The organism is Litorimonas sp., assembly GCA_029936425.1.
Lineage (GTDB): Bacteria > Pseudomonadota > Alphaproteobacteria > Caulobacterales > Maricaulaceae > Litorimonas.
On the sequence record JAPYSU010000018.1, the window covers coordinates 1 to 56168 of the forward strand.

Annotated in this window: 54 protein-coding genes (1 of these 54 running past the window's edge); 28 read left to right on the forward strand and 26 right to left on the reverse strand. The window is 52.3% G+C overall.

Annotated features, from left to right (window positions below; translation table 11 throughout):
• Positions 1–166: 166 nt before the first annotated feature.
• Positions 167–685: a CBS domain-containing protein gene (locus ACN0IC_RS12500; protein WP_416879118.1), complete on the reverse strand. Its 519-nt coding sequence runs from the start codon at positions 683–685 to the stop codon at positions 167–169.
• 115 nt (positions 686–800) lie between these two features.
• Between ACN0IC_RS12500 and ACN0IC_RS12505 the strand changes: the two genes are divergently transcribed.
• The 6 genes from ACN0IC_RS12505 (at position 801) to purH (ending at position 9410) form a co-directional block, all read left to right on the forward strand.
• The gene (locus ACN0IC_RS12505) at positions 801–2303 is read left to right on the forward strand and encodes an RsmB/NOP family class I SAM-dependent RNA methyltransferase (protein ID WP_416879119.1); all 1503 of its coding nucleotides are present in this window, start codon (positions 801–803) and stop codon (positions 2301–2303) included.
• Positions 2304–2403: 100 nt separating this feature from the next.
• Entirely contained in the window at positions 2404–3027 is a 624-nt protein-coding gene (locus tag ACN0IC_RS12510; RefSeq protein WP_416879120.1) for a hypothetical protein, read from the forward strand.
• A gap of 186 nt (positions 3028–3213) precedes the next feature.
• Positions 3214–3888 carry a ribulose-phosphate 3-epimerase gene (gene rpe, locus ACN0IC_RS12515; RefSeq protein ID WP_416879121.1) on the forward strand — a complete coding sequence of 225 codons (675 nt, stop codon included), beginning with the start codon at positions 3214–3216 and terminating at the stop codon, positions 3886–3888.
• Between the two features lie 23 nt (positions 3889–3911).
• Positions 3912–5681 carry a heparinase II/III family protein gene (locus ACN0IC_RS12520; protein WP_416879122.1) on the forward strand — a complete coding sequence of 590 codons (1770 nt, stop codon included), beginning with the start codon at positions 3912–3914 and terminating at the stop codon, positions 5679–5681.
• Positions 5674–7689, forward strand: a complete 2016-nt coding sequence (locus ACN0IC_RS12525) for a polysaccharide biosynthesis protein (protein ID WP_416879123.1) — start codon at positions 5674–5676, stop codon at positions 7687–7689. Before ACN0IC_RS12520 ends, ACN0IC_RS12525 begins: the two co-directional genes overlap by 8 nt.
• Before the next feature lie 89 nt (positions 7690–7778).
• Positions 7779–9410: a bifunctional phosphoribosylaminoimidazolecarboxamide formyltransferase/IMP cyclohydrolase gene (purH, locus tag ACN0IC_RS12530; protein ID WP_416879124.1), complete on the forward strand. Its 1632-nt coding sequence runs from the start codon at positions 7779–7781 to the stop codon at positions 9408–9410.
• A 712-nt stretch (positions 9411–10122) separates the two neighbouring features.
• On the opposite strand, the gene ACN0IC_RS12535 is transcribed toward purH, so the two are convergent.
• From ACN0IC_RS12535 to ACN0IC_RS12545, 3 genes are read right to left on the reverse strand one after another with little or no spacing between them, the layout of a single operon-like run.
• A complete protein-coding gene (locus ACN0IC_RS12535) occupies positions 10123–10431 on the reverse strand; it encodes an addiction module antidote protein (protein ID WP_416879125.1) in 309 nt (102 codons plus the stop codon).
• Between the two features lie 8 nt (positions 10432–10439).
• Positions 10440–10727: a type II toxin-antitoxin system RelE/ParE family toxin gene (locus ACN0IC_RS12540; protein ID WP_416879126.1), complete on the reverse strand. Its 288-nt coding sequence runs from the start codon at positions 10725–10727 to the stop codon at positions 10440–10442.
• Positions 10728–10757: 30 nt separating this feature from the next.
• Entirely contained in the window at positions 10758–11204 is a 447-nt protein-coding gene (locus ACN0IC_RS12545) for an ABA4-like family protein (protein WP_416879127.1), read from the reverse strand.
• 145 nt (positions 11205–11349) lie between these two features.
• Between ACN0IC_RS12545 and ACN0IC_RS12550 the strand changes: the two genes are divergently transcribed.
• The 4 genes from ACN0IC_RS12550 to mtgA all read left to right on the forward strand — a co-directional run bounded on the left by ACN0IC_RS12550 (position 11350) and on the right by mtgA (position 13586).
• Complete coding sequence (locus ACN0IC_RS12550; RefSeq protein WP_416879128.1) at positions 11350–11739, forward strand: hypothetical protein; 390 nt, start codon at positions 11350–11352, stop codon at positions 11737–11739.
• 187 nt (positions 11740–11926) lie between these two features.
• Positions 11927–12277 (forward strand): YMGG-like glycine zipper-containing protein, encoded by a 351-nt coding sequence (locus tag ACN0IC_RS12555; RefSeq protein ID WP_416879173.1) that lies wholly within the window; start codon positions 11927–11929, stop codon positions 12275–12277.
• 77 nt (positions 12278–12354) lie between these two features.
• Positions 12355–12729, forward strand: coding sequence for a lecithin retinol acyltransferase family protein (locus ACN0IC_RS12560; protein ID WP_416879129.1), 375 nt, complete (start codon positions 12355–12357; stop codon positions 12727–12729).
• A 77-nt stretch (positions 12730–12806) separates the two neighbouring features.
• Positions 12807–13586 (forward strand): monofunctional biosynthetic peptidoglycan transglycosylase, encoded by a 780-nt coding sequence (gene mtgA / locus ACN0IC_RS12565; RefSeq protein ID WP_416879130.1) that lies wholly within the window; start codon positions 12807–12809, stop codon positions 13584–13586.
• Positions 13587–13665: 79 nt separating this feature from the next.
• Here mtgA and ACN0IC_RS12570 read toward each other — a convergent pair whose 3' ends face one another.
• From ACN0IC_RS12570 to ACN0IC_RS12580, 3 genes are all read right to left on the reverse strand, one after another.
• A complete protein-coding gene (locus ACN0IC_RS12570; RefSeq protein WP_416879131.1) occupies positions 13666–13998 on the reverse strand; it encodes a hypothetical protein in 333 nt (110 codons plus the stop codon).
• A gap of 150 nt (positions 13999–14148) precedes the next feature.
• Positions 14149–15204, reverse strand: a complete 1056-nt coding sequence (locus ACN0IC_RS12575; protein ID WP_416879132.1) for a helix-turn-helix domain-containing protein — start codon at positions 15202–15204, stop codon at positions 14149–14151.
• Between the two features lie 99 nt (positions 15205–15303).
• A complete protein-coding gene (locus ACN0IC_RS12580) occupies positions 15304–16602 on the reverse strand; it encodes a mechanosensitive ion channel family protein (protein ID WP_416879133.1) in 1299 nt (432 codons plus the stop codon).
• Between the two features lie 96 nt (positions 16603–16698).
• Between ACN0IC_RS12580 and ACN0IC_RS12585 the strand changes: the two genes are divergently transcribed.
• From ACN0IC_RS12585 to ACN0IC_RS12595, 3 genes are all read left to right on the forward strand, one after another.
• On the forward strand, positions 16699–17922 hold the full coding sequence (locus ACN0IC_RS12585) for an argininosuccinate synthase (RefSeq protein WP_416879134.1): 1224 nt from the start codon (positions 16699–16701) through the stop codon (positions 17920–17922).
• Positions 17923–18088: 166 nt separating this feature from the next.
• Entirely contained in the window at positions 18089–19507 is a 1419-nt protein-coding gene (locus ACN0IC_RS12590; protein WP_416879135.1) for a Glu/Leu/Phe/Val family dehydrogenase, read from the forward strand.
• A gap of 89 nt (positions 19508–19596) precedes the next feature.
• Complete coding sequence (locus ACN0IC_RS12595) at positions 19597–19998, forward strand: DUF2177 family protein (protein ID WP_416879136.1); 402 nt, start codon at positions 19597–19599, stop codon at positions 19996–19998.
• A gap of 60 nt (positions 19999–20058) precedes the next feature.
• On the opposite strand, the gene ACN0IC_RS12600 is transcribed toward ACN0IC_RS12595, so the two are convergent.
• A complete protein-coding gene (locus tag ACN0IC_RS12600) occupies positions 20059–20553 on the reverse strand; it encodes a pyridoxamine 5'-phosphate oxidase family protein (protein WP_416879137.1) in 495 nt (164 codons plus the stop codon).
• Positions 20554–20621: 68 nt separating this feature from the next.
• The gene (locus ACN0IC_RS12605) at positions 20622–21893 is read right to left on the reverse strand and encodes an NADH:flavin oxidoreductase/NADH oxidase family protein (RefSeq protein ID WP_416879138.1); all 1272 of its coding nucleotides are present in this window, start codon (positions 21891–21893) and stop codon (positions 20622–20624) included.
• Between the two features lie 146 nt (positions 21894–22039).
• Between ACN0IC_RS12605 and ACN0IC_RS12610 the strand changes: the two genes are divergently transcribed.
• Complete coding sequence (locus tag ACN0IC_RS12610; RefSeq protein ID WP_416879139.1) at positions 22040–22786, forward strand: SDR family oxidoreductase; 747 nt, start codon at positions 22040–22042, stop codon at positions 22784–22786.
• Between the two features lie 18 nt (positions 22787–22804).
• Here the strand turns inward: ACN0IC_RS12610 and ACN0IC_RS12615 are convergent, their stop codons facing one another.
• On the reverse strand, positions 22805–23059 hold the full coding sequence (locus ACN0IC_RS12615) for a CBU_0592 family membrane protein (RefSeq protein WP_416879140.1): 255 nt from the start codon (positions 23057–23059) through the stop codon (positions 22805–22807).
• A gap of 182 nt (positions 23060–23241) precedes the next feature.
• On the opposite strand from ACN0IC_RS12615, the gene ACN0IC_RS12620 reads away from it, so the two are divergent.
• Complete coding sequence (locus ACN0IC_RS12620) at positions 23242–23916, forward strand: hypothetical protein (RefSeq protein WP_416879141.1); 675 nt, start codon at positions 23242–23244, stop codon at positions 23914–23916.
• On the opposite strand, the gene ACN0IC_RS12625 is transcribed toward ACN0IC_RS12620, so the two are convergent.
• On the reverse strand, positions 23899–24537 hold the full coding sequence (locus tag ACN0IC_RS12625; protein ID WP_416879142.1) for an alpha-ketoglutarate-dependent dioxygenase AlkB family protein: 639 nt from the start codon (positions 24535–24537) through the stop codon (positions 23899–23901). The two genes, ACN0IC_RS12620 and ACN0IC_RS12625, sit on opposite strands and share 18 nt — an antisense overlap.
• A 231-nt stretch (positions 24538–24768) precedes the next feature.
• Between ACN0IC_RS12625 and dnaK the strand changes: the two genes are divergently transcribed.
• The 4 genes from dnaK to ACN0IC_RS12645 all read left to right on the forward strand — a co-directional run bounded on the left by dnaK (position 24769) and on the right by ACN0IC_RS12645 (position 29887).
• Complete coding sequence (gene dnaK, locus ACN0IC_RS12630) at positions 24769–26682, forward strand: molecular chaperone DnaK (RefSeq protein WP_416879143.1); 1914 nt, start codon at positions 24769–24771, stop codon at positions 26680–26682.
• Positions 26683–26756: 74 nt separating this feature from the next.
• On the forward strand, positions 26757–27857 hold the full coding sequence (locus ACN0IC_RS12635; protein WP_416879144.1) for a glycosyltransferase family 4 protein: 1101 nt from the start codon (positions 26757–26759) through the stop codon (positions 27855–27857).
• A gap of 49 nt (positions 27858–27906) precedes the next feature.
• Complete coding sequence (dnaJ, locus tag ACN0IC_RS12640) at positions 27907–29061, forward strand: molecular chaperone DnaJ (protein WP_416879145.1); 1155 nt, start codon at positions 27907–27909, stop codon at positions 29059–29061.
• Between the two features lie 85 nt (positions 29062–29146).
• Positions 29147–29887 (forward strand): tetratricopeptide repeat protein, encoded by a 741-nt coding sequence (locus tag ACN0IC_RS12645; protein WP_416879146.1) that lies wholly within the window; start codon positions 29147–29149, stop codon positions 29885–29887.
• Here ACN0IC_RS12645 and ACN0IC_RS12650 read toward each other — a convergent pair.
• Genes ACN0IC_RS12650 through ACN0IC_RS12660 form a run of 3 tightly spaced genes read right to left on the reverse strand, consistent with a single transcriptional unit; the run spans position 29884 to position 33690 of the window.
• Entirely contained in the window at positions 29884–31359 is a 1476-nt protein-coding gene (locus tag ACN0IC_RS12650; RefSeq protein WP_416879147.1) for a Na+/H+ antiporter NhaC family protein, read from the reverse strand. The two genes, ACN0IC_RS12645 and ACN0IC_RS12650, sit on opposite strands and share 4 nt — an antisense overlap.
• Before the next feature lie 55 nt (positions 31360–31414).
• Positions 31415–32587, reverse strand: a complete 1173-nt coding sequence (locus ACN0IC_RS12655) for a saccharopine dehydrogenase family protein (protein ID WP_416879148.1) — start codon at positions 32585–32587, stop codon at positions 31415–31417.
• A 35-nt stretch (positions 32588–32622) separates the two neighbouring features.
• Positions 32623–33690, reverse strand: a complete 1068-nt coding sequence (locus ACN0IC_RS12660) for an SMP-30/gluconolactonase/LRE family protein (protein ID WP_416879149.1) — start codon at positions 33688–33690, stop codon at positions 32623–32625.
• A 160-nt stretch (positions 33691–33850) separates the two neighbouring features.
• On the opposite strand from ACN0IC_RS12660, the gene ACN0IC_RS12665 reads away from it, so the two are divergent.
• The 6 genes from ACN0IC_RS12665 to ACN0IC_RS12690 all read left to right on the forward strand — a co-directional run bounded on the left by ACN0IC_RS12665 (position 33851) and on the right by ACN0IC_RS12690 (position 40693).
• Positions 33851–34876, forward strand: coding sequence for an arginine N-succinyltransferase (locus ACN0IC_RS12665; RefSeq protein ID WP_416879150.1), 1026 nt, complete (start codon positions 33851–33853; stop codon positions 34874–34876).
• Positions 34873–36204, forward strand: coding sequence for an N-succinylarginine dihydrolase (gene astB, locus ACN0IC_RS12670; RefSeq protein WP_416879151.1), 1332 nt, complete (start codon positions 34873–34875; stop codon positions 36202–36204). The genes ACN0IC_RS12665 and astB overlap by 4 nt, the downstream gene beginning before the upstream one ends.
• Positions 36201–37481 (forward strand): hydrolase, encoded by a 1281-nt coding sequence (locus ACN0IC_RS12675; RefSeq protein ID WP_416879152.1) that lies wholly within the window; start codon positions 36201–36203, stop codon positions 37479–37481. The genes astB and ACN0IC_RS12675 overlap by 4 nt, the downstream gene beginning before the upstream one ends.
• Positions 37478–38908, forward strand: coding sequence for a succinylglutamate-semialdehyde dehydrogenase (gene astD / locus ACN0IC_RS12680; RefSeq protein ID WP_416879153.1), 1431 nt, complete (start codon positions 37478–37480; stop codon positions 38906–38908). The genes ACN0IC_RS12675 and astD overlap by 4 nt, the downstream gene beginning before the upstream one ends.
• A 15-nt stretch (positions 38909–38923) precedes the next feature.
• The gene (gene gloA / locus ACN0IC_RS12685; RefSeq protein WP_416879154.1) at positions 38924–39379 is read left to right on the forward strand and encodes a lactoylglutathione lyase; all 456 of its coding nucleotides are present in this window, start codon (positions 38924–38926) and stop codon (positions 39377–39379) included.
• A gap of 105 nt (positions 39380–39484) precedes the next feature.
• Positions 39485–40693: an endo-1,4-beta-xylanase gene (locus ACN0IC_RS12690; protein WP_416879155.1), complete on the forward strand. Its 1209-nt coding sequence runs from the start codon at positions 39485–39487 to the stop codon at positions 40691–40693.
• 25 nt (positions 40694–40718) lie between these two features.
• On the opposite strand, the gene ACN0IC_RS12695 is transcribed toward ACN0IC_RS12690, so the two are convergent.
• From ACN0IC_RS12695 to ACN0IC_RS12710, 4 genes are all read right to left on the reverse strand, one after another.
• Positions 40719–42038, reverse strand: coding sequence for an amidohydrolase family protein (locus ACN0IC_RS12695; RefSeq protein ID WP_416879156.1), 1320 nt, complete (start codon positions 42036–42038; stop codon positions 40719–40721).
• Positions 42039–42189: 151 nt separating this feature from the next.
• Positions 42190–43506, reverse strand: coding sequence for a xylose isomerase (gene xylA, locus ACN0IC_RS12700; RefSeq protein ID WP_416879157.1), 1317 nt, complete (start codon positions 43504–43506; stop codon positions 42190–42192).
• Between the two features lie 11 nt (positions 43507–43517).
• Complete coding sequence (xylB, locus tag ACN0IC_RS12705) at positions 43518–44963, reverse strand: xylulokinase (protein WP_416879158.1); 1446 nt, start codon at positions 44961–44963, stop codon at positions 43518–43520.
• Positions 44964–47387, reverse strand: a complete 2424-nt coding sequence (locus tag ACN0IC_RS12710; protein ID WP_416879159.1) for a glycoside hydrolase family 3 N-terminal domain-containing protein — start codon at positions 47385–47387, stop codon at positions 44964–44966.
• 321 nt (positions 47388–47708) lie between these two features.
• Between ACN0IC_RS12710 and ACN0IC_RS12715 the strand changes: the two genes are divergently transcribed.
• Complete coding sequence (locus ACN0IC_RS12715; protein WP_416879160.1) at positions 47709–49121, forward strand: sugar porter family MFS transporter; 1413 nt, start codon at positions 47709–47711, stop codon at positions 49119–49121.
• Positions 49122–49203: 82 nt separating this feature from the next.
• Here ACN0IC_RS12715 and ACN0IC_RS12720 read toward each other — a convergent pair whose 3' ends face one another.
• A complete protein-coding gene (locus ACN0IC_RS12720; protein ID WP_416879161.1) occupies positions 49204–50220 on the reverse strand; it encodes an adenosine deaminase in 1017 nt (338 codons plus the stop codon).
• 156 nt (positions 50221–50376) lie between these two features.
• Between ACN0IC_RS12720 and ACN0IC_RS12725 the strand changes: the two genes are divergently transcribed.
• On the forward strand, positions 50377–50742 hold the full coding sequence (locus ACN0IC_RS12725; protein WP_416879162.1) for a PRC-barrel domain-containing protein: 366 nt from the start codon (positions 50377–50379) through the stop codon (positions 50740–50742).
• A 48-nt stretch (positions 50743–50790) separates the two neighbouring features.
• Here the strand turns inward: ACN0IC_RS12725 and ACN0IC_RS12730 are convergent, their stop codons facing one another.
• The 4 genes from ACN0IC_RS12730 to ACN0IC_RS12745 form a co-directional block, all read right to left on the reverse strand.
• Positions 50791–51477, reverse strand: a complete 687-nt coding sequence (locus ACN0IC_RS12730; protein ID WP_416879163.1) for a sensor histidine kinase — start codon at positions 51475–51477, stop codon at positions 50791–50793.
• Between the two features lie 20 nt (positions 51478–51497).
• Entirely contained in the window at positions 51498–51887 is a 390-nt protein-coding gene (locus ACN0IC_RS12735) for a response regulator (RefSeq protein ID WP_416879164.1), read from the reverse strand.
• Positions 51888–51911: 24 nt separating this feature from the next.
• Positions 51912–52328, reverse strand: coding sequence for a hypothetical protein (locus tag ACN0IC_RS12740; protein WP_416879165.1), 417 nt, complete (start codon positions 52326–52328; stop codon positions 51912–51914).
• Positions 52329–52483: 155 nt separating this feature from the next.
• Positions 52484–52846 carry a hypothetical protein gene (locus ACN0IC_RS12745; RefSeq protein ID WP_416879166.1) on the reverse strand — a complete coding sequence of 121 codons (363 nt, stop codon included), beginning with the start codon at positions 52844–52846 and terminating at the stop codon, positions 52484–52486.
• A 484-nt stretch (positions 52847–53330) separates the two neighbouring features.
• Here ACN0IC_RS12745 and ACN0IC_RS12750 point away from each other — a divergent pair, with 484 nt between their 5' ends.
• Positions 53331–54035 (forward strand): ParB/RepB/Spo0J family partition protein, encoded by a 705-nt coding sequence (locus ACN0IC_RS12750; RefSeq protein ID WP_416879167.1) that lies wholly within the window; start codon positions 53331–53333, stop codon positions 54033–54035.
• A 31-nt stretch (positions 54036–54066) separates the two neighbouring features.
• Here the strand turns inward: ACN0IC_RS12750 and ACN0IC_RS12755 are convergent, their stop codons facing one another.
• The 3 genes from ACN0IC_RS12755 to ACN0IC_RS12765 all read right to left on the reverse strand — a co-directional run.
• Positions 54067–54429 carry a response regulator gene (locus ACN0IC_RS12755; protein WP_416879168.1) on the reverse strand — a complete coding sequence of 121 codons (363 nt, stop codon included), beginning with the start codon at positions 54427–54429 and terminating at the stop codon, positions 54067–54069.
• A 75-nt stretch (positions 54430–54504) separates the two neighbouring features.
• Positions 54505–54888 carry a response regulator gene (locus tag ACN0IC_RS12760; RefSeq protein WP_416879169.1) on the reverse strand — a complete coding sequence of 128 codons (384 nt, stop codon included), beginning with the start codon at positions 54886–54888 and terminating at the stop codon, positions 54505–54507.
• 8 nt (positions 54889–54896) lie between these two features.
• Positions 54897–56168 carry the 3' portion of an ATP-binding protein gene (locus tag ACN0IC_RS12765; RefSeq protein WP_416879170.1) on the reverse strand. 201 nt of this gene lie beyond the right edge of the window, so 1272 of the gene's 1473 nt are visible here — the last part of the coding sequence; its start codon lies beyond the right edge, outside the window — the gene reads right to left on this strand; its stop codon occupies positions 54897–54899.

A 56168-nucleotide genomic window follows, 5' to 3' on the forward strand; every position in this document is an offset into this window, starting at 1 on the left:
ACGGGGGAAGTCCCTCGCGAATGCGAGGGGATGGGGGGAGCGTAATACGCTGCCCTTTGTGATGTTTGGCTCCCCCTCCGAGCCGCAGTCGCGGCCCACCTCCCCCGTAAACGGAGGAGGGTAAATTCCGAGAAGGGAGGAAAACATAAAGAAATATCGTAGCCCGTCAGCTAACCGCCGTCACAACAAAAAACAGGCTTATCAGAGCATAGGCAATAATCCCAAAAATTATCCAGGATTGCTGGGAGTTTTTGGATAGGGTCGATTTCGTCAATGTCGAGGCCTGATTAACGAGCTGTGGCCAGGTATAAGAGACGAAGTCCCCCTGGCTCATAATCGAGACAAGGCGGCCTTCGGAATCGACAATAGGCAGGCGGCGAAAACGTTCATTCGACATGATGCGAAGCCAGTCCGTCAGTTCGTCATCCTCCCGGGCCTGTCTCAACTCGCTCGACATCACGTCACTGACTTTTGTTTTCGCCGGATTAAGCTCTTTCGCGACAACTCGGCGGAAAATATCGCGCTCTGTCATGAGCCCCATAACTTTATTATTTTTATCAACGATAACGATAGACCCGTAATTCTTATCTGTCATAAGCTTGGTGGCGTCCAGAACCGTCATGTCCGGCGCGCAGCTTAGAGGCTTGGGTTTATTCTTGAATTCAGGCCGGTCTTTGATCAGCATGGAGGGCTCCCCTTTAAGGTTGTATATTTTAATTACGCATGAAAACTGGGTTCAGATTTGCTATGCCGCAATTTCACATTCCCCTTTGGCCTCCCCTCTGCTAGGCGCTGTCGGGATGAGCGAGCGTGATAAAAACTCCCGGCCTTCCGGCGACAGAAAGCCTTTCAACAAAGATCGGGGCAAAGGCGGAAAGCCGCCTTTCAAAAAGGGAGGCAAGCCCCCTTTCAACAGAGATAAGCGCTCTGACGATAGAGGTTCTAACAGTAGAGGCTCTGGCGACAGACGTCCTTCGCGTCCAGAAAAGGATATCCCGCTGACATCTGCTCAGCTGACCCGGCAACTGGCCGCGACGGCGGTGCGAAATGTGCGCACAGAGGGTTTGCCACTGGAAACGGTTCTCTCCGCCCTGCCCGGCTATAATGAGCTGGATCCCAGAGACCGCGCATTTGTGCGTCTCATCGCGGCCACGACCTTTCGGCGGGACGGACAGTTAAAAGCCGTTTTCAAACCGCTTATCCGAAAAGACCCGCCCCTGTTTATTCGCGCAGCGCTGGAAACCGCCGCCGCGCAAATTCTGTTTTTGGGAACGCCGCCCCATGCCGCCGTTGGCGAGACCGTTGGCATGTTGAAATCTGCTAAAGCCACGCGCGGTTTTGCCAATCTGGCGAATGCGGTCCTACGCAAAGTCGTCGAGGAAGGACCAAAGCTTGCCGGCATGGAAGCGCCGCGCGCCAATATTCCGGGCTGGATTCGCGGCGCGTGGGAACGGGGATATGGACGAGCTGCGGTGCGCAAATCCTCGCTTCAACTGATAAAAGACCCGCCTCTGGACCTGACGCTCAAAGACACCTCGGACGCCAATACACAAAAATGGGCGGACGCCCTGGAAGGTGAAATTATTATGCCGGGGACGGTCCGGCTCTCTTCCATCGGCAATGTGGCGGAACTGGAAGGCTATGAGGACGGCGCCTGGTGGGCGCAGGATGTGGCGGCAACCCTGCCTGTGCGGCTATTGGCAAATGCGTTAGGGGATTTATCAGGCAAAACAGCGCTGGATCTTTGCGCGGCGCCCGGTGGGAAAACGATGCAGCTGGCCGCCTTGGGGGCAAATGTTACGGCAGTTGATAAATCGGACACGCGCCTTCCTCGCATTCATCAAAACCTGACGCGGACCAAATTAGAGGCAGAGATTATCTGCGCTGACGCGCTTGAATGGGAAACAGATAAAAAATTCGATATTGTCCTCTTGGACGCCCCGTGCACGGCGACCGGCACATTTCGGCGTCATCCCGATGTGCTTCACAACCGGACGCCCAAAACGCTGTCCCAGCTTGTGAAATTGCAGGACAAGCTTCTGCCCAGAGCGGCCGAACATGTCGCGCCGGGCGGCTGGCTGGTTTTTGCGACCTGCTCGTTGCAGCCCGAAGAGGGCACCCCAAGAGTTGAGAAGTTTTTGGAAAGCGCGCCTGAATTCCGCCCTATTTCACTCCTACCTGTTTCCGGTCTTGATATGCCGGAAGAGGCTGTAAAGAACGGGACATTACGGACGTTGCCGCATTATTTGGAAAGCAAAGGCGGAATGGACGGGTTTTTCATTGCTGTGATGCAAAAATCCTAGGAGAAATTCCGGCTTTTTAGCCCTGTTTATGGCCCGTTAATACAAAACTGGTCTAATCTTTGCAGGAAACGCCTGGACTGTTTCAATTTGGGAGGCTCAGATGAGCACGCATTTTTATTTACGCGCCATAAACTTTCGCGCCGGGGTCATTGCCGCTATTTCAACGCTGGCATTTGCCGCCACGGCCGCGTCCGCCAATCCACAGGATAGCCGTTACGGCGATATTTATGATTATGAAAGTGGTCAAAACTGCGGTCAGGCCTGCGTCGCGCCGCCTGCTACGCAGCCCGTTCGCGCGCCGGCCTATGTGCCGCCGCAAGCCGTCACAGGGCCGCCCATCTATGTTGACTGCTCCGTTATGGGCAGTTGCGCCCCTCAGGCTTCCACAGTTTATACCCAGCCGCAGACAAGCTATTCACAACACACAACCTATAGCTCGGCTCCGCTAAACTGCCCGGCCGGCACAACGCCGCAAGCCGACGGCACCTGCCTGCAAGGGTCTTCTCACAGCAGCTCCTATAGCTCTTCCACAAACTCCACCTATTCCGGGACAATGTCCTATAGCGCCGATATGCACTGCCCCGCCGGAACGGTGAAACAGGCCGATGGCACCTGTCTGCAAAGCTCTGACTATGATATAGAAATTTATCAGGGCGACGCGCAGCCAAGCTATGGCTATCAGTCCAGCGGCGCCTCAACGGATTACCGTCCCATCCGGAAATAAGACCGGAAATTAAATCCAGTTATACTGGGTCTGATTAAAAATTATTATACTCGTTTTAACCTGCCCAATGGCGGGTTTTTTCTTGCTGAATTGCGGCTTTCGTGCACTGTGCTGACAGGCTCTGTGCCTTGCGCGGTTTTCGTGTGAATGATAGAAGACCGTCTAATTAGAAAAAGAGCCGTGCCCATGTCTGCTTTAATCTCGCCGTCCATTCTGTCTGCTGATTTTGCCGCTCTGGGCGAAGCTGTGCGCGACATTGACGCGGCGGGCGCGGATATGATCCATATTGATGTTATGGACGGACATTATGTTCCGAACCTTACCATCGGGCCCATGGTGGTCAAAGCTCTACGGCCGCACAGCGAGAAGCCCTTTGATGTGCATTTGATGATTTCTCCGGCGGATCCGTTTATTCCCGCCTTTATTGACGCCGGCGCCGATATCATTTCCATTCACCCGGATGCGGGGCCACATCTTCACCGCTCGCTCCAGTCTATCAAGGACGCCGGGATCAAGGCCGGACTTGTTCTCAATCCGGGAACGCCCGCCGATGTCGTCGATCCGGTTCTGGATCTACTCGACATGATTTTGGTCATGAGCGTTAATCCCGGCTATGGCGGGCAAAGTTTCATTCCGTCCCAGCTTGAAAAGATTAAAATCTTGCGGGAGAAAATAGATGCAACAGGCCGCGATATCCTTTTGGAAGTCGATGGCGGCGTAAATCCCGAAACCGCCAAAGAGTGTCTCGCGGCCGGAGCCAATGCGCTCGTTGCCGGCAGCGCCGTCTTTAAAGGCAAAGGCAGTTACGCCGAGAACATCACGGCCCTCAGAGGCGGCGCGCCTCTGACCAAGGTCGCTTAGGACCATCGGTCCGCACTGAGCATATGACTTCGGCCCGTCTTTCCACCTCTTCTCTTTTGCTGGCTGCCCTTTCGGCCCGAACCCGGTCTTTGACGGACAGCCTGGGAGAGCCTTTTCGTATGGTGCGGATGCGGGCGGGGCGGCCTGGGCCCTTTCATTCGGCAAAGCCTTCCTTTCATTACGGGGATAAGGCCGAAGGCCAGGAGCTGCTCGCGGGCAAATTTAACTATGGCGGCCAGTCTGTGGATGTCGGGCTTCAGGGCGATCCGTGGACGATTACCGTACCCTCGACCCGCTACGCCGCCTGGCTTCACAGTTTTGACTGGATGAACGATTTGCTCGCCGTCGGACCCAAAGCCAAAGGCAAGGTCGAGGAAAAAGCCGCCGCGCTTCGGGCCCGGTCTCTGGTGGATAACTGGATTACCCATTACGGCGTCTGGAACCATTTCAATTGGGACCCCGCCATTCTGACGCCGCGCCTTTGGACCTGGCTGGTACACTGGACGCCGGTTCTGTCTTCTGACGCGGCCGGACCAAAAGCCGCGCAGCGCCGCGCCTCCGTCATGCGGCAGATGAAATATTTGCGCGGCCAGTACAAATCTCTCCCGCCTTCCGTGCTTCGCCTTCAGGCGGCGGCGGCCCTGGCCTTGGGGGGCGCGAGATTGACTGAAAAGTCCGAAGGCTATTTCGCCCGGGGCCTGGACTGGCTTGATGATGAAATCGACGCGCAGATTTTACCCGATGGCGGGCATATATCGCGCAGCCCCGAAGCCACGCTGGACTGCCTCGACATACTTCTGACTCTGGATACCTGTTTGGCAGATCGGGGGGTCGAAGGATCGCGCACGATCAGCCGGGCCATTGACCGCCTGGTGCCGATGATTGCCTTTTTTCTTCACAGTGATGGGCGTCTGGGAAGCTTTCAGGGCGGCGCGCCGGGGAAAGCCTCAAAAATCAAAGCCCTTCTCGAGGCCGCTCCAGGAGAAGCGCGGGCCTTTGCCTATAGCCCCCATACCCATTATCAGCGCCTCGCCGCCGGGGAGTCGGTCCTGCTTATCGACACAGGCGACAGCCCGCCGCGACCCTATGATTTGGAAGCCCATCTGGCGCCGCTTGCGTTCGAGCTGTCAACAGAGCTGGGCCGTCTGGTGGTCAATTGCGGCTGGAACGATGAGCAGCCGCCCGGATGGCGGCGGCCCATGCGGTCCTCGGCGGCGCATTCCACTCTAAGCCTAGACACGCAATCTCCGGGACAGCTCTTACCTGATGGCTGGAAGACCCGTCATGTGGGGGAAGCCGTTCTGGAAAATGCAGGCCCGACCAAGGGCGCGCGAAAAGAACAAGAAGGCGGCATCTGGCTTGAATCCAGCCACCAAGGCTATCTTGCGCGGACAGGTCTTGGCCATCGGCGGCGACTGTTCATGTCGACAGACGGCGTGGATATTCGCGGCGAAGACAGTCTCTATGTGCCTCTGGGCCATTCTCCGCAATCGCGGGAAGAGCGCCCGTTTGAAATCCGGTTCCATTTCCATCCCGATGTGCGGGTAAGTCTGTCGCAAGACCAAGCCAGCGCACTTTTGGTTCAACGCGGGCAAGCCGGGTGGCGGTTCCGCACAGATGGCGGCCCGCTACGCCTCGAAGATTCCGTCTATTTGGCAGACGGCGCAAAACCTGTGCGAAGCCAGCAACTTGTCATTCCGGGGCGGGCGCTGTCTGATAATGACGGCGAAGGCCGAACGAACCGCGTGCGCTGGTCCTTCCGCAAACTCGAAAGCCGCCGCAGAGATGGCTGACCGCGAACCAGATATGGGTAGCGAGGCGGAAGTCGGATCTGATATGGATTCTGATCCCGCCGTAAAATCCGAACGAAAATCACATCGCAAGGGTCATCCTCTAAGCTATCTTGTGCGCCTCTCAATGATTGCCTTTGACGCGTTTCTCGGCGGCGTTGCCATGCTCTACGTCATTCGCTGGCGATATGATTTCCTGAACAAACCCATTCCGACAGAAATCGATTGGCAGGCTTCTATTGTCATGATGGCCAGCGTTGTTCTGATCTGGATCGCCATGCGTCAGGACAGAGCCATTTGGCGGTTTACCTCGCTCAAGGATTTCCGTCAGCTCTTGATCGGCGTCGTTCTGGCCTGCGCGGTTGTTCCGCTTGTGCTGTTCTTCTTTTTTGACCGCGGCGAACACTTCCCGCGCTCTGCGCCATTTGCCGGGGGCTTGTTTTTCTTCGGAATGTTGATGATGAGCCGCCTCATCGCCATGGTTATACAAAACGGCGATATCCGCGCGCTGTTTCGAGGGCAGTCACAATTTGCCAATGACGCCATTCTGATCGGACCGAGTTCCAAGCTTTATAATTATCTCAGGGATATGTCCCGCCGCGACTATGTCGGCGCGGTTAATCCTGTCGGCCTTATTGAAACCTCGGGCGTCAATGTCGGGCGGTCTATTCGCAGCATTCCGGTTCTGGGCAGCGTCGCGGACCTACCTCAAATTTATGAACGGCTGGCCAGCCGGAGAGATAAACCCCTACAGTTGATTTCAATAGATCCACACCTGTCCCGCCCGGATACGGAAATACTCGTTAAGACGGCTGCGGAACTCGGCGCGCCGCTTGCGCGGCTGCAATCCGAAGGCGTCAATACAGGGTTGACCACATTTGAAGCCGCAGACCTGATTGGGCGTGATGTTCAGGCGCTGGATATTTCGCCCGTTCGCCGGCTGATTAAGAACCGCCGCGTTCTCGTGACTGGAGCGGGCGGGTCTATCGGGGGTGAGATTTCGGCGCAGCTGGCGGCGCTCAATCCGGCCAGTCTGGCGCTATATGATTGTTCAGAATATAATCTTTATCAGCTTGAGAAGCGGCTTATCCCGCACAGGCCTCTTTCCCGAGACCCTGACTGGACGACCTATATTGGCGATGTCTGTGATACCGGGCGGCTAAACGAAGTCTTTGAATGGGAGCGTCCGGAGATTGTCATTCACGCCGCGGCCCTGAAACACGTTCCGCTTGGCGAAACCAATCCGCTCGAGACTTTACGAACCAATGTGTTCGGCACCAAGAAGGTCATTGAAACCTGTATCAAGCACGGCACGGAAAACTTCATCCTGATTTCCACAGACAAGGCCGTTAATCCCATTAATATAATGGGCGCGAGCAAGCGGATTGTCGAAATGTTGATGGTCGCGATGGCCGCGCGGGAACCCAAGCTGAACACCTCTGCCGTACGGTTCGGGAATGTCCTCGCCTCAACCGGCTCTGTTGTGCCGCTATTTGAAGAACAGATTGCGGCGGGAGGACCTGTGACGGTCACCCATAGAGAAGTCTGCCGTTATTTCATGACGACGTCCGAAGCCGCTGCGCTCGTCCTTCAGGCGGCTGCGCTGGAAGAGCCGGGTCAGCGCAAGAAGCATGAAGCCCAGGCCGATATATATGTTCTGGAGATGGGCGATCCCGTAAATATCGCTCAACTGGCCAAACAACTCATACGCTTACGCGGAAAAGTGCCGGATAAGGATATAGAAATCCGTTACACCGGATTGAGATCCGGCGAAAAACTGTCCGAGTTACTAACCGGATCGACAGAAAACCTAGAACCGACGACAGTGAACGGCATTCAAAGGTTTACGGGCGAGGTTGCTGATGTCGAAGACGTCATGGTACAAATCAACAAATTACTCCGCGCGATTGACAAAAGAGACCGCAAGGCGGTTTTGAAATGCCTGAAAATTCTCCTGCCGGAATTTGAGCCCAATGGCGCTCTCGTTGCAAAATCCGGAAGCGCGATTTAACCCCAATTCCGGGATCCCGGACGCTTTTATTACCCAAGCCCCCGTGATAGAGCCAAAACTTAAATCGTCTTTTTATTTCAGGTCTGATTATGCCCGCTCCCAATCCCGATCTTCCGGCTTTTGATCCCGCCCGCCAGGCCCCCGTCAAACGGGCGCTGATTTCTGTTTCCGATAAATCCCGATTGATCGATCAGGCTACAGCCCTGCATGAACGCGGCGTCAAACTGGTTTCGACGGGCGGCACCCACCGCGCCATTGCCGCCGCCGGCATTCCCGTCAAAGACGTGGCCGAGCTGACGCATTTTCCGGAAATGATGGATGGTCGGGTCAAGACCTTGCACCCCATGGTTCATGGCGGGCTTCTCGGCGACCGCGATCTCGCCTCACATAAAGACGCTATGCACACACATGGCATCCTCTCTATCGACCTGTTGATTGTGAATCTCTACCCGTTCGAAAACGCAGTGGCCTCTGGCGGGTCTTATGAAATGTGCGTCGAAAATATTGACATTGGCGGCCCGGCCATGATCCGCGCCGCCGCCAAGAACCATGCCCATGTCGCCGTTTGTACGGATGCTGAAGATGTCGATGCGGTTCTCGCTGATATGGACGCGCATGACGGAAAGACGACGGGCACGCTCCGCCAGAGACTTGCCGCCAAGACCTATGCGCGGTCGGCCACATATGACGCCGCGATTGCCAATTGGTTTGCAGGCCAGCTCGAAGAGACCCCGAAATACCGCTCGCAAGGCGGGACATTGAAACAGGAACTTCGTTACGGCGAAAACCCGCATCAGACGGCCGCATTTTACTCGGACGGGTCGACCCGTCCGGGCGTGTCCACCGCCGAGCAATTACAGGGCAAGGCGCTGTCCTATAATAATATCAACGATACGGACGCCGCCTATGAATTGGTGGCCGAATTTGGCAATGTGGCGCAAGGCGCCAAACCTGCTGTCGCCATTATAAAACACGCCAATCCCTGCGGCGTGGCCGTCGCCGATGATTTCATCACGGCGTATAAAAATGCGCTGGCCTGTGACCCTGTTTCGGCTTTTGGCGGCATTGTGGCGCTGAACGGAAATCTCGACGCCAAGACAGCCAAAGAGATCGTCAAAGTCTTTACCGAAGTCGTGATTGCGCCGAGCGCGGATGATGACGCGGTTGAGGTTTTTGCCAAAAAGAAGAAACTGCGACTCTTGATTGCTGGCGGACTGCCGGATGTAAATGCGCCGTCCCTGACCCAGCGCAATGTCGCCGGAGGCATCCTTGTTCAGGACCGCGATAACGGCGCCGTTGCAGATGAGGATTTAAAAGTTGTGACGAAACGTAAGCCCACAGACGCAGAAATGGCCGACCTTCGTATGGCCTGGAAAGTGGCAAAGCACGTGAAGTCCAATGCGATTATTTACGTCAAAGACGGGTCCACCGCCGGGATTGGTGCGGGCCAGATGAGCCGTATCGACTCCGCGCGTATTGCCGCGCGCAAAGCCGAAGACGCGCAAGAGGCGGCCGGTTGGGACGCGCCGAGAACGCAAGGCTGCGCCTGCGCCTCAGACGCCTTTTTCCCCTTTGCAGACGGCATGCTCGCCGCCGCCAGCGCCGGCGCAACCGCCATCATTCAACCGGGCGGGTCCATCCGCGATGAAGACGTCATCGCCGCCGCAGACGAGAAGGATATTGCGATGGTATTTACGGGAATGCGTCATTTTCGGCACTAACCATCGCCGCGACCCGGTAGGGTCTGCCTCGCGGAGCGAGGAACGCGGCGATGCTGTGACCTACTGAGAATGTTTTCAAATTTTTAAAATTATTTGCGATCTAAAGGTTTTACATACTGTAGAATTTGTAAAACCACAGTTGCAATTAAGAGAAAGAGCTCAAAGGTCATTATCTATCTCCAGCTGTTTCTCATGACGAAGTAAATCGAAGAAATAGAAGCCATCATTAGTAAATCGATATTCTGCTCTACCCAACTTCTTTAGATAACCTTTGCTTGCGTATCTTGCTAATTTAACTCTCAGCCCATCAGTTGATATTTCAATTTTATCCCTCAGAACAAAATTTCTGACTTCTTCAAGATAGAATGGTTGGGGGTGCCTATGCACAAATTGATAAAATAAATTCCTCCATTCTAGCGGCGCACGACGTTTTCTGCATTGAGATTTGTTCTGTGTATGTTCCATGCGTTCAACATATGGTGAGTCTTCATTCACGCAATAGAATTATTCTATCTGATACGGAATTTTTCATAATTATACAAAATTATAAAGATTATTTACCTAAATGCGCTTTAGCGTATCATTTAACGTTACTCTTTATTGCTTTTATCTTATTTAACTCGTTTTTTTGTGCGTTAAATGATACGCTTTAGCTCTAACTTAATCTTTATCAAATCAACTTTTTACCATTTCATTCTAATTCTGAACTCCATCACGCCGCTTTTGCATCTAAAGCCTTCGCTTCCAATGAAATATTCAACGCTTTCAAGACAGCTAAAATCGTTCCGAATTGCGGCTTTCCCTTTTTGGACAAGCCTCGATAAAGACTTGGACGGGAGAGACCTGATTTTTCGGCAATATCTGTCATGCCTTTAGCGCGGGCGATGACGCCAATTGCGTCAATGATCACGGCTTCATCCCCGCTGTGAAAGGCTTCTGTCAGATAATAACTCATAGCTACATCTGACTCCAGATAATCCGCCGGATCATAGGGGCTTAATTCTAAATCTGCTTTTGTCATATCTGTGCTCATAATAACGTTACCATTTCTTTGGCGCGTTTAATATCGCGACTTTGACTACCTTTCGTTCCGCCTGCGAGCAGGATAATAATTTTTTGTCCTTTTCGCGTAAAGTAAATGCGATAGCCCGGGCCGTAAGCATGTCGCAATTCAGACACGCCCTGCCCCACGGATTTGACATCTCCTAAATGTCCTAGTTCCAACCGCCTGATACGTTCGGCTATAATTGCTTTAGCGCGTCTATCTCTGAGGCCTTTCAACCATTTAGAGAAGTACTGCGTTTGAACAACTTTCATATTTAAATGTAGCCTAGGGGCGACATTTAGTCAAGGTGCCGTCTTAAGCTCCCAACCGCCTTTCCCGCTCACCGCCCGCAAAACCAGATAAAGCGCCAACCCCACCGGCCCCGCCATAAAGGTCAGCCCCAAACAGGGCACCAGTAACCAATGACTAAATCCGCGCCGCTTCGCGTCCCGCGCTTCCCACGCGCCAATAAACAGATCAAAGACCAGATAATGTGTCCAGCCAATGATAATGCCGACGTCGGACGAGAATAACTCTCTTACGCCTTCGATTGAGGTGAAATTTCCGCCTGCGCCCTGCCCGCTGAGCGCCAGAGCGAAGCAGATAATATAAACTCCGCCAAGAAAAAGAGGATAGAGCGCGGAGTGAACAATGAATTTCGTGCCTTTCCATTTCGGAAAGAAGATGAGCAGCGCCCAGGCCGGAAGCACGCTCAAGTTAATTAGGCTAAACAATAGGGGATAGGTCATACTTCGCCTTAAAGGCTATTGCGGAAGCCCGCCACTCAATCCCGCCTCTCCAAAACATTAACAATTCTTAAGCTTTTGACAGGGATTGGAACGTTTACTCCGGGGCGGAATTATACAGATACAGTTCTCAAGAAAGGGGATGACTATGACCCATTTTAAAACAGCAACGCTTATTGCGGCCTCGACTTTGCTTTTTGCCAGCACAAACGCATTTGCAGGCGAACAGGTCAAATCCGACGACATGAAAGCCGATAAAACGGCCGAAATGAGTCAGGAGAGTGAGACATCTGAGACGGCGGCCACAACGTCTGCGGTTGTGACATTCACCAAGACATCGGAAGATCCGCGCGTTCTAGGTGCGATTGCCCGCGGCGATATGGTCAAAGTACAGGATAATGACGGCGATGTTTACCTAAACCGCTTTGTTCCTCTCGCAGAACTGCCTGATCCCGAGCTCGATGTCGATACGGTCGAGAGCTATACTTACGAGTATAATGGACGGGTATATACAAACAAAGTCGTCAACGAAAAATAGATGCGACAAAGCGCGGAAAAGCTCCGTTTTTCGGGTTTTCCGCCAATTGAAGCTGGCGTGAGCTTTCGTAAAATTACAAAAAACTCACGCTTCATTCAGGAACCTGTCAGCTTACACTGCGTAGATGCGGACACGGTTGGGACCGAAATTTTTAACTCCAGAAGGAAACGACATGAAATATTTAACAATGACAATCGCAACAGCGTCGATTTTAGGCCTCGCAGCCTGCACAACGACAGGTAATGTTGAGAAAAATGCCGCTCTCGGCGCCGCAGGTGGCGCTCTGGCCGGAGCCGTTATCGGTAATAATGTAGGTGACGGCGATGCCAAGACAGGCGCTGCAATTGGCGCCGTTGTTGGCGGCGCAGGCGGAGCCTATGCCGGCGCTCAGAAAGACAAAGCTATTGGCGAAGGCACACGTGTGCGCCAACGCGCTAATGGTCAGCCTCTTTATTATGATCAATCTGCGGGTCGTTACTACTATTTCGACGAAGCCCGCGGACGCACCTACTTTGAAAACGGTGAGCTTCGCGGTTAAGTCCGGATCACAAATCAAGAAAAGGCGGTTTTTTGAAACCGCCTTTTTTATTGTCCGGAATTAGCGTATGAACCCTTATGTCTGATTACCCCTTTGAACGCACCGCAACGGTGTATCCGGCCGGCACTATTTTACAGGTGAAAGCCTTTGGCTTTGTCACGCATTACGGAATTTCGACCGGTTACGGCACCGTCATTCATACCTCGGCGCGGTTTGGCCGGGTCGAAGAAACTGATATGGCCGATTTTTCGCAAGGCAAATCCGTGAAAGCCGTGCATCTGAGCGCGGGGATTTCAGGCGCAGAGCTTGTCGCCCGCGCCCGGAGCCGTAAAGGTGACCGCTATAATGTGCTCATAAATAATTGCGAGCATTTTGTGACCTGGGTCATGGAAGGCAAAGGCCGCTCAGCACAGCTCGGCCCGCTGGACGCCCGCCGCTTGTCACGGGATTAGTTTACCGGTCCCTAATTCGGCCTTCCATAAAATGGTAATAGACGAAGACCTACAAAACATTCTTCAGGACTCAGAGCATGACTGAACGCGAAGATCCTCCGACAGAAGAGGAGAAAAAGAAGAAAGCGGCGGAGGCGGGAGAGGCTTTAACTCCAATCGCTTCCACGACCCCTCCGAAATCACGTCCCGTAAGACAGGTTTTTAAAGGGGCCCTAATTGCGGGGCTTTTTCTGTTTCTGTCCGTCCACCTATATTTGCTCGCCCTGACTGTTTTGCCAGTTCCTACGACACTGAACATGATACTTAATGACGATCCCGTACGCAGGCAGACCGTGCCATTGTCAGAAATTTCCCCCAATCTGGTTTACGCCGTTATTGCGGCAGAAGATTCCCGTTTCTGCGAACATGACGGGATTGACTTTGAAGCCGTCCAGAAAGCCTACGAAAGCAATCAATCCGGCCGGCAGCGGCGCGGCGGCTCCACAATCTCTCAGCAAACAGCCAAAAACGTTATTTTCTGGAATGGTGGGGGTTATCTTCGCAAAATTGGCGAAGCCTATGTGACCTTTACGATTGAAACCTTTTGGTCAAAGCGGCGCATCATGGAAGTTTATCTGAACGTTGCGGATTGGGGCGACGGCATTTACGGCGCAGAAGGCGCTGCGCGGGTGCGGTTTCGAAAACACGCTGCCGACCTTTCGGCGCGGGAAGCCGCCCTGCTGGCCGCCGTATTGCCGAGTCCGCATAAATGGCGCGTCGACCCCCCCGGCCCCTATGTCAGCGGACGGGCCGGAACCTTGCAGGCGCGGATGGGCGAAGTCCGGCGCAGCGGCTATGCCGCCTGCGTTCTTCAATAAAAAAAACGCCCTCCTAAAAAGAAGGGCGAGTTTCGGGAAATTGAGCGGGCTTTACCCGCTTAAATTTACCCTGGGGCAATCATTTCCTGTCGTTGGAGGCGAGCAAGGAAATCTCTTTGGTTCCGTCATTCACGGCCAGGACTTTTGAGCGTTTGATCGTGCAGGTCACGTTCAAATCCTTACCGCCATCTGTGGACACGGCTGTGAAATAAATTGTTTTTGTCCGATTGCCTTCTTCGCGGTCATAGCTGAGGCGGTAGTTCGACATATCCATTTCGGACTGCTCTGTCAGAGCGGCGCGGCATTTCTCGACATCCCCATTAGAGGCGGCAAAAGCCGGGGTTGAGACAAACATTCCTGCGCCGAGCGCGGTGATGGCAGCAAGTTTCAGGGGGGCAATTAATTTCGTCATGACAATCTCCTTTAAGATTATAAGCGGGCCAATTCACTGGCGTTCGACTTAAAAGAAAGGTGAAGGTTTCGGGAGAAGAAGTCCTGTTGATACCGAAAAAGACCAGTCGATTTTAAAATCAATCGGATGTTTTCAATATCAATCAGATTGTCATGGTCCTTTTTGTTCGTTCAGTTTCTGCCGGTAGGCTGTCGGCGTCATCCCCTCCATGGCCCGAAAGGCACGGTTGAACGGGGCAAGAGAATTATACCCTACATCCATCGCCAGGGTTAAAACCGGTATGCGGGATTTCTCCGGATCCTGAAGGTCGGCTTTCACCGCATTAATCCGGTAACTATTCACGAAGGCAGAAAAATTCCGATAGCCCAGCCCCTGATTGATCAGAGCCCGCAGCCTGTGTTCGGGGGCGTCCAGATGTTCGGCCAGGCTCCGGATCGTCATGCCGGCCTCGCGGTAAATCTTGTCCGTTTCCATTGCCGCCGTAAGCTTTTGCAGTAAAAATTCGTCGCGGGGGTCTATCGCAGAGCCGCCCTCGGAGAGATCACTCGGACTATGCTGAAACTCCATACTGTCCAGGTCAATCCGGGTCAGCCAAAGCGTAAACCAAAGAGCCAGAGGAAAAACGACCAGCGGTTTGATGAAAGTTAACTGCCCTTCGTAGAAAGGATTCCAGACGTTCTCAGTCAGGATAGAAAAAGTAACAGACGCCACAACACCGCCAATAAAATAGGCTCTGTACAGACGGCGGGTGGCGACAAGATCGTCCCGTCCCTCGCGGGTTACGGTGAAGACAAGATGGCCCATAAGCGCCAAAGAAAACACATAAAATGCAATCAATAAAAATGCGGGATAGGTGTAGGAGTCGACAATCTGCGCATAGCTCCGCGGCAGAGTCAGGGTGATAAAGGCGAAAAAAATCGCCCAATGGGACCATTTGAGCTTAAAATCATCCCGAAAAATGGCCAGGCCAAACCACCACGCAAAAACAATGGCCCCGGCCTCGAGCAGACTCGCAATAACGAATAAGGGAAAAGGCGGCCGCAAGACTTCGGGCGCGGTGGCTATCAACATGCCGGCCGTTCCCAATGCGGTCAGCACCACAAAAATTGCGGGCCGCCAACAACATTTATCCCTGAGCGCCAGAATTGCCGAGAGCAATAAAAGCGTCACGGTCGAAATGCGTAATAAAGCGTCAAGCCAGAGCATAATTTTATTAGACCGTGTTCAAGCAAATTTCACAAGTTACAAGCGCGCCTTCGGCGTGCAGGCCCGCCATACATCTTTATAAGCGGGTGATGAATTCTTTTATTTAATATTCTTAACCACACGCTGCGGGAACGGAATTTCGATATTATTGGCCTTGAGCGTACGCCAAATTATCATGCCGACATCGGACGTAAATTTATTCGGTCCGTCATCAATGCCTTCGGCCCAGAACTCGACGCACATATTAATGGCGCTATCCCCGAAGGATCGAAATTCGACGCTCGGTACATCCGGATCGCTCAGCACAGCTTCATGCTCTAAAACAGCGTCGCGTATCAGCGGAACGAGCGCGTCCAAATCGGTATCGTAAGCCACGCCGAAATCGACTTCATAACGTTGCAGCGGATTATCATGCGTCCAGTTTTCATAGGCGTCTTCAGTAAATTTTGTATTTGGAACGATGATATCCTTTCCGTCCGCCGTTGCCACGGTGGTCGAGCGGATATTAATCGCTTTGACGCGGCCGAATTTCTCCCCCTCCATATTGACGTAATCACCGATCTTAACGGACCGGTCAAAGAGGATGATGAGGCCGGAAACAAAATTCGCGGCAATCGGCTGCAGGCCGAACCCAATTCCAAGACCCAGCGCGGAGAAAACAACCACGAGACCTGACAGCGGTATTCCCGCTGCGCCGACGACCAGGAAAAATATGATAACGAATAGAACAATCTGGAAGAGTTTGGCGACAATTTCGCGAACGCCGGCATCCAGATTTTCTTGTGACCGAATTGCCGATTGTCCCTTCACATTGGAAAGATTGCCGACCCAGAAAAATAGAAAGCCGAACACGACGAGTTTTACAATCGTCATCGCCGTGATCGGATTGTTCCCCATCGGGAGAAGAACAGTTCCGCTTAATAGGCTTTTGAATTCGTCAAAATAACCCAGAACGATGATCAGGCTGAGCGGCACCAGGACCCAAAGAGCGAGCTTGCGGTAGAAGGCATCCCGTAGGAAAACCTTTATGACGCGGTACACCAGAAAAACAGCGGCCAGGCTTTGCGCCAGTTTCACCAGCCAATCCTGAGAGAAGGCGGGAACGGCTAATAGAATGTTGGAAGAAAGCCCGAGAAGGAGAACAAGCAAAACAGCCCGAAGCAATCCGCCCAGCTTATAGAGAACCTGCCTGACTTTCAGATATTTTACGGTTTCAGCCGGTTCCTTTCTGAAAAATGGAATGGCCCGCTGCAATATTTTTGCCAAAAGGGGCGCGATGAGGATCGATAGAACGATCGCGCCGAGCTGCGCCAGAAAGGACGGCGTCTGCATCCAGAGCCAAATCTGATCACGCCATTTTTCCAGCTGGCTTTGTACTGTGGCCAGATCAAAATCCATGATGCGTCCTCCCAAAAAATCACTTTGCTTTAAAAGGGGGGCTATCTTTTGTAAACGGTTATGCGCTAGGAACGCGCCGTCTTAAGGAGCCAGTTTATGTCATCGCCCAAAAAAGTTGTTCTCGCCTATTCCGGAGGCCTCGACACCTCAATCATCCTGAAATGGTTGCAGGAGGAAAAAGGCTGCGAGGTTGTGACTTTTACCGCTGATCTGGGTCAGGGCGAGGAGCTTGAGCCGGCGCGCCGCAAAGCAGAAGCCCAAGGCGTGAAAGAAATTTTCATTGATGACCTTCGCGAAGAATTTGTTCGCGATTTCGTTTTTCCTATGATGCGGGCAAATGCGGTTTATGAAGGGCTTTATCTGCTGGGCACGTCGATTGCCCGACCGCTGATTTCCAAACGCCAGATCGAAATTGCGCATCAGGTCGGCGCGGACGCCGTCTGTCACGGCGCGACCGGGAAAGGCAATGACCAGGTTCGGTTCGAACTTGGCTATTACGCCCTCGATCCGGACATCAAGGTCATTGCGCCTTGGCGGGAATGGGATCTGAATTCCCGCACCAAACTCATCGAATATGCGGAAAAGCACGGGATTGAAATCGCCAAGGATAAGCGCGGCGAAGCGCCGTTTTCCGTCGATGCCAATTTGCTTCACACCTCTTCCGAAGGCAAAGCTCTGGAAGACCCGAATGAAGAAGCGCCTGATTTCGTCTATCAGCGCACCGTTGCCCCGGAAGATGCACCGGATAAGCCCACCTATATCACGGTCGGCTTTGAACGCGGCGACGCGGTTAGTATTGACGGCGAAGAATTGTCTCCTGCGGCTCTTTTGACAAAACTGAACGAACTTGGCGGCGCAAACGGCATTGGCCGTCTCGATTTGCTGGAAAACCGCTTTGTCGGCATGAAGTCTCGCGGGATTTACGAAACGCCCGGCGGCACTATTTTGCTCATGGCCCATCGCGGGATAGAGCAGATTACGCTTGATAAAGGCGCGGCGCATTTGAAAGATGAGCTCATGCCAAAGTATGCCGAGCTGGTTTATAATGGTTATTGGTATTCGCCTGAGCGCGAAATGCTTCAGGCCGCAATTGATAAATCACAAGAGCTGGTCACAGGAACCGTTCGCCTGAAGCTGTATAAAGGCAGCGTTGATGTCGTTGGCCGTGACAGCCCTTACTCGCTTTACTCTCAGGAGCATGTCACATTCGAAGAAGATGATGTCTATGATCAGGCCGATGCCGGCGGATTTATCAAGATCAACGCCCTGCGTTTGCGCCTGTTAAAAGCCCGCGACCGCAAGGCCGGAAAAAACGGGTAACGGCTTCATAAACTGTGTCCCGGTAATCACCATTATACTCGAACAGGGTGATTGCCCGCATGAATATTGTGCTATTTGCCTAAATTAGGTCTGTTTGTTTGCTTCGAAATGGCGTAGCGCAGAAGAATAATTTTAAGCGAACTGAAAGTCTTAAAAAGGTAGGGTTATGGTTAAGTCATCCTCCAAGGAACTGAATTTCCGCCAAAGCGTCGATGTGATGTTCAATCGCGCGGCCAGCTTTGTCGATTTATCCCCGAAAATGATTGAGAAAATCCGCGTTTGTAACGCGACCTATACGGTGCGTTTCGGCGTGAAGCTGCGGGGCGAGGTTCATACCTTTGTCGGCTACCGCGCCGTTCATTCCGAGCATAAAGAGCCTGTAAAAGGCGGCATCCGCTATTCTCTCGACGTCAATCAGGACGAAGTCGAAGCGCTCGCGGCTTTGATGACCTATAAAACCGCGCTTGTGGAAGTGCCGTTTGGCGGCTCCAAAGGCGGCTTGTGCATCAACCCCAAAGACTGGACCGAAGAAGAGCTGGAGCGGATTACCCGCCGCTTTACCTTTGAGCTGTCCCGCCGCGATCTGATCCATCCCTCGCTGAACGTTCCCGCCCCCGATATGGGCACGGGCGAGCGCGAAATGGCCTGGATGATGGATGAGTATCGTCGTCTTCATAACGAAAATATTGACGCCATTGCCTGCGTCACCGGTAAGCCCGTCCATCTGGGCGGGATTGAAGGCCGCGTCGAAGCGACCGGCCGCGGCGTGCAATATGCCTTGCGCGAATTTTTCCGCCATCCGGACGATATAAAAAAGGCCGGCTTGCGCGGAGACCTCGACGGCAAGAAAATCATCGTCCAGGGCCTCGGAAATGTGGGCTATCACGCCGCGCTCTTCCTGTCCGAAGAGGACGGGTCAAAGATTGTCAGCGTGATTGAGCGCGCCGGAACCATTCGCAATCCGAAAGGCATCGATATCCGCGCGCTCAAGGAACATATTTCCAGCGGCGAAGACATGTCGAAGTTTGAAGGCGGAGTCTTTGAGGAGCCAAATCCGGACGCGATTTGCGAACCCTGTGACATTTTGATTCCGGCGGCTCTGGAAGGCGTCATCAATGTCGATAACGCCCACGCCGTTAAAGCTAACCTTGTGATCGAAGCGGCGAACGGCCCGGTTACCGCCATGGCCGATAAAATCCTTCGCGATAAAGGCGTGTTCATCATCCCCGACATGTACGCCAATGCGGGCGGCGTGACCGTGTCCTATTTCGAATGGGTGAAAAACGTCAACCATATCCGTTTTGGCCGCCTTCAGCGCCGGAACGAAGAACGCAAATATCACATCCTGATTGACGCCCTTGAGAGCCAGGGCATGAACTTCAAGAAAAGCTTCAAGAAAGAATATCTTGAAGGCGCCGGAGAGCTGGCGCTCGTTCGCGCCGGTTTGGACGATACCATGCGGGCGGCCTATATGAATATCAAAACGGCGCTGGAAAATAATCCGGAGTTGGAAGATATGCGCACGGCCGCTTTCTTTAGCGTGATTGAAGATATTGCGCTTCATTACCGGAGTATCGGACTTTAAAGCGTCCATCGGCAGCGCGGAAATTTGAAACTCTTTTTGCGGCTACGTCGTAACTTTACCAGAACCCGGATTGGGGAAGAGGTGGATTTATGACATATCTGATTGCTTACATTTCGACGCTTATTGCTTTTTTCGCCCTGGACATGCTCTGGCTCGGCCTCATTGCGCGTAAATTCTACGCCAATCAGCTCGGGAGCCTGATGGCGGATAGTCCCAACTGGCTGGTCGCGATTGTTTTCTACGCCATGTATATTGTCGGCATCGTCTTTTTCGCTATCCGTCCGGCCATCGAGGCAGAGCAAGTTCTAAAGGCCACACTTTATGGCGCTCTATTTGGCTTCTTCTGTTACGCAACCTATGACCTGACCAATCTGGCCACTTTGCGGGACTGGCCGACAAAAATGGTGTTCGTAGATATTCTCTGGGGTATTATTCTGACCGGAAGCTGCGCCACGGTCGGGGCCTGGGCCACGCTCAAATTCGCGGCTTAACTTAAGCCATAAAAAAGCCCCGAAGAGATCGGGGCTTTAAATATTCATCTGAAATCGGCGCTACAGATCGACGGTTTTCATTTCGCCCAGCTCCGGCTCTTCATGTTTAATATTGGCTTTGGCCATTTCATACATGAAGGTCAAAGGATTGGCGTCTGACGCCCAGATTGCCGCGTCATGCGGGACGAATTTGAGCATCATCAGCTTTTTATCTTCCTTGCCTTCGGGATACCACGCCGCCACCTTCTGATCCCAAAACTTATCGATTGTCGCTTTGTCATGATGCGCGGTCAGACGCCCTTTGACGCAAGCCTGATAATCTTTCGAGATATGGCACAGATGAACCGTGCCGGGATTGACCGCAATAGTCTTTCCCAATTCTGAAAAGCGGTCAGAGTAGAAATAAATTACGCTTTCATCCGGATCAATTTGCGGCGTCATGGGCTGCATATGCTCGTCTTCGTCAGTCGAGCCGAGCATAACACACATGGCGTCCTGAAGTTCTTCCAATAATTGCTTTTGGGGGTTTTCGTGAAATTTTTCGAGGTTTGCCATGTATTCTCTCCTTTAAGTTATCTGGAAAGAAAACGGGGCTGGGTTGGGATAGTTCCCGTTTGCCTTTGTTAAACTCCGTTCAGTTCTTTGTCTTTCAGCCAGGCTTTATATCGGCCTGTCTGTCTTAAAGTGCGCAGCTGTTGCGCCAGTGTGGCCAGTAAAGGCCGCTGTTTCTTTTTCACGGGTTTACCAGCGCCCAGCCGGTTCAGCTGTTCTTTGGCCAGCGCCATATTCGCCAGAGATAAAAGAGCTTTATTCTTCCAGTTCACACTGGCGACATGTGTGCTGAGTTTGCGCCCTTCCTTCCAGTCATTTGGCAGGGACGGATTATACGCCATAGCCCGGGCGATACCGATTATATCGACGCCTTCGCCTAAAGCCATCTCGGCCGTTTCTTTGCGCGTCACGCCGCCTGTGACCATAATCGGCATGGTCGCCGCAGCGGCAATATCTTTGGCGAAATCGAGAAAGAACATTTCGCGCTCTTTTGTGCTTTGAGCGCGGCCATCCGCGGCGAGGCCCATCATCGCGGCGCTCTCGTAATTACCGCCGGATAATTCAACGAAATCCAACGCTTCTCCGCCAAGCCAATCCACGACCTGTTTGGCGTCGCCGACATCAAACCCGCCGCGCTGAAAATCCGCTGAATTTAATTTCACGGCGACGATGAAATTTGGATCAACCCGCGCCCGTACGGCGCGGATCGTCTCCAGCAAAAACCTGGCCCGGTTTTCCAGAGACCCGCCCCACTCATCTTCCCGCTTATTCGTCAAAGGCGATAAAAATTGCGCAATGAGATACCCATGGGCGGCGTGGATTTCTACGCCGTCAAATCCGGCGCGTTCGGCCTGATGGGCCGTATCGGCAAAACGTTTTATCAGGCCCAAAATCTCGTCAGGCGTTAGCGCTCTAGCCTGGGCAAACATATTATCCGCCGGGCCGTCGAGCGTCACCTTGGTCTCGGAGGCGGAAACCGCCTCGGTTCCCATACTGGCGTAAACCTGCCGCCCCGGATGAGAGATTTGCATGACCAGTTTGGCGCCGCCGGATTTGCCGATCTTTGCCCATCTTTCGAACCGTTGGCGCGCATCGTCGTCAGCGAGAGACCCTTGTTCCAGCACCACCCCGCCCGGCCCGGTCATTGCCGTCGGGTCAATCATCACATTTCCGGTCAGGATCATCCCCGGCCCGCCCTTGGCCCAGGCCAAATATAAATTGAAAAGGGCCTCTCCCGGAATTTGTCCGACATCCGCCAGGTTTTCTTCCATTGCCGCCTTACTCAGGCGGTTGGATAATGTGTGTCCACTTTGAAGCGTCAGAGGATCAAATAAATCTGTCATGACGCGGGTGTTAGCGCAAAGACGACCAAGAGAGAACACTCATTTTCTTTTGCGCCTTAACAGAGTTCCCTGCAGTCGGCGGCCTTGCTGTGGGAACCTCTGGCGTTGCCAGTTCTTGATTAAGGGTAATAATCAAGGAGATTATAATGACTAGATTTTCAGATAAAAACATTCTTATCACAGGCGGAAGCTCCGGCATCGGCCTCGCCACCGCCAAACGCGTCACTGACGAAGGCGGGCGCGTTCTCGTGACAGGGCGCAGCGAGAGCCATCTCAAAGACGCGAAAGACGCTTTGCCTGATTCCGCTGTCATCCTGAAAAATGATGCATCTGATGTTCAGGCAGCCGACGAGCTGGCGCAAGCCGCGAAAGACTTCGGAAAACTCGACGCCGTTTTTCTAAATGCGGGGTATGGAGATTTCAGACCTGTTGAGGAAAGCGATGCTGAATTTTTCGATGCGATGAACCAGGTCAATGTTCGCGGTCCCGTACTTCATTTGAAAGCCCTCAAAGAGAATATGGCCGATCCGTCCTCCGTCTTGGTCACGGCAAGCGTCTCGCCTTATCTCGGACAGGCCAATGGCGCCGTTTACGCGGGCACAAAGGGCGCCGTCACCGGCATGGCCCGAGCCTGGGCGGCTGAGCTGGCGGGAAAGAATATCCGCGTGAACACAATTGCACCGGGACCCATTGAGACAAATTTCTTTGATAATATTGATTTGCCGGATGAAGAACTCGAAAAAATGACACAGAAAATCAAAGACCAGGTCGCTCTTGGCCGTTTCGGGACAGCCGAAGAAGTCGCGGCCGTTGCAACCTTCCTCCTCTCTGACGATAGCAGCTATGTGACGGGCAGCCAGTATATGGTCGATGGCGGCATGACCTACCGTTAGGAAAAGTCTTTCCTTAAGTTACTGGCGGGCCCCTTTCCGGGTCCGCCACGCCTTAAACAATCCATACACGCTGATCGCCAGCCACGCACATTCGATAATAAACGAGGCGAGATTAAAGGTGAAATAAAGCGACACCATAATCAGAAGCGCGCCCAAAGCATTGAGCGCGGAATAGCGCCAGCCCCGCGAGTCAATTTTTTCGACCTGCAACAGGCCGTAAGCCAAAAGGACAAAGGCCACGCCGGTAATGCCGATAGCGTCGTAAAGTGTCATAAGGGTTTCATCCTCTGGGTTTTTGCAAACAGGGCTTTGATGCCGGATTATCGACTCGCCCCCTATACAGAACAATTGCTTCGCGCAAAGCCGCGGATGTCATGCCAATTTCGTGATATGAAAAACGGGAACATAACTTAGCTTTCCCTGTTTTGTGACTATACATTCACTGCGGGGGTCTCATGTCAATTTCCATAAAAGCTCTTAAAAAGTCTTCTTTTCCCAAATTCGTAGCGGGAGCCGTAATAGCCATTTCTATGACAGCGTGCTCGACGCTTGGCGGCGGCGTTCCCTCTGACAAAGAACTCGCCCAGCGCTCTGACTCAATGCCGGCCTTAACAGAGCGTCAGCTTCTTCTGGAAAACGGGTATTCCCAAATGTATGACGCTGTAAAAGGTCTGGCCTGGACGGACGAAATATTCCTTGTCAAATTTGAGACTGACCGTGTTGAAACTTTCGGTAAGAATTTGGCAGAGGCCGCATCACAAATCGGAGATGAACTGGAAACGCTTGCTGCCGCCACGCCCTGGATAACCCTGGAAAATGACGGCCTTCCCGAAATCGAGAATTTAAAGCTCGAGGCAGTCAGAAAAGACCGGCTCGAAAGCTTCCTGCCATTAGTGGGGCGGAGCCAATCCAACTTTGAACGAACCCTGCTCCTCTCAAATTCGGGCGCCTTAAATCAGATGCAACATCTAGCCGAAGTCCTGCTGGAAATTGAAACAGACCCCGACCGTCTAGCCTTTTTAGAAAAAACCCAATCGCGGTTTTCTGATTTATATGAAGACGATATCCTTTTACTCAATGAAGATTATTTCTGTGATAACACTGCGGCGGAATCAGTCGATTTCAGGTAGACTCTGATTTCCCGCAAGCGTGACCCGTCTCATGGTCAGATTAATTCTGCCGCCCTTGGGCACGAGCGCGCTCTCTCCGTAAGAGACTTTACTCACCCCGTGGTGACAAAGACGGGCCTCCCCCGCCAGAACAACAACGTCGCCGGAAAAGAGCTTCACACCTTTGGTCGGGCCGCCGCGTTTTGGCCCGCCGATGCGAAACATGGCCGGATCGCCAAGGCTGACGCTGACAACGGGGGCTTTCACATTCTGCTCATCATTATCGACATGCATTCCCATTTTTGCGCCGTCCCGGTACCAGTTTATCAAGCAGGCTTCGGGCGGGGCGGGATATCCGCTCACCGCGTCCCACAAATTTTGCAAAGCGGGCGGTAAGGCCGGCCAAGGCTGTCCCGTTTTTGGGTGGAGCGCCTCATAACGATATCCGCCCTTATCCGTAACCCAGCCCAGCGGCCCGAAATTGCTCATGACGACCGAAAGCGGCGCGCCCGTTCGCGGCATGGTCGGCTGAAAAAACGGGGCTTGCAAGACGCCGTTTTTCACCGCGTCAATCAAACCGGCCTGTTCCTCTGGCGAGAAATAAAGCGGATAATGCGCAAAGCCTTTGGGAAAGTCGGACATGGCCTTGTCTAGCTTATGAAAGACGAAAATATAGAGCCGACCTGTCATTATTCGCCGTCACACACAAAAATGTGAGCCCTGCCCTTGCATGGGGCGTATCGTCCCCCATATCGGGGCAGACGGTGAGTTTCTCTGCATAAAACCGCAGGAAAGCTGAAGTTTCAGACAGAGCAGACACACCCCATTATTAACGTCGTGGCCTTTGAAGGGGCCGCATAAAAGGAGCAAACCATGTCTAAAGTGATTGGTATTGACCTGGGTACGACAAATTCATGTGTTGCCGTAATGGACGGTGACAAACCCCGGGTTATCGAAAATGCAGAGGGTCAACGCACGACCCCATCCGTCGTCGCCTTTACGGAAGACGGCGAACGCCTCATCGGCACACCGGCGCGTCGCCAGGCGGTGACTAACCCGGAACACACTTATTACGCCATTAAGCGTCTGATTGGCCGCGCCATGTCTGACCCGGCTGTCAAGAAAGACGCCAAAATGGTCCCGTATAAAATTGTCAAAGGCAAAGGCGGCGACGCCTATGTTGAAAACCGCGACGGCAAAGCGCTCAGCCCGTCCGAAGTCTCTGCGATGATCCTGACGAAAATGAAGGAAACCGCCGAAGACTATTTGGGCTCCGGTGTGACGCAAGCCGTCATTACCGTTCCGGCTTACTTTAACGACGCCCAGCGTCAGGCTACAAAAGACGCCGGTAAAATTGCCGGTCTCGAGGTTCTGCGGATCATCAACGAGCCGACAGCGGCGGCGCTCGCTTACGGCATGGACAAAGAAGACGGCAAAACGATTGCGGTTTATGATTTGGGCGGCGGTACATTTGACGTCTCCATCCTCGAAATCGGAGACGGCGTGTTTGAAGTGAAATCTACGAATGGGGATACATTCCTCGGCGGTGAAGATTTCGATATGGCTATCGTTGAATATTTCAATGCGGAATTCAAAAAAGACACAGGCATCGATCTGTCAGGCGACAAGCTCGCCCTGCAACGTCTTCGCGAAGAAGCCGAAAAAGCCAAGAAAGAGCTGTCTTCCGCCTCTTCTTATGAAGTGAACCTGCCCTTTATTACGGCGGACTCTTCCGGCCCGAAACATTTGAATATGAAGCTGTCACGCGCCAAGCTGGAAACGCTTGTCGGCGATCTGATCAAACGCACCATTGCGCCGTGTAAAAAGGCGCTTTCCGATGCGGGCCTTAAAGCCGGCGACATTGATGATGTGGTTCTGGTCGGCGGGATGACCCGTATGCCGGCCGTTCAAAAAGCCGTGGCCGATTTCTTTGGTAAAGACCCTCATAAAGGGGTGAACCCGGACGAAGTGGTCGCCATGGGCGCCGCTATTCAGGCCGGTGTCTTGCAGGGCGACGTCAAAGACGTTCTCTTGCTTGACGTGACGCCTCTGTCTCTTGGTATCGAAACCGAAGGCGGCGTCTTTACCCGCATGATCGACCGGAACACGACAATCCCGACGAAAAAATCCCAGGTCTATTCGACAGCGGCTGACAATCAGTCCGCTGTGACGATCCGGGTCTCTCAGGGTGAACGCGAGATGGCCGCCGATAACAAATTGCTGGGTCAATTTGATCTGGTGGGTATTCCTCCGGCGCCGCGCGGCATGCCGCAAATCGAAGTCACTTTTGACATCGACGCCAACGGCATTGTGAACGTGTCCGCCAAGGATAAAGCGACCGGCAAGGAACAGCAAATCCGTATCCAGGCGAGCGGCGGTCTGTCCGAGGACGATATCGAAGCCATGGTCAAAGACGCCGAAGCGAATGCGGATGAGGATAAAGCCCGCCGCGAACTCGCCGAAGCCAAGAACCAGGCCGAAGCGCTGACGCACAAAGCCGAATCTGACGTGAAAGAGCATGGCGACAAGCTTTCTGAAGAAGACAAGCAAGCCATTGAAGACGCGATCAAGGAACTCCGCGAAGTTGCGGAAACCGATGATACAGCGCTTATCACGGACAAGATTCAGGTGCTCACCGCAGCCGTTATGAAAATGGGCGAAGCGATTTACGCTAACTCCCAGGACGAAGATGACGGCCCGGCCTCTGCGGCAGCTGACGCGGCAGACGATGACGACGAAGATGTTGTCGACGCCGAATTTGAAGACGTGGACGACGACAAGTCCTAAGCGTTTCGCAAATGTTTTTAAAATCATACCCTCTGCGTCTAGGCGCGGAGGGTTTTTTATTAGATAGATAAGTTATGATTTTGATGTCCGCACAGGCTTTCCCGCCCCGCTCCGGAGGCATTCAGACCTTGATGGACGGCTTTGCCCGGGCCGCCGCCAAGCACGAAGACGTTATCGTCTATGCGGATGGGGACCGCCGCGCCGTGGCTTATGACCGGGACGCGGACGCCCCTTACATGGTGCGCCGATTCAGTGGTTTGAAACAATGGCGCAGACGAAACAAAGCCTCTGCGATCAAACGGTTTTGTCAGGATAATCCTGTAAGCCGCCTCGTCTGTGACAGCTGGAAAAGCGCGGAGTTTCTATCCGCGGATATCGATGTCCCCGTTCTGATTTATGCCCATGGCAATGAATTTCCCAAAGATCCCAACAGCTCCAAGACGGCCCGGATTATGAGATCTCTGGAAAAGGCCGATTATATTATCGCTGTTTCGTCGCAAACGGCGCTGCGCGTCGAAGCCTATCTGCCCCATACTGGCGGTCCCGAGCCGCATGTACGCCCTAATCCGGTTTCCGAGCCGGAGCCAGTAACGGAGACGGACAAAACATTTGCAGAGAATCTGTGGCCTGCGGAGGGAACGCGTCTGCTGGCTCTCTGCCGGCTTGTAGACTGGAAAGGGATAGACACAGCGATTACGGCTTTGCGCCAACTCACACTCAAAGACATTAAAGCCCAGATGGTCATTGCCGGAACCGGACCGGATCTGGACAGGCTGAAAGAGATTGTCGAAAACGCTAATTTATCGGGACGCATTACCTTTGCCGGACGAGTCGAAGGAGGCCGAAAATCCGCCCTCTTTGACAGCGCCGACATCTATATGCAGCCCGGACGACAGGTTGGCGATCAGTGCGAAGGCTTCGGGATTACCTATATCGAAGCGGGCCTGCACCGCCTCCCCAGCATATCCGGAAACGCAGGCGGCGCGCCGGATGCCGTGCAGCACAGTAAAACCGGCCTTGTTGTGGACGGAGAAAATCTCGAGGAAGTTGTCATTGCCCTGCAAGGGCTTATTGACGAACCGGACCGTGCTTCCCACATGGGTGACGCTGCCTATGCACAAGCGCAAACACTCCTATGGGATCGCCAGATCGGAGACATTCTTGCGCTGAGCTAAATCGGGCGGCGAGAAATACTGTCCAGACGACAATCAAGGGATATAAGCCGTGGCAAAACGCGACTATTACGAAACATTAGGCGTCGCTAAAAACGCTGATGCCAAATCACTGAAATCCGCCTTTCGGAAGAAAGCGATGGAGTGTCACCCGGACCGGCATCCAGACGACCCCGAAGCCGAAGCCCGCTTTAAAGAACTGAACGAAGCGTATGGCGTGCTGTCTGATGGACAAAAACGCGCCGCTTATGACCGAATGGGTCATGCCGCCTTTCAACAGGGCGGCGGCATGGGCGGCGGCGCAGGTTTCCAGGATTTTGGCGATATTTTCAGTCAGATTTTCGGCGGCGGCGCAGCAGGCGGCGGGTTCGCCGATATGTTTGGCGGCGGACGCGGACGCCAATCTGTTCAGCGGGGGTCTGACCTTCGCTATGAAATGGAAATCTCTCTGGAAGACGCCTTTAACGGCAAGGATATAGATATTGAAATTCCGATCGCCGAGGACTGTGAGCGCTGCGACGGGGTCGGGGCAGAACCCGGCGCCTCGATTGAAACCTGCTCTACCTGCGGCGGCGCAGGCCGCGTGCGGACCCAACAGGGTTTCTTTACTATGGAGCGGCCTTGCACAACGTGCGGCGGGCAAGGCGAATATGTGTCTGACCCCTGCAAATCCTGTGACGGTCAAGGCCAGGTGCGCCAGCCAACAGCTCTGGATGTATCCATTCCGGCAGGCGTGGAAGACGGCACCCGTATCCGGCTTTCCGGCCAGGGCGACGCGGCGCCGAAACGCGGCGGCCCCGGTCAGCGCGGCGATCTTTATATCTTTGTGTCTATTAAGCCTCATAATTTATTTGAACGCGAAGGCGCGAACCTCTTTTGCCGAACGCCCGTCCCTATGACGACGGCGGCGCTTGGCGGGGAAATTGAAATCCCGACAATTGACGGCGGGCGCTCCAAACTCAAAATTCCCGAAGGTAGCCAGTCCGGCCGCCGTATGCGCCTGCGCGGAAAAGGGATGAGCACTTTACGGTCTCATCAACGCGGCGACATGTATGTCGAACTGAGCGTGGAAACCCCGTCAAAGCTGAATAAACGTCAGAGAGAGATTCTGGAGGAATTTGCAAAAGAAGGCGGGGATGAGATCAGCCCGGAGAGCAAAAACTTCTTCGATAAAGCCCGCGCTTTTTGGGACGAATTGGTAGACTAAATCTAGAAAGGGCCGCTTTTGGGCCCTCTATTTTATTCCTCCGGAAAGTCTGGTATATTCAGCCTCTAACTATCGGAGTCTGAATATGTTTAAGTCCGCTTTGTTTTCAGCTGCGCTTTGCTGCGCTGTTTCCACCGCCGCTTATGCCCAGGAGTCCGCCAAGACCGCTTCGGAAGAAGCCCCCGTAGACGAGATCATCGCCTATGGTCAGCGCGGGCAATCCGGCAATAGAGCGATGCGGGCCTTCAACGCCGGCGATTACGCCACAGCCGAAATCGAATTTGAAAATCACTTCCAGTCATTAAAGCGGTCGGAGCGGGCCGTGAAACGCGCTGCGCGGACAATGTCCAATGCCGACATCAGCGCGCAACTTTCTTCTGGCCTCTCACAGGTCAGCTCCGCTGGCGGAAGTACGGATGGAGGCTCCTCTGCCCCAACCCTCAATCTGTCTTCAACTTCCGCGTCCAATGCGGCTTCTTCTTCCAACATTCAGGCGATAACCTCGTTGAATGCTGACGGTGAAATTACGTATGAGGATTTCGGTTTTTCCCGCTATATGAGCGGCCTGTCGCAAATTCAGCTTGGAAAATTTGCCGAAGCCAAAGAAAGCTTCTCTGAATCGCTGGAGCATAATTACCGCAATTACGACGCGCGCATGCGTCTGGGATTACTGGAATTACGCGACGGCAATTATGAAGCCGCCGGAAATCACTTGAAAAAGCTGGACAAGCAAAGACGCGCTTGCGGAAACGGGTGTAAGGATCTGGAAGCGTTGAACGAGGCTACGCTCACCCTCGGAAAAGCTCTCTCGGCTTCGCCTTCCTAAACGCCGGAAAACCCTAGTGCCAAATAGAGGAACGTAGCCCCTGCTCCGGCCAGAAGGGCGTAAGGGAGCTGCGTCCTGACATGGTCAATATGATCATTGGCCGTCGCCATAGAGGTAATAATCGACGTATCAGAAGTCGGGCTGCAATGATCGCCAAAGACCCCTCCGCCGAGCGCCGCCGCCACCGCGAGGGTAACATTTGTATCCAAGCCCTGCGCAAGCGGGACCGCTATTGCGATCATGATCGCAAATGTGCCCCAACTTGTCCCCGTCGAGAACGCAATAAATCCGCTAATGATAAAAATCAGCGCCGGTACGAGTGCGGGCGAGAGGAACGGTTTGGCCTGTTCAGCGACATATATTCCGGTTCCGAGGTCCCCGCAAAGCGTTCCCAAGGCAAAGGCGAACACCATGAGCAAAGCCAAAGGCACCATGCCGGACATCCCCTTTAGAATAACATCCACCATTTCCCGAATGCCCATAATGCCTTGTGATTTATTTAAGGCCATAGAGACCAGTATCGCTCCGCAAACGGAATAGAGAACGGATTTAGACCCGGACGCCCGATTGATGATGTCGAAAAAGGCATTAGGCGCCTCCGCCAACGGAGCCCAGCCCGTAAAGATAAGAAAAACCGGCATCAGCAAGACCAGCGCCACAATCGGTATGAGCATATTTCGCGCTTTGGGAGCGGCGCCCTCTTTGGCTTCCATCATGGTAATGTCGCCCGCAATCATGGGAACGGCTCCGTCTCGAAGAATCTTGTTTTCGGTCTTGGCGCGGGTTTCCGCCTTTTTCATCTCGCCGAAATCGCGGCCTGTTAAGATGACGAGAACCAAAAGAGCTATGGCCAGCATGGGATAGAAATTGAAAGCCACGGCCCCGACCAGCATAGAAACTGGCTCCTCCACATTCTGCTCTGCCAGCAATCCCATGACATAGGCCCCCCAGGCATTGAGCGGAATCAAAATACAAGCGGGCGCGCAGGTGCTGTCCGCAATATAAGCGAGCTTTTCACGAGGGATGTTGAGCTTATCTGTGACGGGGCGATAGAGCGTGCCGACCGTAAGAGTGGAAATATTGCTCTCGACGAAAATCAGCATGCCGGTCAGAACGGCGAGAAGTTCGACCTTTTTGCGTTGGCCTTTTCCGTCGGCTTTAGCCGCCTTGGCTTGCAGCCAATTCAGGACGCGATTGACGAATCCTTCGACGCCTCCGGCGCGCTGTATCAAGGCAATCAAAGCCCCGATAAGCAGGGTGAAGATAATGATTTCGGTATTATAATTGCTCTCAAAGACGGCGACGAATCCGCCGAGCGTATCGAGCGTACCTTGCAGCGGGTTTCCGCCTGCAAGGATAAGAAAGCCGGAGGCAATCCCCAAGAGAAGCGACAGGAAAACCTGACGCGTCCAAAGCGCAAGGACAATTGCCAAGACAGGCGGCAGAAGAGAAAGAAGGCCGTAAGTTTCCATCTCTCCGCGTTAAGCTAAATTAAAGCGCCTGGGAAGGGAGGCGCGTTAATTAGATTTATCCTTCGAGCGTAAATGTCAGGCCGGCATGATCCTGCAAACGGTCAATCAATGCGACGCCCAGAGCAGGAGCCGTTGTGTAAACGCCGCCGCCTGTTTGGTCCCGTCCAACATCTTTGACCAGTGTCAGCGCGCTTTCGGAAATCATTTTAGAGGTCGAGCCATAGCCCGGATCCTTATCTCCCTTAACGCTTGCCATCATTTGATTGCCGTCTTCGGTATTGCCGATGAAAAGAATATCGTAAAAACCGTTCTCGCGCTCTTCTTTGGACGGCCCCTCACCCGGTTTCGGCGGGTTCTTTCCGAAGGTGTCCGTTTCCGCGACATGCTTTGCTGCCGCTTCGCCCTTCTCGCCCGACCCCGTCAAAATCATTTCGTCATAGGTAAAACCTTCGCCGTAGGCATGGCCCATTAAGGCGTTGGAGCGGTGAACATTTTTTGTATTTATGGAGGCCATGACAAAGGGCGCGGACCAGCTGTCGATGTCTTTTTCATGGATAGGCTTATGGCCGGTCGGTTGGGCCGGGCCCGTAAAGTTTGGCACCAAAGAAAACGGATCCTTCAACCAGTCCAGAATTTCCGGCTGTTTCTTGGCGCGTTTCATCGTTTCGGCAAAGCTTGCCGCCGTGCCGCCTGAAAATGTCCCTTTCATTTTACGGACACGTCCCCGGATTTTTGGGAGGGGTTTACCTATAGCTTCATTGGCGTGACGCTGGAGAAAATAAACGCCCATATCAAAAGGAATGGAATCAAAGCCACAGGACAGCACAACACGCGATCCGCTCTCTTTCGCCGGGGCGTCATATTTCTCAATAATATCATGCATCCAGGCGGGCTCTCCGCACAGGTCGACATAATCCGTGCCGGCCTCGACGCAGGCCTTGACCAAAGGCTCGCCGTAAAGCTGGTAAGGACCAACCGTGGTGATGACGGCTTTGGTTTGCTTGGCCATGTCCGAGAGCGTTTCCGGTTTATCGGAGTTAGCGACAATCAGGGCGACGTCTTTAGAAATGCCCATTTCATCTCGAACGGATTCAAGCTTGTCCTGTGAGCGTCCGGCCATTGCCCATTTCAGGTCATTGCCATATTCGCTGTCCAGATATTCGGCGACCAATCGTCCTGTAAATCCTGTGGCTCCATAAATGACAATTTCAAATTCTCGGTCTGACATATCTTTTCCTCTCTTATTTGCTTTTACCTTACAGGCTAAGGATAGGGCCGATAACCCAAAGTTTCCGACCCCAGGCTAGACACATATAAACGGTCGCCGCTGACTAGTCCGCCCGTTGTGAGCGGATAGGCACCCGCCGGGTCCTGCCATGTCTTTACAATCCTTCCGCCCTTATCAAGTTGCACGACAAAACCGTAATTCTCTGCCGCCGGTTTTAGAAACTCCGGAAGGCGCCAGATCACTTTGCGCATGACAGGTTTGGAGGAGAGGTCATCCAGGGGTTTGGCCCGCTTTGACACCAGACCCAAAAGATAGGTGCCGTCGGGGCCGCGATTTATATTATCGGGAAATCCGGGCAGATTATCTATGACCACGCGGCGGCGGCCTTCCGGCGATATTTCCAAAACGCGGTACTCTCCTGTCTCGATAACCCATACGGATTGTCCATCGGGGGCAATCGCTACGCCGTTTGAGAAAGAAATGCCATCGGCCACGCTTCGGGTTTCCTGCGTCGTGAGGTCGTAGACCAGAAGACGCCCCGTCCGGCCATGTTCCATAATTTCGAGTAGCGATCCGTCCATTGTCGATCCGGCGGACTGCGCGCCGAATTTTGTACTGGCGTCTGAGAAATAAATCAGTCCGGCCTCGGTGATGTCCAGATCGTCGGCGTAAAGAATGGGAGTTCCATCGACGCTATTTGTGAGACCTTTCACTTCTCCGCTCTGGTCGATCTCCAAAAGACCTTTATAAGCATCGGCCACATAAAGGCGGCCATTATAAACTTCCAGTCCCAGGGGTTTTCCGCCTGTTTCAGCAAATTCTGCCGTCCTTCCGGTGACGGGATCGAATGAGAGTATCCACCCCGTTTGGGTCGACATGTAAATTAAGCCGTCCTTTTCGACGAGGTCTTCCGGACCGTAATGACCGTCTGGCAGAGCAATCTCCGTCAATTCGGCCAAAGCGTCATTCGGAGTAAACGCGCCGATATAGCCCTCATCCGCAGGAGCGTCCCAGCTTTGCGGATTTATCGGAACCGGCCAAAGTAATAGATAAGCCAGAATGGCGATAAAGACTGCCCCGAATATAAAGACTGCCATTTTCATATATGTCCCCCGGCCAGGGCGTTCCCGGCTTTTGGGAAGGCTAGACAAAGCGGCGTCTTTAAACAAGCCAGCTTGAGAATGCCTGTCTTGTCTGTTTACGGTTGCCGCCCTGTCGGATAGGAGAGAGGCTTCACGAAATCACAAAGGATGATCATACGGTTTGGATACGCATAAAGATATTTTCAGGCTGGCACAGAAAGCGGATATTGACGCTATTCTGGAGTTTACCTCAACGGCCCGCGAGGGGCTGACCAATGTGCCCAACACCAGAGAGCGCGTCACGGCACAGGTGGAGGAATCGCTTGAGACTTTGAAGGAGAAAAAAGGCGCCAACCGTCTTTTATTTATTGTTGAGCGCGACAACGTCGTTTTAGGCATTTCCGCGATCATCATGAAGCTCGGCGGCGAAGTGCCCTTTTACAATTTCAAACGCTCCCGTCACTCCGGACGGGCGACCAATCCGAAACTCGCCATTGATTATGACACGCTGCAAATCACGACGGATTTTTATGCCTATTCCGAAGTCGCGTCTCTTTTCATGGCAAAAGCGGGCCGTGGTACCGGGCTTGCCCGGCTGCTGTCTGCCGGACGGTTTGGGTATATCCAAAACAACCGGGACAGTTTTCAGGACGGGCTCATGGCGGAAATTCTCGGCTGGACGGATGAACAGGGGGTTTCGCCGTTCTGGAAGCATTTGGCCTCCCGCTTCATTCAGATGGATTTTGACAATGCGGATAAGCTCTCGACCGTGGATAAGCGTTTCATCGTTGATCTGCTTCCGGCCCTTCCGATTATGCTCAACCTCCTGCCGCCTATCGTCTCGGACTGCACCGGACGGCCGCATGACAATTCCCGCCCGGCCATGAATATGCTCAAAAGTATTGGCTTTGAAGAAACCGATATGTGCGATGTCTTTGACGGCGGCCCGGCCGTGCGGTGCCAAACCGACAAGACCTGGATCGCAAGAACGACAACAGAAATTGAGAGCTACGGCGATGTCGACGGTCATGAAAGATGCCTTTATTCCTGCGGAACTGGAATGAATTTCCGCGCTACGGTGGGACCGGCCAATCTTGTCAAAAAAATTGGCGATGAACACACGGCCGATAAAATCCGTAATGGCACAGATCCGGTTTTTATCGCGCAAATGAAAGAACCCCAGATCGTTAGAAACGAGACAATATGAGTGTGGAATTAAATATCGACGGCCTTGTCGGGCCAACGCATAATTATGCGGGACTGAGCTTCGGCAATGTGGCCTCTGCCGGGAATAGGGGCAATGTCTCCAACCCCAAAGAAGCGGCTTTGCAGGGGCTGGAGAAAATGCGGACTCTCGTCAAAATGGGCTTACCACAAGCCGTGATGCCGCCTCATGCCCGGCCTCTAACCCACTACCTCAGAAATATCGGCTTCACCGGATCCGATAAAGCGGTTCATGAAAGCGCTTGGAAAGCCAACCCCTCTCTTGTCGCCAATCTGATGAGCGCCTCGCCTATGTGGACGGCGAATGCGGCGACAGTCTCCCCATCGGCGGATGCGGCGGACGGACAGGTTCATCTGACCACAGCCAACCTTGTCGCCATGCCGCACCGTTCTGTCGAAGCGCCGCAAACGGAACGCCTGTTGAAAGCCATCCTGCCCAAAGCGGCTGTTCATTCTGCCCTGCCCTCCAACACTGTTTTCGGGGATGAAGGCGCGGCCAATCACAACCGGATGTGCGCCAGCCACGACCAAAAAGGGCTGGAAATTTTTGTTTATGGACGGGAAGCCTTTCGCGATACACATCAAACGCGCTTTCCCGGCCGCCAGACTCTGGAAGCCTCAAAGGCTGTCGCCCGCCTACATAAATTGGATGAGGACAAAACGCTTTATCTTCGTCAGTCCGCCAAAGCGATTGATGCCGGGGCGTTTCACAATGACGTTGTCTGCGTCACCAATGGCACAGTCATGTTCTATCACAAGGACGCCTTTGACGATGTCGATGCCATGCAAAAGGCTGTTCGCGCCAAGGCAGCGCCCCTCGGTTTCGAGCCGGAATTCCTTATGGCGGATATGCCGCTCAAAGACGCTATCAGCTCCTACCTCTTTAATTCACAGCTTTTGAGCTTACCTAATGGAACCATGGTTCTGATTTTGCCCAAAGATGCGGAAGAAACCCCAACGGCCAAAGCCTTTGTTGATTATTGCCTGTCCGGAAATAATCCGATTTCCGAAGCGCATTATCTCGACCTTCGCCAGTCCATGCGCAATGGCGGCGGCCCGGCCTGCCTGCGTCTTCGCGTACAATTAACGGACGACGAACTCACGCAAGTTCATTCGCCGATGCTGATGAACGACACTAAAATTTCGGAACTGGAGGGCTGGGTCAAACGTCATTATCGTGACCGCCTCGTCAGAGACGATCTGGGTGATCCCGAGCTGATGACCGAATGCCGCGCCGCTCTGGATGAGCTGACGCAAATGCTGTCTCTCGGCGCGGTTTATGATTTCCAAATGGAAGGAGGCATCGCATGAATGCCGTCACAGATATGATTTCTCTCTCCGCCCTGAGCGAAGAGGATAAAGCCGTTCTTGAAACCGTAAAGTCCCGTCAGGACTTTATGCTGGAGCGCGTCAAAAGCTGGTCACTTATCAATACGGGTAGTTTGAACGCAGACGGGCTAAATGAATTATATCCCCTCATATTAGAGGCTCTGTCTGAACTCGACGCCAATGTAGAAGCCCTGACGACTGAACCAATCGAAGAAATAAATAATAAGGGCGAAAAAGAATATTTTCAGACCGGGCCCGTGCTTCGCGCGCAGGCGCGCCTCGACGCCCCGCTACGGGTTGTCATGACAGGTCATTACGACACGGTTTTTCCGCCCGGCACCTTCACCGAGATCAAGGATTTGGGCGAGGGAAAATTAAACGGCCCCGGCCTGGCCGACATGAAAGGCGGACTGACCGTCATGATTGACGCCATGCGCGCCTTTGAAGCCGGCCCATTTAAAGACAAGCTCGGCTATGAAATAATTCTGACGCCGGATGAAGAAACAGGGAATTTTGCTTCTTCGCCCTTCCTGCACGCCGCGGCCAAAGACGCTCATATCGGGCTGACTTTCGAACCCGCAATGGATTGCGACAGTCTGGCCGGGGCCCGGAAAGGCTCCGGTATCTGGGATATCGTTTTCCACGGCAAAGCCTCCCACGCTGGGCGCGCGCCGGAAGCCGGGCGCTCCGCTATCTGGGCCGCCGCTGATCTGTCGCTCCGTATCGAAGCCTTGAACGGGCAGCGCGAAGGCGTGACGTTCAATGTCGGTAAAATTGACGGCGGCAATGCGGTCAATATCGTCCCCGACCTCGGCATTCTTCGGCTGGGCGCCCGCGCCCCGACGCCCGATGACGCAGACTGGGCCGACAGCGCGGTCAAAGCTGCCCTGAAAGATGTGCTAGACAGCCGCGACGGCATAAAAGCCCATACGCATGGCGGGTTCTACCGCCCGCCTAAACCGCGAAACGCGGCGCAGGATCAACTCCTCTCCGACGTTCAGGCCACGGGCAAGGCTCTGGGTCTTGAGCTCCAATTCAAGGATACGGGCGGGGTATGTGAAGGCAATAATGTCTTCGCCGCCGGAACGCCGAATGTCGATACGTTGGGCGTCAGAGGCGGGCGAATTCATTCAGACGAAGAATATTTCGTTGTCGAAAGCCTCTCCGAAAGAGCGGGCCTCGCTGCGCTCCTGCTCAACCGTATCGCCGACGGGCGTATTAACGCCCCCGAAATCAAAAAATTAATGGGTCAATCATGAGTAAGACAGAAGATATTTATTCCGGCGGAAAATGGTCAGAAGGCCAAGGCGACCCCTTTGAAAGTCTTTGCCCCGCCACCGGTGAAAGCGTTTGGCAAGGCCATGCCGCGAGTGCGGATCAGGTTAATGAGGCCGTTGCCAAGGCCCGCGCCGCACAGCCGAAATGGGCCGCCGTACAGCGAGAAGCACGTATTCGCATTTTGGAAAAATATGCGGACGCGCTTAAATCTAAAGCCGAAGACATCGCTTACGCCATCTCCCGCGATATGGGTAAACCTCTCTGGGAAGCTCGCACAGAAGTCGGCGCTATGGCGGGAAAAGTCGGCCATTCTATCCGCGCTCAAGCTGAACGCGCCGGTGACAAATCTGACGGGGGACTGAGTCTGACACACCGCCCGCATGGGGTGATGGCGGTCTTTGGGCCTTTTAACTTCCCCGGTCATTTGCCGAATGGCCATATTATTCCGGCGCTTCTTGCCGGGAACGCCTGTGTCTTCAAGCCGTCCGAGCTTACCCCCTCTGTCGCTGCGTTGATGGTCGCCGCTTTTGAAGAAGCAGGTCTGCCAAAAGGCTGCTTGAATGTGGTTCAGGGCGGACGCGAGACAGGTCAGGCCCTTCTCAACGCCGATATCAATGGCCTATTATTTACAGGGTCTGCTACCACCGGAACGGCATTTCACAAACATTTCGCCGGACGACCAAATATTATTCTGGCGCTAGAGATGGGCGGCAATAATCCCCTGATCGTCTGGGACGGAGACGTTCAGGCCGCGGCCGATATTGCCTTTTTCAGCGCCTATATCACGGCGGGTCAGCGATGCACTTGCGCGCGGCGGCTCATCCTCCCGGAAGGAAAGTTCGGGAATCAGGTGATTAGCGCGCTTAAAACGCGTATCGGCCAAACGACTATCGGGAAATGGGACGAAGAGGTCTTTATGGGACCCGTGGCGTCCAAACGCTCTGCCCAAATGGCCGAAGAGTTTGAGGCCGAATTAATTAAATCGGGCGGAGACCCTATCGTGCCGGTGAAAACGGATGGCGCTTTTGTTCATCCGGCCCTGATCGATATGTCGGGCGCTTCAAATGTTGCCGATGAAGAGCTGTTTGGTCCGCTCCTGCAGGTTTACCGCGCAAAGGATTTCGACGCGGCGATCCAGAAAGCCAATGATACAAGATTTGGATTATCCGGCGGATTGGTGAGCGAAAACGCGGACCTTTGGGAACAGGCCAGCCTTCAGATGAAAGCCGGTATTCTGAATTGGAACAAGCCGACGACCGGCGCGGCGTCGTCCCTGCCGTTCGGCGGTCCGGGTCTGTCAGGAAATTTCCGTCCCGGCGCCTATTACGCGGCGGATTACTGCGCCTGGCCTCAGGCCGGGCAAGTCGCCAAAACGCCAAGCTCTCCGCCTATGGTCGGAATTAAATAAGGCGAGGGTGATATTATGGAATATTTACACACTATGGTGCGCGTCAAGGATCTGGACGCGAGCCTGAAATTCTACCGCGATGCATTGGGCCTCGTCGAGACGCGCCGGTTCGACGTCGAAGCCGGAAAATTTACGCTTGTCTATCTGGCGGCGCCGGGAAATGTCGAAGCGGCACATAAAGATAAATCGCCCGAACTGGAGCTGACCTATAACTGGCCGGGCGAAGACGGTAAGCAAGAAACGTATTCCGGCGGGCGTAATTTTGGTCATCTCGCTTATCGCGTCGATGATATCTACGCCGCTTGTGAACGCCTGCAAGAACACGGCGTGACAATTAACCGTCCGCCGCGCGATGGTCATATGGCTTTTGTTCGGTCCCCTGACAACATTTCAATAGAGCTTTTGCAAAAAGGCGCGAGCCTGAAACCCCAAGAGCCATGGTCGAAAATGGAAAACACTGGAGAGTGGTAGGCCTGGCTTAAGAGGCTATTAAGCCTCTCTTTTAAACCGGATTTAATCGCTTTCTGTAAAAAGCCTCCCAACTGACTTTGGATAGAAAGCTTTGGGACGGACGCGGTGAATTTCTCTGCAAGAGACAGACTAAGACTTCTTGGCGGCGCAAGCGCGTTGATGCTGTCTGCCTGTGGAGGAGGCGGGGGCGGCGCCGCGCCTGTTGCCGTGGCCCCTCCACCGCCTCCTCCTCCTCCACCGCCGCCTCCACCGCCGCCGCCGGCCGGAAGCGGGGAGTTGTCAGAGGGATTTCTTCGAAATAAATTCAGGAATAACTTTGAGATCGGGACAGCCCTTTCCAGCCTTCAAATTAATCGGGGGGACATGTCTTCGGATTTAGCCATGTCACAGTTCAACAGCGTGACCCCTGAATATCAGATGAAGCCGGACATCCTTGCGCCAAGCGAAGGTGTTTATGAGTTTGACGGGGCCGATCGGGTGATTGATTGGGCACTCGAAAACAATATGAGCGTCAGGGGTCATGCCCTGCTCTGGCATGAAGCCACGCCGGATTATTTCCTTCAGGGCTCTAGAGACGACATTCGCGCCCGTTTGGAAGACTATATCAATACGGTTGTCACTCATTTTAAAGACCGCGTAAAAGTCTGGGATGTAACCAATGAAGTTATCTCGACTGATATATATAATGGAAATAATGGCGTCGGGCCTGACAGGCGGACCAATTGGTTCAATGCGGTTGGTAACGGGGACTATCTCGACTGGGCCTTTCTCGCCGCCCGCGCCTCAGATCCGTCCGCGCAGCTCTTTCTGAGTGATTATAATACCGAAGACTCCATTAAACGGGGATATATGGTCGAGATTCTCCGGCGATTCCGGGATCGCAACATCCCGATTGACGGGGTGGGTCACCAATTCCACCTTCGGCTGAACACGTCACCCGAAGACGCAATCTCCGCGATTGAAGTAGTTGATAATGAATTTGGCGGATTAATTAATCATATCACAGAGCTGGATGTGAGTTTTTATCAGGACCCCGGAACCTGCTATGAAACCGGAACGAATTGTCAGCCCGATTTGGGACCGAACCCGCCGGCGGACCTATTGGCAGATCAAGCGCGTTTGCTCAGAAACATCTTTGACCGCCTGGTCACGAAACCCAGCGTGGAATCCGTAACGTTCTGGGGCGTGCGGGACGGAGATAGTTGGTTGAATAGCAATCCCGCCGAGAGGTTTAATTACCCGCTTCTTTTTGACAGGGACGGCGAACCAAAACCCGCTTTCCACGCCATCACCGATCCGGCTTACGAAATTTGAAGTCTTCAATTAGCGGCGAATATATTTATTCCGCCGCTTTATAGATCACGCCGCCCTTCATAACAAAGTCAACGTCCTCGAGTTCGCTCACATCCGCGATGGGATCGCCGTCAACGGCAATTATGTCGGCATATTTTCCCGCCTCCAGCGACCCTGACATATCCTCAACGCCGAACAATTTGGCGTTATTAATTGTTGCGGCCTGAAGCGCCTGCATCGGGGTCAGACCCCATTTCACCATATATTTCATCTGGCGGCCATTATCGCCATGGGGATAGACTCCGGCGTCCGTGCCGAAAGCGATATTTGCGCCCGCCTCAACGGCGGCTTGAAACCGCTCGCGTTGTTTCTTGCCGACAGTGCGTTCCTTGGCGAGGCTCTCTTCCAATATGCCCGCTTCTTCGCCTTCGGAGAGAATATAGTCGGAGACATAAATATCCATGGAGAGATAGGTCCCGCGCTTCTTGGCTTCGGCAATACCCTCATCTGAAATAAAGCTCGCATGTTCAACCGAATCCACTCCGGCGCGGATGGCCGTATTGATGCCGTCTTCCCCATGGGCGTGAACCGCCACTTTAAGGCCAAGCAGATGCGCTTCATCGACGATGGCTTTCATTTCCTCAAACGAAAATTGCTGCGCGCCGATTTTCGTGCCTTTGGACAGGACGCCGCCCGTGCCGCAGAACTTTATGACCTTGGCGCCGTATTTATTATTCTCGCGCACCTTGGCGCGCACTGCCCAAGGACCATCGGCGACGCCGCCGCTGGTTTTCTGGTCTTCGTATGGCAAAAGATTATTGTCGCAATGCCCGCCCGTAATTCCGATCGACCGCCCCGCGGGAATCATGCGCGGGCCGGTGATGACGCCCTCGTCAATCGCGTTCATTAAATCAATATCGGCAAATCCCGGCGCGCCGACATTTCGAACCGTGGTAAACCCGGCCATGAGAGTTTTTCTTGCATTCACCGTGCCGTAAATCGCGGCGCTGGGTGTCGACTCCGACAGGCTTTTATACCCATGCAAGTTCGAATTGCCGATAAGGTGGACATGGCTATCCATAAGTCCTGGAAGAACGGTATAGTCGGAGAGATCAATACGATTTACGCCATCGGGTAACGTCATTCCCTCAATCTCTGATTTGGCTCCAATAGCCGCAATTTTTCCGTTTTCGACCAGAATCATTTGATTTTCCAGCACACGGCCTGAAACCGTATCCACCAAATTTCCGGCCTCAATTAAGGTCGCTTCCGGTTCAGAAGAGGCTTTGGCGGGTTCATCGGCAAAAGCCAAGGAGCCAATAAGCATGGCCGCCCCGTAGACCGTCAGAAAATATTTGATGCGCATGGTCACGTCCTTCTATTTTCTGCCTTGATAGGGCGGACATAGAGCAGACGCAAAGAAAAGCCCCTCTCAAGGGAAATAATTTTGAATACGTCTAATCATCAGAGCAAAAGCGGGAGTTCCTGCGCAGGGGTGGGACCAGCGCAGGAAAAAGTTACTTCGCCGCCTGGGTGACAATGTTTTCAAGCAGCTCCTGGTGACCTGATACAGGCTTTGGTGATTTGTTTTCTTTCAGACAGGCAGCGGCCATATCCTCCAGCGAGGTTTTCCCTGCGAGCATGTCAGCGCCCAGTCCGGAGGCCCATCCGGCGTAACGCTCATCCTTCATTTTTTGCAATTGATCGTTTTCAATCATGGTGACCGCATTCTCCAGACTGCGCGCCAAGAGATCCATCGCGCCGATATGGCCGTGGAACAGATCCACAGCGTCGATGGATTGACGGCGGACTTTCGCATCAAAATTCGCGCCGCCTTTTTTAAAGCCGCCGCCTTTCAGAATATAATAAAGCGCCATGGTTGTTTCGCGAAGGTCGTTCGGGAATTGATCCGTGTCCCATCCATTTTGCGGGTCGCCGCGGTTAAAATCGATAGAGCCAAACATTCCAAATGCATTCGCCATTTCAATTTCATGCTCGAAACTATTTCCGGCCAGGGTGGCGTGGTTGGGTTCAATATTGACGCCGACTTCGTTTTCCAGACCATATTCCTTAAGGAAGCCGTAAATCGTCCCGACATCGCGGTCATATTGGTGTTTTGTGGGCTCATGCGGTTTCGGCTCGACCCAAATGTCGCCGTCAAACCCGATCTTGTGTTTGTGCTCTACCACCATAGTCAGGAACCGCCCTAATTGCTGCATTTCCTGTTTCACATTTGTGTTCAGAATGGTGTCATAACCTTCGCGGCCGCCCCAGAGAACATAGCCTTGTCCGCCCAAGCGATGCGTTGCCTCAAGCGCCTCTTTGACTTGAAGCGCCGCAAAGGCCGCAACGTCCGGATTTGGGTTTGTGGACGCGCCGGACATATAGCGTGGGTGGGAGAACATATTTGCTGTGCCCCAGAGGAGCTTCACGTCCGAGGAATCCATTTTACCTTCGATTTTATCCAGGATCTTATGGAAATTTTCGACATGTTCCTTGGGCGTTTCGGACGCCGCCATGACATCAATATCGTGAAAACAGAAAAAAGGATTTCCAAGTCTGTCAAAGAAATCAAAGGCCGCGTCGAGTTTGGCTTCTGCAGCGGCTTGGTCATTGTCTCCGCCGTGCCAAGGGCGGTTAAAGGTTCCGCCGCCGAAAACATCAAATCCATCCCAGCAGAAATTATGCCAATAGCAAACCGCAAAACGGAGGTGATCCGCCATGGTTTTGCCCATAAGCTCTTTAGTCGCGTCGTAATATTTGAAAGCCAACGGGTTCTGGCTGTCTTTCCCCTCATATTTGATGGGGTCGATATGATCGAAGTAGCCGCTCATAACTGTGTCCTTTAATTTAAATCTTTTGTCGCGTGATAGAGTTTGGAAAAAGTTTCACGGCGCCCCGCATAGAGGTCGCACATATCGGAATCCGGTTGGATGACGTGGTCGATTTTTGGCGGCGCGCAAACTTCGGCAAAATCTTCGCCGCTGACGCAGAGGCGCGCGAGCCTCGCGGCGCCGAAGGCCGGCCCGACAGCGGACGCTTTGCGGTAAGTCAGCGGCAGGTTCATAGCGCTGGCCATAACCGCGCCCCACCAATGCGACCGCGATCCGCCGCCAATGACAGATAGAGACTCTATTTTTGCGCCCGTCGCTTTCAAGACATCCACCCCGTCTGCAAGGGCGAAAGCCACCCCTTCCAGTGCGGCCTGCGCCATGGAAAGCGGCGTATCTTCATGTGTCAGCCCAAAAAAGGCCCCCGTGGCTTTCGGGTCATTATGCGGTGTGCGTTCGCCTGACAGATAAGGCAGGAAAATCGCGCCTTTGCCGGGCGTTTCCGCATCGGCGGTCTGATCGTAAAGGTCACTTTCCGTTTCAAATCCGGCAATGCGGGCGACAAAATCGACGGCGCTTGCCGCGGACAGAATGACGCTCATTTGGTGCCACAGGCCCGGCAAAGCATGACAGAAAGTATGCACAGCCCCGTCCGTATTCGGGCGGTAATGATTATCCGCCAGAAAGACGACGCCGGACGTGCCGAGGGAGATAAAGCCTTCTCCCGGATTCACGACACCTGCCCCTACCGCGCCAGCCGCATTATCCCCGCCGCCTGCGGCAACGGGCACTTGCGCCATCCCCCAGTCATCAGCGGTTTTCGCGCTGAGTTTTGCAGTTGGCTCTGACCCTTCAAAAAGTTCCGGCATATTTTTAGTTGTCAGACCGGTCAAAGCCAGAACTTCCTCTGACCATTCTCTGCGTTCGACATTCATCCAGAGCGTTCCCGCGCTGTCGGACATATCCGAGGCAAATGCGCCGGTCAGGCGATATCGGACATAATCCTTGGGCAGGAGAACCTTCGCAATACGTTTGAAATTTTCCGGTTCATGCTGACGCATCCAATGGATTTTAGGGGCCGTAAAACCCGGCATGGCAAGATTGCCTGTTATCTCTGTCAAAGACGGCATCTCGGCCATCATCTCAGCGCAATTGGCGCTGCTGCGGCCATCATTCCAAAGAATAGCCGGGCGGATAATTTCATTTTCGTCGTCAAGACAGGTCGCGCCGTGCATTTGCCCGGACAGTCCCACGGCTTTCACAGCGCGGCGGGCCCGTGTGTCGAGTTTATGCACCGCCTCATGCGTGGCGCGCACCCAGTCTTCGGGGTTTTGTTCCGACCAAAGCGGTTTAGGGCGCGACACGGATAAGGGCGAGGACGCCTGATCAATCACGGTCTGGGAGTCATCCACCAAAACCGCCTTGACGCCGGACGTGCCGATATCGAGACCCAAATACATTTATTTAACCGTCAGGGTCGTTGTTTTCACATTCTGCGAACTATTGCCGACCATGATGTCAAATTCGCCGGGTTCAACCACGCGGTTCATATCCCGATTGTAGAATTGCAAAGCCTCTCTGGTAATCGGAAATTTAACCGTTTTGGTTTCGCCGGGCTGAAGGCTAACGCGTTCGAACCCTTTCAGTTCTTTGACCGGACGGGTGACCGAGCTAATCTTGTCTCGAATATACATCTGCACGATTTCATCTCCGGCCATGTCTCCGGAATTCGTCACATTCACGGAAACGCTCGCCTCTCCATTTGGAGCTATTATTGCAACAGACAGGCTGGGCTCGGAAATGTCAAAAGTGGTGTAGCTCATGCCTTCTCCGAAAACATAGAGCGGGCTGGCGTCGTCAAAGGCATAACCCCGGCGGGCGGTAGGTTTGTGATTATAAAAGGCCGGAATTTGCCCGACAGTGCGCGGAACAGATACGGGCATTTTACCGGACGGATTGGCATCGCCAAATAACAAATCGGCCACGGCCGTTCCCGTTTCCTGCCCCAATATCCAGCCATAGAGAATGGCGTCGAGATTGTCATCGACATTGGCGAGAGACAGAGGCCGGCCCGAAATAATCACGGAAACTATCGGCTTGCCCGTTTCCGCAAGGGCCTCAACCAGTCCTTTTTGCTGGCCTATCAAGGTTATGTCGTTTCGGTCGCCCATATGGGTTTCTGACCAGGCCTCGCGGGAGGTAGATTCATCCCCGCCAATCGCAAGAATGACGAGGTCGGCGTTTTGAGCCACCGAGACAGCCTTTTCAATGTCGCGGCGGTTCTGAGCTTCGTCAATAAGATTGACCTCATCATCCCACCAAGAGCGGTTATCCGTGAGAGTCACGCCCTGTGCTTCAAGGACATTTGTTTTATCACCAACCTTGTTTTTAATGCCTTCAAGGATGGAAATCGTTTGGCGGGGTTCATCCGAATAACCGCCAAGAACTGCTATTGCCGCGTTAGGCCCGATGACCGCAATTGTTTTATAGTCTGCAACATCAAGCGGAAGAATATTGTCTTTATTCTTCAGGAGAACCGGCGCTTTCCGGGCGGCTTCCTCCGCCAGATCGCGCGCCTCTTGATTCCCCGTGAGAGCATCGGCCGCCTCGGGGTCGGCGTAAGGCGTGGCAAACAGATTTGCGCGCTCTTTCAATTCGAGCACGCGGCGGACCGCCTGATCGACCAGAGCCTCGTCAAACTCACCCGCTTCTATTTTTTCTTTCAACTCATAAAAAGCCACGCCATCCGGAAGTTCCAGATCGACACCGGACCGCAGAGACAGCGCGCCCGCCTCGCCTATTGAGTCGACAATTTTATGTCGGCCCTGAAGTTCATTAATGGCAAAATAATCCGCGACAACGGCGCCATCAAAGCCCCATTCACCGCGCAGCACATCATTCAGCAGCCAGCTATTGGCGTGGGACGGGATGCCGTCGATTTCATTATAGGACGCCATAACCGAGGCGGCATTAGCTTCTTTGACTGCGGCCTCGAAAGGCGGGAAGAACCGTTCGTAAAGTTCGCGGTCTGAGACCTGACTCGGGCCAACATTCATGCCGCCTTCAGGCTGACCATGGCCAGTCATATGTTTTAGCGTGGCAACAACCTTGTCATCCGTAATCGGAAAGCTATCGCCCTGAAAACCTTTGACCGCCGCAACGCCCATGCGCGAGACGAGATAGGGGTCTTCGCCGTAAGTCTCTTCAATCCGGCCCCAACGTGGGTCGAGCGCAATGTCCACTACCGGGGAGAGCACATGATGCGCGCCGCGAACGCGAATTTCCCGGGCCGTCACGGAATAGACTTCTTCAACCAGATCGGTATCAAAGGTCGCCGCGAGGGCAATGGATTGCGGAAAGCTTGTCGCCTGATAGCCCTGAAAACCGTGCAGGCCTTCTTCGTGAAACAGTATCGGGATGCCGAGGCGGGTTTCTTCTATCTGCCATTTCTGAATAGTGTTGATAAGATTAGCCGTATTGGACGGCGTGCGGCCATTCAGGCTGCGCACCACGGTTGAGTCGTTAAGCCCCTCGCGTTCAATGTCCTCTTCCATTCCCTGTGTGTCCTGAGGACGGGCAAAACACCCGACGCCCTCAGGAAATTCTTTTTTCATTTTTTCCGGATTAAAGGAGCCGTCCTTTTCGATGACCTTTTTCTTGTCGAACCAGATGCAGGAAATCTGGGCCAGTTTCTCATCCAGTGTCATTTTCGACAGCAGGTCATTAACCCGGTCATAGGAAGACACTGTTTTAACGGGAAAGCCGGCATTACTCTCGGTTTCTGTTGAAGGCGAGGTCTGCGCCGAAACAGATATTGCCGCCCCGAAAGCTGCCGCTAGAACAGCTGAACTGATTCCTGTCGTAATGAGCTGACGTGTTAACATGAACATCCCCTTTTTTATGGCTCTTCCGCTTGAAGCGGATTATTAACTGGCAATTCTTTTGCCTTGAATGAAAATCTGGGTTAAGTCACAATGACAACGCTGTCAAATTCATTTCTGAGGGTAATCTATATCCAAACTGTCCCTTTCTCAGCTGGCACCTAACTTGCTTACGGGAAACCTTCAGCGGCTAAAGCTGCGCAAAAGGCGGTTTAAAGCCAATTTTAAGTCTTGAATTGACAGCGCTATCATAATGAAAGAATGTCCAGTCTAACACAGACAGGCAAACTGTTATAAATACGAAGTGTATCTAAGGGGATTTTCATGAAAGATAACACACAAGACGGAAGCTCCGGCTTCATTTTTCTTATAGCTGTGGTGGCGACGCTCGGCGGCTTTTTGTTTGGCTATGACAGCGGCGTAATCAACGGCACCGTCGATGGCCTAACTCAAACCTATGGGTTATCCGCGTCCGGAATTGGCTGGAGCGTCTCCTTCATGTTGCTTGGCTCCGCTGTGGGGGCCTTTTTTGCCGGTTGGCTCGCCGACAAATTCGGACGGCGTAACATGCTTATTGTCGCCGCCCTGCTCTTTATCATAAGTGCCTGGGGCTCAGGGGTCGCCGGATCTGCATTTGCCTTTAATATTTACCGCATAATCGGGGGCCTTGCCGTAGGCGCCGCTTCCGTTATGGCTCCGGCCTATATTTCTGAAATAGCGCCTGCCGAAACGCGCGGCCGTTTAACTTCTATCCAGCAAGTCGCCATTATCGCAGGACTCTTTCTATCGTTCTTGTCAAACTATGTTTTGGCGAATACGGCCGGAGGCTCAACTGAAGTCTTCTGGGGCGGATTTCAAACCTGGCGCTGGATGTTCTGGATGGAACTCATCCCGGCCTTTCTGTTTCTGTTTCTTTTGTTTTTCATTCCGAAAAGCCCGCGCTTTTCCATGTTCAAAAAAGATGAGGAGACGGCAAAATCGACTTTGCTGAAATTATTCGGGGAGGCCAAAGCCGCCCGCAAGGTTGAAGAAATCCGGAAATCCCTTCTCAACGATCACAAACCGGCTTTGCGCGACACCCTTCTTAAAAAAGGTCAAAAGGGATTTATCTTCCGGACCATAGTGTGGGTCGGGATCGGCCTCGCCATGTTCCAGCAATTAGTTGGGATCAACGTCGTTTTCTATTACGGCGCCGTGCTTTGGCAGGCCGTCGGCTTTACGGAAAGTGACGCGCTGTTGATCAATGTTCTCTCCGGCGGTCTTTCCATTGCCGCCGTTATGATAACCCTTGCCACAATTGATAAGATCGGGCGCAAACCGTTTCTGGTCTGGGGCTCGACCGGTATGTTCATCACACTGGCCGTTGTCGCTTTCGCCTTCTCCCAAGGTCAGCTTGTTGACGGTACCTTACAGCTTCCCGGTCAAATGGGTCTCGTCGCCCTGATAGCCGCCAATGCCTATGTCGTCTGTTTCAATATGAGCTGGGGACCCGTCATGTGGGTCATGCTCGGCGAAATGTTCCCGAACCAGATCCGCGGATCCGGTCTGGCGGTTGCCGGCTTTGCGCAATGGTTTACCAATTTCTTGATTACCTGGTCCTTCCCAGTCTTCTTAGCCGGTATTGGTCTTGCCGCAGCGTATAGTATTTATGCCTTCTTCGCCTTTATCTCGATTTTCTTCGTCCTCTGGATGGTCAAGGAAACCAAAGGCAAAGAGCTTGAAGATATGGAAGGCTAATTTAGCCACATAAGAAACACAAAAGGCCCCGGCTTAGAAACCGGGGCCTTTTTATTTCAGGGCCAATCAAAAGCGCGGCAAGTCAGGCGTGGCGTTCCACGACCGTTTCAAACTCTGCCATAATATGCCCTTTCTGATCTTCTGATAAATAAGCGCCCTCTATCCCGTTTTTGACCAATGTCACAATATCCTCATTCGTCAGTCCCAGGGCCTCAGCGGCCTGAATATAATTTTCGTTGAGATATCCGCCGAAATAGGACGGGTCATCGGAATTTACCGTTACCTTTAATCCGGCCTCTAACATCGTTTTCAACGGAGATTTCGTTAAACCCTCAATCACGCAGAGTTTCAAATTGGAGAGAGGACAGCTGGTTAGAACGATTTCCTCTTCACGCAACCGTTTGACGAGGCTTTCATCCTCCAGAGCGCGGTTGCCGTGATCCAGGCGGTCAATCTTCAACAGGTCGAGGGCTTCGCGTACATAGTCAGGCGGGCCTTCCTCCCCGGCATGGGCAAAGGATTTCAGCCCCATTTCACGCGCCTTGGCGAAAACACGTTCAAATTTTGACGGCGGGTGTCCGACCTCCGAAGAGTCCAGTCCCACGCCGAGAATTTTATCCAGATAAGGTTCTGCCTGCTCGAGAGTTTTAAAAGCGTCTTCTTCCGAGAGGTGGCGCAAGAAAGACAGGATGAGATGGGAGGAAATCCCAAAGGCTTTTTTGCCTTGCTCGAGCCCGCTCAAAATACCTTCGATGACATCAGAAAAAGCCACGCCGCGTTCCGTGTGGCCCTGCGGGTCGAAAAATATTTCGACATGGCGGCAATTATCAACATCCACCCGTTCCAGATAGGCATAGGTCAGATCATGGAAGTCCTGTTTGGTCTGTAGAACCGACATACCCTGATAATACAGATCCAGAAATTCCTGCAGGTTATTAAATTTATAGGCCGCCCGAATATCTTCGACACTGTCAAAAGCGAGGTCGACTCCGTTGCGCTCGGCAAATTCGAACATTTGCTCCGGCTCAAGACTGCCTTCGATATGAAGGTGAAGTTCTGTTTTCGGAAGGGCGCGAATAAGGGTTTCGATATCTGACATAGATGTCTTTAGACAGATTATCATCCGCACTTAAAGAAAAATCTAGGAGCGGCATAACGTGAGTTATGAGATTATTGTTTTTTAACCCAATAATCGGAACCGTTTTTATTATTGCTTGTTGCTAGAGTCCCTAACCTAATCTGAAAGGAGATTATTATGCCAACCCCAACCGGTCACACCCGCGCTATTCGTGCCTCACGCGCTATCGGCACCGATGTTTATAATTCCGATCATGACAAAATCGGCGAAGTCGAGGATATCATGCTCGACAAGATGGATAACGCCATCATGTTTGCCGTCGTCAGCTTTGGCGGATTTCTGGGCATAGGTGAAAAATATCACTCAATCCCTTGGGCGTCTCTGGACTATTCGAAAGAGGTCAAAGGCTACATTGTGCCTTATACCAAAGAAAAGCTAAAAGACGGCCCCGTCTCTTCGCTTCACGACCTGACGAAAGACGATGGTTTGTCAGCTCGCGACACTTCTTATACCTATTACGGCGTAGACCCTTATTGGTCATAAGATTCAAAAAAAGCCCGTCAATTTGGCGGGCTTTTTTATTCAGAACTCTCAAACAACCTGACTGAATTTTATCTCAAAAGTAGTGCCGCCTATTTTGTTGTCGAAATGTCCAATCCTCCAACCGTGTAAATCGCAAATTGCCTTACATAAGGCGAGGCCCATTCCAAAGCCTTGAAATTCGTTTTTTGAGTGCAGCCTCACAAGCGGATCGAATATCTTCTGAGCTCCTGTTCCGCTTATCCCAATTCCGTTATCTTCAATGTAAACGATAGGACTTCCATGATCTTCAGTTGCGTATATTTCTATGCTCGGCTGAACATCTGGCCCCACAAACCGAACCGCGTTCGAAAGTAGATTTGAGAACAAGGCAAGTGTTAGATCAGGATTTGCTTTAACCGCGGGCAAATCACGATGAACTATCGTAACGTCAGACTTGGAATTAAATTGAATATCACTGGCGACCTTAGTCAATACAGCGTTCAGATCGACGGTCTCAAATTCGCGGGTGTCAGTTAAACATCTGACATACTGCAAAAGACTATCAATTAGCCCTCCGAGTTCATTTGAGGACTCTGTTAAAGCCTCTAGATATAGCTCACCCTCCCCTTTCAAGACATCCGAATAATCTAATGCCAGAAGTTCTGAAAATTGGCGGATTTTGCGGAGCGGAGATTTCAGATCATGGGCTACATTATGCGACAGGTCTGACAGCTGGTCTTTCGAAAGAAAATCCATGCCTGATAAATGCGACATCTCTATCCGTTTTGCCTGACGGCATCGGGCGAAATCGGTTTGAATTTCTCCAGAAAATATTCTTTGAGATAGAATTTTTCGACTATGTCATCGATATAGACGCCGACTTCACTTCTTAAACGGTCCTGATCTATCAGGCTCGAGATAATTGCTATATCCGCATTTCCCTTATGAGGGGCAATAATAGGAAGCGTGTTTTTAGCTGATATGCCCCGAGGCAATAAATTATCCAGTAATATCAAATCATATGATTTTGACTTCAGGTGCTCCAAGGCCTGATTAACGTTAAGCGCAAAGTCGAGCTGAAACCCCTTGCCAATTGTTTTGCGCAAGGCGAGATCGACTAGTTTCGCTTCAATTTTTTCGTCGTCTATGAGTAAGATATTTATCATGGCGTTTTTCAAATAGTCTAATGGTTAAGCAGCATAGCGCCATTGCTGCGCGACATAAGTTATGAGCCGTCTTTCATCGCTTTGTAAGTCCCCGTCACACTTTGCAATAGATTGCATGGCTCGGATAATTGTTAACTTGTCTTCGACCTCATCAAGGTGGTTCATGTGAAACTTGATCGCCCGCTCTTCATGCCCCGTCAGAACGCGTTGCATAACCTCTTCCCGATTAAGCATGAACCAGTCTTTGAGCATCATATCCGTTAGAATTAAATTCGGACTCAAGATTGATTTGACGCGTTTCGTCATGAAAGCAAACATCGCCATTTCTTCCTGATAGATCCGCTTTTTGGACAATATGACATACATGAATATTTTAAAGATATGCTGCCATTTAGAAGCGGCAAGTTCTTCTGTCTCAAATTTAGGGGGTACCTGAAACACTTCAGTCTCCTTCGCGATAATAAAAATTACTTTGAGCTCATTAAATAAGGCTTAACCGTGGCGTTAATTGTTATACCCAAACAAAAAAACCGCCCCTGGGGGCGGTTAAGTTGTGTGAGACCTTTATAGCAAAGGGCAGGGGTAAGTGAGGAAATTTATTCTGAATACAAATTAGGCATATCAGCACGGGATGTTTTTCGGGCAGATGGTCGTATAATTTTCATTGAGCCGTTTGAATAATTTGGAACTGCAATCACACCTTTCGTGCTTTTACTTCGAATAACGCGGTTCTGCCCCGGTAAGGGCTCCCGGATAATACGTGTCTTGCGGGTGGAACGTGAGGACAACGTTTTAAGATTAGTGTATGGCGTTTGAACCAACTGGCTGCGACCTGATTGCGGCGCATAAGAATAGCTTGGTTCATATTGGCGCGAGGTTTCGATCGGGTTATTTGCAGCAGCACTTGCGGCGCTGCTCAACATAAATATCGAAACGAGAACGGGTTTTAAAATTTTCATTTTCGGCTCCATCACTCGCACTGTTTTCCTGGTTAAACTAATATCTATCAATGCGATGAAACTTAGATAGCTCAGCACAATTGACCCTAATCTGAACCAAACTAACAAAATCACTAATTTGCCTTTAACCATAACTATTCAGGTATGACTCAATTAGTGTGCGCCCGATACTTTGTATATTTATCTTGGCCTATGGTCCTTAAATATCAAGGATTGAGTAATTAAACGAATAAATCAAAAAAAGAGTAAACATAAAATTAACCATGATCTCTTTTTCAAACCTTGAAAAAACCTAGGTTTTATTAGGTTTGTCCACATCCGAATATGGCGCAACATAGATGAGCCATGTGAATATTAAGTTATAATTAACTTTCTTTGTCGGCTTCCGTTCATTTTCGAGACAATAGGAGCAAAGTCGGGCCCGTTAGGAGCGGGACATCAAACAAATTGTGGAAATCGACAAAATAATTTTGGGAATAAGCAAATGACATTAATTCATATACCAACCCGTAAATTGACAGGGTCATCAAAATTTAAATTTTACATTCAACGGCTTTCTACTTCCGAAGAAATTAAAGCTCTAGCCAGAACAATTCAGCAAGACGGATTATTGAACCCTCTGCTAGTCATGAAAAGTGATCTTCAGTACATCGTCCTGGACGGCAGAAAACGCCTTGAGGCCATCTTTTATCTTCAGAGACTAAAAAAACTACCCCGAACATTAACGTCTGTGCCATGCATCATATCGGATCAAGAGCCTGCCGATAATGAAAATGAAGAGCTCCCGTTTGTACCATCTGAATATGACCTCAGCACAATGATTATGAGCGCTTATCACAACGGATTTGATCATAAGGCGATTTCAGATCGCTTTCAATGTTCTGAGAAGACTATAGTACAAGCTCTGTGTCTCGAACGCCTGGATGACAAAATCAAAAACCTTTTTTCCAAGGGCTTGCTCACATTGGAACAGATCTCTGCGTTCGCCACTCTTCCCAATAAAGCTTCGCAGTGGCGCCTCTTGGAAACGATTGGTCCCTTTGCTTCCCATAAAGATATCATTGAGGCTATTTCGGCAGGGGAAGCCGTTCTCAACCTGCCTAATGGCGAGACGCTTATATTGCCAAGCCGCCACTCGCCCGCCGCTGCACCAAAGCGTTACCGCGAAACAGAGAAAGAAGCCGCCTAGGCTGCTTTGACCCCCGCCGGCCGCGTCATATCTAAGGCAAGGGCGCGGCCAAAAAGGCCTTCAGATCATTTTTATCTATAATTTCGTCGACACCAATTTCTTTCGCGCTTGTCAGATGCGGACTGTCCAGAGACGAGGAAATAGCAATTGTTTTCGCCTCTTGAAGATATTCTCGTATCTGCGGGAGCGTTTCCAGCAGGCTTGTGAAAGGCGACAGCCGGTCATCTAAAAAAATATAATCAAATGAGTTTTCTTTGAGGAACGCGATGGCGGTATTTATGTCGGAACAATAGCTGAGCTTCGTCTGAGAATTTTGACCGCTCTCAAGGAATTTTCTAAAAATTCGGTGTTCGATGGGATCATCATCAATAAGGAGTATATGAAGCTCTGACATGGTCAGAGAGCCAACATTTTAGTTTGAATGCGTGTTTTGGGTAAGGACGATAGGAGACCGACGCTTTTCCGAACATCAGGTCTCATACACGGCGTCAAATATTGTTTTCGCAAGCTCCCCATAGCCCAGGAACGAGTCAGGCTTGACCAGATATCCGTCGGCTCCGAATTTTTTGGCCATTTTTTTGTCGGAGGTCCCGTCGGAGCCAGAGACCATTATGACCGTATGGGTTTGCGTTTGGGAGTCGCCTCTGATCGCTTTCAATACTTCAAAACCGTCCATTCCAGGCATACGGATGTCCAACAAGGTGGCCATAGGACGTTCAGTCTGAATGGTCGACACGGCCTTGGCGCCGCCATCAAGCTCTATGACTTCCATATCCGAGCGCACTTTCAAGAGCGCCTTCTTGATTAAAAGGCGGTCCGTTCTGTCGTCGTCAATAATAAGAATTTTTCCCATTAGAGCTCTCATTTTATCGGCGGTGCAGCTTTTAGGGTAAACTCGAACTGGCTCCCTGGTGTTTGATGTTCAGTCATAGCTATGTGCCCGCCATGTAATGTAATGATTCGCTTACACAAAGCCAGTCCTACACCAGACCCTTCCCGATGTGAATGTGGTTTGGCGCGTCCGAATAAGTCAAAAATGTGCGGCGCAAAACAGGGGTCCACGCCGACACCATTATCAGAAACAAATATTTTCCATTCGCCATGTGATTTTTCCGCGCTGACATCAATTTTGACGGGCGTGTCCAATTGGCGGTATTTTATGGCATTATCGATGAGGTTCGCAAGAACTTGCTCCAGCAAAAGTGCATCTCCCCGAACATATATCTTGTCTTCGGGAAGCGTAATCTTACCGCCGAGTTCCTCAATGTCTGCCTCCCTTGAATTGACGACCTTTGTAATAATCTCGGAAAAATTAATATGGCCAATTTCTACGCCTTCGGGCGAAGATCTCATGAATTTCAAAAAGCTTTTAATCAGCCCCCTCATATGCTCAACACCGCCGCGAATTTCAGACAGATATTCTTTTTCGTCTGCTCCGATTTTATGACCGCATTCCTCTTCCAGCAGTTCGGCGAATATCCCGATATGCCGGAGTGGAGCCTGAAGGTCATGAGAGGTGAGAGACGCAAAATCATCCAGGTTTTTGTTAATTGATTTAAGCAGGGCTTCTTGTTCCTTGAGCTCCGTAATATCGCTTGAGACAACAAGTATACGCTTTTCGCCCGTAACCGGATGATTAAAAGGGATTTTATCGGTCTGTACCCACCCCATGGTTCCGTCATTGGGAGTATATTTTTCTACGTGCCCCAAGAGGGGTTTACCCGAATTTATAACCTTTAAATCATCCTCGTGATAGGATTTGGCGCTGTCTCCGAACAAGTCATAGGTGTTAGCCCCTTCGACTGATTTAATATCCATTCCCATGGAGTCGGCGGCGGTTTCATTAAGCTGTAAAATTGTGTTTTTATCATCTTTATACCAGATTTTACAGGGCATAGAATCCAAGACCAGCCGCATTTCGGTCTGGAGAACTTCCAGATCCTGGTTCCGTTGTTCTAGTCTTTCGCTTAATTTAAATTCCGCTGTAATATCTCGGCCGGCTGATTGATATTCATAGACTTCGCCCGCCTCGTCATAGAGACCAATAATAGTCCATGAGAAAATTGTTTCCTTGCCAGTCGGGGAGATTCGCATGCTTCTTATTTGTGTCTTGGGCTTCTCTACGGTCAGTGA

What these genes read in the sequence shown, in the direction of transcription:
- ACN0IC_RS12745 (WP_416879166.1), bottom strand. Translation starts at nt 52,846, where the DNA reads ATGAAAATTTTAAAACCCGTTCTCGTTTCGATATTTATGTTGAGCAGC.
- ACN0IC_RS12645 (WP_416879146.1), top strand. Translation starts at nt 29,147, where the DNA reads ATGTTTAAGTCCGCTTTGTTTTCAGCTGCGCTTTGCTGCGCTGTTTCC.
- ACN0IC_RS12550 (WP_416879128.1), top strand. Translation starts at nt 11,350, where the DNA reads ATGACCCATTTTAAAACAGCAACGCTTATTGCGGCCTCGACTTTGCTT.
- ACN0IC_RS12735 (WP_416879164.1), bottom strand. Translation starts at nt 51,887, where the DNA reads ATGATAAATATCTTACTCATAGACGACGAAAAAATTGAAGCGAAACTA.
- ACN0IC_RS12715 (WP_416879160.1), top strand. Translation starts at nt 47,709, where the DNA reads ATGAAAGATAACACACAAGACGGAAGCTCCGGCTTCATTTTTCTTATA.
- ACN0IC_RS12625 (WP_416879142.1), bottom strand. Translation starts at nt 24,537, where the DNA reads ATGTCCGACTTTCCCAAAGGCTTTGCGCATTATCCGCTTTATTTCTCG.
- ACN0IC_RS12560 (WP_416879129.1), top strand. Translation starts at nt 12,355, where the DNA reads ATGTCTGATTACCCCTTTGAACGCACCGCAACGGTGTATCCGGCCGGC.
- ACN0IC_RS12720 (WP_416879161.1), bottom strand. Translation starts at nt 50,220, where the DNA reads ATGTCAGATATCGAAACCCTTATTCGCGCCCTTCCGAAAACAGAACTT.
- ACN0IC_RS12730 (WP_416879163.1), bottom strand. Translation starts at nt 51,477, where the DNA reads ATGGATTTTCTTTCGAAAGACCAGCTGTCAGACCTGTCGCATAATGTA.
- astD (WP_416879153.1), top strand. Translation starts at nt 37,478, where the DNA reads ATGAGTAAGACAGAAGATATTTATTCCGGCGGAAAATGGTCAGAAGGC.
- ACN0IC_RS12695 (WP_416879156.1), bottom strand. Translation starts at nt 42,038, where the DNA reads ATGCGCATCAAATATTTTCTGACGGTCTACGGGGCGGCCATGCTTATT.
- ACN0IC_RS12605 (WP_416879138.1), bottom strand. Translation starts at nt 21,893, where the DNA reads ATGACAGATTTATTTGATCCTCTGACGCTTCAAAGTGGACACACATTA.
- ACN0IC_RS12575 (WP_416879132.1), bottom strand. Translation starts at nt 15,204, where the DNA reads ATGCTCTGGCTTGACGCTTTATTACGCATTTCGACCGTGACGCTTTTA.
- ACN0IC_RS12505 (WP_416879119.1), top strand. Translation starts at nt 801, where the DNA reads ATGAGCGAGCGTGATAAAAACTCCCGGCCTTCCGGCGACAGAAAGCCT.
- ACN0IC_RS12655 (WP_416879148.1), bottom strand. Translation starts at nt 32,587, where the DNA reads ATGTCAGACCGAGAATTTGAAATTGTCATTTATGGAGCCACAGGATTT.
- ACN0IC_RS12510 (WP_416879120.1), top strand. Translation starts at nt 2,404, where the DNA reads ATGAGCACGCATTTTTATTTACGCGCCATAAACTTTCGCGCCGGGGTC.
- purH (WP_416879124.1), top strand. Translation starts at nt 7,779, where the DNA reads ATGCCCGCTCCCAATCCCGATCTTCCGGCTTTTGATCCCGCCCGCCAG.
- rpe (WP_416879121.1), top strand. Translation starts at nt 3,214, where the DNA reads ATGTCTGCTTTAATCTCGCCGTCCATTCTGTCTGCTGATTTTGCCGCT.
- ACN0IC_RS12570 (WP_416879131.1), bottom strand. Translation starts at nt 13,998, where the DNA reads ATGACGAAATTAATTGCCCCCCTGAAACTTGCTGCCATCACCGCGCTC.
- ACN0IC_RS12760 (WP_416879169.1), bottom strand. Translation starts at nt 54,888, where the DNA reads ATGGGAAAAATTCTTATTATTGACGACGACAGAACGGACCGCCTTTTA.
- ACN0IC_RS12545 (WP_416879127.1), bottom strand. Translation starts at nt 11,204, where the DNA reads ATGACCTATCCCCTATTGTTTAGCCTAATTAACTTGAGCGTGCTTCCG.
- ACN0IC_RS12600 (WP_416879137.1), bottom strand. Translation starts at nt 20,553, where the DNA reads ATGGCAAACCTCGAAAAATTTCACGAAAACCCCCAAAAGCAATTATTG.
- ACN0IC_RS12710 (WP_416879159.1), bottom strand. Translation starts at nt 47,387, where the DNA reads ATGTTAACACGTCAGCTCATTACGACAGGAATCAGTTCAGCTGTTCTA.
- ACN0IC_RS12595 (WP_416879136.1), top strand. Translation starts at nt 19,597, where the DNA reads ATGACATATCTGATTGCTTACATTTCGACGCTTATTGCTTTTTTCGCC.
- gloA (WP_416879154.1), top strand. Translation starts at nt 38,924, where the DNA reads ATGGAATATTTACACACTATGGTGCGCGTCAAGGATCTGGACGCGAGC.
- ACN0IC_RS12615 (WP_416879140.1), bottom strand. Translation starts at nt 23,059, where the DNA reads ATGACACTTTACGACGCTATCGGCATTACCGGCGTGGCCTTTGTCCTT.
- ACN0IC_RS12750 (WP_416879167.1), top strand. Translation starts at nt 53,331, where the DNA reads ATGACATTAATTCATATACCAACCCGTAAATTGACAGGGTCATCAAAA.
- ACN0IC_RS12590 (WP_416879135.1), top strand. Translation starts at nt 18,089, where the DNA reads ATGGTTAAGTCATCCTCCAAGGAACTGAATTTCCGCCAAAGCGTCGAT.
- mtgA (WP_416879130.1), top strand. Translation starts at nt 12,807, where the DNA reads ATGACTGAACGCGAAGATCCTCCGACAGAAGAGGAGAAAAAGAAGAAA.
- ACN0IC_RS12540 (WP_416879126.1), bottom strand. Translation starts at nt 10,727, where the DNA reads ATGAAAGTTGTTCAAACGCAGTACTTCTCTAAATGGTTGAAAGGCCTC.
- ACN0IC_RS12675 (WP_416879152.1), top strand. Translation starts at nt 36,201, where the DNA reads ATGAATGCCGTCACAGATATGATTTCTCTCTCCGCCCTGAGCGAAGAG.
- ACN0IC_RS12660 (WP_416879149.1), bottom strand. Translation starts at nt 33,690, where the DNA reads ATGAAAATGGCAGTCTTTATATTCGGGGCAGTCTTTATCGCCATTCTG.
- ACN0IC_RS12650 (WP_416879147.1), bottom strand. Translation starts at nt 31,359, where the DNA reads ATGGAAACTTACGGCCTTCTTTCTCTTCTGCCGCCTGTCTTGGCAATT.
- ACN0IC_RS12585 (WP_416879134.1), top strand. Translation starts at nt 16,699, where the DNA reads ATGTCATCGCCCAAAAAAGTTGTTCTCGCCTATTCCGGAGGCCTCGAC.
- dnaK (WP_416879143.1), top strand. Translation starts at nt 24,769, where the DNA reads ATGTCTAAAGTGATTGGTATTGACCTGGGTACGACAAATTCATGTGTT.
- ACN0IC_RS12525 (WP_416879123.1), top strand. Translation starts at nt 5,674, where the DNA reads ATGGCTGACCGCGAACCAGATATGGGTAGCGAGGCGGAAGTCGGATCT.
- astB (WP_416879151.1), top strand. Translation starts at nt 34,873, where the DNA reads ATGAGTGTGGAATTAAATATCGACGGCCTTGTCGGGCCAACGCATAAT.
- ACN0IC_RS12755 (WP_416879168.1), bottom strand. Translation starts at nt 54,429, where the DNA reads ATGTCAGAGCTTCATATACTCCTTATTGATGATGATCCCATCGAACAC.
- ACN0IC_RS12535 (WP_416879125.1), bottom strand. Translation starts at nt 10,431, where the DNA reads ATGACAAAAGCAGATTTAGAATTAAGCCCCTATGATCCGGCGGATTAT.
- ACN0IC_RS12580 (WP_416879133.1), bottom strand. Translation starts at nt 16,602, where the DNA reads ATGGATTTTGATCTGGCCACAGTACAAAGCCAGCTGGAAAAATGGCGT.
- ACN0IC_RS12610 (WP_416879139.1), top strand. Translation starts at nt 22,040, where the DNA reads ATGACTAGATTTTCAGATAAAAACATTCTTATCACAGGCGGAAGCTCC.
- ACN0IC_RS12520 (WP_416879122.1), top strand. Translation starts at nt 3,912, where the DNA reads ATGACTTCGGCCCGTCTTTCCACCTCTTCTCTTTTGCTGGCTGCCCTT.
- ACN0IC_RS12555 (WP_416879173.1), top strand. Translation starts at nt 11,927, where the DNA reads ATGACAATCGCAACAGCGTCGATTTTAGGCCTCGCAGCCTGCACAACG.
- ACN0IC_RS12635 (WP_416879144.1), top strand. Translation starts at nt 26,757, where the DNA reads ATGATTTTGATGTCCGCACAGGCTTTCCCGCCCCGCTCCGGAGGCATT.
- ACN0IC_RS12725 (WP_416879162.1), top strand. Translation starts at nt 50,377, where the DNA reads ATGCCAACCCCAACCGGTCACACCCGCGCTATTCGTGCCTCACGCGCT.
- ACN0IC_RS12500 (WP_416879118.1), bottom strand. Translation starts at nt 685, where the DNA reads ATGCTGATCAAAGACCGGCCTGAATTCAAGAATAAACCCAAGCCTCTA.
- xylB (WP_416879158.1), bottom strand. Translation starts at nt 44,963, where the DNA reads ATGTATTTGGGTCTCGATATCGGCACGTCCGGCGTCAAGGCGGTTTTG.
- xylA (WP_416879157.1), bottom strand. Translation starts at nt 43,506, where the DNA reads ATGAGCGGCTACTTCGATCATATCGACCCCATCAAATATGAGGGGAAA.
- ACN0IC_RS12620 (WP_416879141.1), top strand. Translation starts at nt 23,242, where the DNA reads ATGTCAATTTCCATAAAAGCTCTTAAAAAGTCTTCTTTTCCCAAATTC.